Origin of the sequence: Streptomyces sp. NBC_01244, assembly GCF_035987325.1 — a bacterium.
Lineage (GTDB): Bacteria > Actinomycetota > Actinomycetes > Streptomycetales > Streptomycetaceae > Streptomyces.
This window is the reverse complement of record NZ_CP108488.1, coordinates 2,340,611-2,397,826: the sequence shown is the minus strand read 5'-3', so window position 1 is coordinate 2,397,826 and position 57,216 is coordinate 2,340,611. Positions and strand designations below refer to the sequence as shown.

Below are 57,216 nucleotides of genomic sequence, written 5' to 3'. Positions count from 1 at the left end.
TGAGCGTGTACTAGGCCCTGCTCCGGGGCCGCACCACGGACCCGTGCGCCCCCGCCGTACCCCTGGACGTCCTCCCGCCTTCTGGGAGGATGTCCAGGGCGTTCGTGTCCACGGGGGGAGCGGGTTTCCGCATGAAGCGAATCGGCGTGACCGGGCACCGGTCGATTCCGGACGAGCTGCTCGGCCATGTGGAGGAAGGCCTGCGGTCCGTACTGGGGGGCCACCAAGGGCCGTTGGAGGCCCTCTCCAGCCTCGCCGAGGGAGCGGACCAGCTGTTCGCCGCCATCGCGCTGGAATACGGCGCGGACCTCACCGTGGTCATCCCCAGCGGGGACTACGAGGAGGGCTTCGGGGACACCGGATCGCTGGACCGGTACCTGGGGCTCAAGCGCCGGGCCGCCCAGGAGGTCCGGATGGACTTCGCCCGCTCCACCGACGAGGCCTACTACGCGGCCGGCACCTACATCGCCGATTCCTGCGACCGCCTCGTCGCCGTCTGGGACGGCCTGCCCGCCCGCGGGCACGGCGGCACCGCCGAGATCGTCGCCTACGCCCGCGCGCTGGGGAAGCCCGTCACCGTGATCTGGCGGGAGGGCGTGACCCGGGACTGAATCCGGGCCACGCCCTCCCGGCACCTCAACTGCTGTGCCGGGCCAGCCAGTCCGTGTGCTGCGGGGACACGTACCGCTCGGTCTCGTAGACCGAGGTCGGCCACTGCGTCTCGGTGATCGTCGTCTGCATCACGACCATCATCGCGGAGAGGTCCTGCTCGATCAGGGTGTGCGCCTCGATCAGCGGGTGGTGGCGCCGCACCTCGTTCCAGGCGATGCCGGCCGTCGCCGCCGCGCTCAGCAGCCCGGTCAGCGCCGGCCCCGGACCCGAACCGAACGCCCCGAAGAGGGCGAACAGCAGCGCCAGCAGGGTCAGCAGCACGATCGACCACGACCACAGGGCCGTCGCCCGCCGGGACACCTCCGTCTTGCGCTGGTACCAGTTGCGCTGCTCGATCAGCCGGTCACGGACGTACGTCTCCCTGCGGACCTGGTAGTCCAGACCCCGCAGCCGGAACATCGCACCGGTGATCTCCCCGCCCTCCGGCACGAGCCCGGCGGTCCGCGGATCCTCCCAGCCCATCTTCCGCAGCTCGTTCAGACCCGCCTCCAGCCGGGTCCGGTACGTCTCCTCGACGCCGGGGACGTCACTGCCGAAGGGGGCGCCGTGGACGGCGTACCGCCAGGCCAGCGATTTGATGAACTCCGCGGCGCTGCGGTTGAGCTGCCACTGCGGGCGCGCCCGGCGCCGGGTGGCCCGTATGCCCACGCCCAGCACCCCGGCGTACGCGAGCACGCTGAGCAGCCCGGACAGGTAGGCGGAGCCGAGCTTCGGCCCCTCGGGCAGGGCGGCGATGGCGGCGGCCACGACGAGCAGCATCAGCTGGGCGCGGGTGGCCTGGGTGGATTCCCGCTGCCGGGAGATCGCCGCCTGGTCGGTGTGGTGGAAGAGGGCCGGCAGGTCCTCGTTGCGAAAGGTCGTGCTGTCACTCACAGCGAACCCCCCAGTCTGCTGGTTCTGCGTTCTGTGTCCATCGGGAGGGGAGGGGAGGAGAGGTGCGGGGGCGGCTCCCGGCGGGAGCCGCCCCCGCGGATCACACCGCCAGCGGCTCCAGGTCCCGGTGGACCCGGCGCTCGTCGCGGGCGTACCGCGTCAGCCCGTGGTCCTCGCCGAGGAGCCGGGTCAACTCGGCCACCGCCTCGGCCCGTACCCGGTTCGCCTCCTCCTTGCGGCCCATCATGTCCAGGCTGACCGCCATGTTGGAGGAGCTCGCCAGGGTCTCCGGGTGGTGCGCGCCCAGTGCCTCGCGCAGCCGCATCACCGAGATCCGCTCCAGTTCCAGGGCGCCCTCCGGATCGCCCAGGTCGGCCCGGGCGTTGGCCAGGTTGAGGTTGGCGAAGATGGTGTGCGGGTGGTTGTCGCCCAGCACCTCGCGCATGTGGTGGATGGTCTGGCGCAGCATCGGATCGGCGGTCTCCGCCGCCCCCGTGCCCCAGTGGAACACCGCGAGGTTGTTGACCGCGGCCAGGGTGTACGGGTGCCGCTCGCCCGGCACCTTGACGTACTCGTCCACCACCTCCTGGGCCAGGTCCCGCGCCGCGCCCGGGTCGCCGGTCGCGAACAGGTCGGCGGCCAGGTTGAGTTCGCAGGCGAGGAGGTCGGGGTTGACGGAGGTGTACTTGGCCCGGTAGCGGTTGCGCGTCGCCGTGGTCAGCCGCAGCGCGTCCTCCACGTCCCCCGCCCTGCGCAGCGAGACCGCCAGGTTCTTGGCCGCCGACAGGGTGCCGGGGAAGGCCCGGCCCAGGGTCCGCTTGTAGATCTCGTACGTCCGGCTCAGCAACTGCACCGAGTCGTCGTACCGGCCGACCTCGCGCAGGTCGCGCGCCAGGTTCTGCGCCGAGGACAGGGTGTACGGGTGGTCCGTGCCCAGCACCTCGGTGCGCCGGTCGAGGACCTCCTGGTCGATCTCCCTGGCCCGCGCGTACTGCCCGATCATGCGCAGGTTCAGCGCCAGGTTGTTCGCGGCGGCCAGGGTGCGCGGGTGGGCCTCGTGGAAGATCTGCCCGAAGCCCTCGTGCGCGGCGTTGGCCAGCTCCATCGCCTCGCCGTAGCGGCCGAGCGCGCCCAGGTCCATCGCCAGCCCGCTGGTGGTCATGTACGTGTGCGGGTGCGAGACGCCCAGCGCCGCCTGCTGGCGCTCCAGGGTGCCCTCGTCCAGCTCCATCGCCTCCACGAACCGGCCCTGCGAGCGAAGGATGTTGGAGAGGTGGAAGCGCAGGTACAGGTACTGGAGGTCGTCGCCGCCCAGGGTCTCGCGCCAGGTCTCGCGCAGCTCCTCGCCCAGCGCGTACGCCGCCTTGAAGTCCCCGCGCTTCCAGAGGTAGCGGACGCGGTCGATCAGCAGCCGGCGGGTCTCCGGCTCCTTGCAGAACCGGGCCTCCGACGGCGTCAGGTGCGGCCAGATGGTGTTGAACCGCGGCCAGGTCTCCGGGTTGTCTATCGGCTCGTCGTCGTCCGGCCGGGCACCCGCCAGGATCCGGTGCACCGCGTGCCGGGCCTCGCGCTGCTCCTCCTCGGAGAGCTGCGCCCGGATCACGGCCTGCACCAGGCGGTGCACCTGGATGCTGTTGCTGACCTGGTCGACCTTGGCGAGCGCGAAGCGGCCGATCTCCCGGATGACGCGGCCCAGGACGAGCTTCTCCTGGAGCGAGGAGTCGTACGGCTTGAGGGCGTCGATCATCTCCTTGCTGTAGAGCAGGTTCGCCGAGATCGGCTCGGGCGCGAAGAAGGCGCACAGCTGGAGCAGCCGCACGGCCGCGGGGGAGCGGGACTGGAGCCGTTCTATGGAGACGTTCCAGGTGGCGGCCACCGGCTCCGGGTAGCCGGGCGGCTGGTTCAGAGCCAGCACGCGGGCGGCCTGCTGGGCCAGCTGTTCGATGTACGCGGACACCGGGGTCGCGGTCTCCGCGATCCAGGCGCCCGCCTGCTCGACGGCCAGCGGCAGGTCGCCGACCGCGACGGCCACCTGCTCGGCGTCCTCCTTGCTCAGCCCGGGTGCCCGGCGCTGGAGGTGCTCGATGGACTCCTCGCGCAGGAACACGTCCACGGGGAGGGCGTCGCCGTACTGGGACCAGGACTGGTTGCGGGAGGTGACGAGCACGTGCCCCGGGCCGCCCGGCGGGAAGTACCGCTTGAGCGTTTCGGGGTCGTCGGCGTTGTCGAAGACCAGCAGCCAGCGCGAGGAGGGAACCCCGCGCCGCAGCAGGTCGATCGCCTCCTGGGAGGCGGCCGACATGTCCTCGCCGGTCTGCGCGCCCAGGCGTACGGCCAGTTCCGCGAGGGCGGCGACCACGTCGTCGGTCTGCTCGGCGGAGATCCACCAGACCAGGTCGTAGTCGGCCATGAAGCGGTGGACGTACTCCAGCGCCACCTGGGTCTTGCCCACGCCGCCGAGCCCGAACAGGGTCTGCGGCTGCGGCAGCACCACGGATATGCCGCCGCCGAGCTGGTCGCGCATCCGCTCCAGCACGATGGAGCGGCCGGTGAATCCGGGGTTGCGGGGCGGCGCGTTCCAGATCTTCGGGACCGTCCCCGGGAAGCGGGGGCCGGGCGCGGAGGCGCTGGCGACGGTGTCGGGCAGCGCCATCGGCCGTTCCACCGCGCGCAGCAGCGCGGTCGTGGCGTGCACCTCGTCGAGGCGGAAGAGGTCCACCGGATTGCGGTCGATGTACGGGGTGGACAGGCGTACGTCGCCCACCCGCAGCGGCACCAGCTGGCGCCGGCCCCCGGTCGGGTCCTCGGCGGCGGCCCGCTCCCACACGTCCACCGCGCGGGCGGACTTGAGGTAGGCGCTGGAGAGCAGCACCACGGTCCGTGCTGCGGTGTCGACGCTGATCCCCGTACCGCCCAGGGTGTCCCCGGCGGCGGTGGCCGGGGCCCGTTCGGCGGAGACGTCCCGGGGGACGACCCGGAAACCGGCCCGGGTGAGCACCGACTCGATCCAGTCGGCCCACATGCGGTTCTCGGCGACGTAGGAGAGGAAGAGGTCCGCGGGCAGGGCGGGGCGCCGCCGGGTGAAGGCGTCCCGGATGCGCAGGCGCACCTCCTCGCCGATGGCGGGCATAGAGGTGACGTCGCCCTCGGTGACGACGGTGGTGAGCCGTTCGAAGGCGGAGAGCAGGGAGTTGGTGAGCCCGGCCTCGTCGCCGAAGGTGGCCAGGGTCTCCTCGTAGGCGTAGTAGGGGCGGTACGGGATCTCCACCGCGCCCCAGTAGGAGGTGAGGTCGTCCCCGATCAGCCCGTTGGGGAAGCGGTCGAACTTGATCCGGGCCAGGGCCCGGCCGGCGTCGGCCTTCTCCTTCTCGCCCTCGTCGATGCGCATCGGGACCGGGTAGATCTTGATGCCTCGGTCGTTGAACCGCTCGTCGATCTGCCGGGCCACGGAGGCCGCGCCGTCGATGGACTGGTCGGACAGGGTGAAGCAGTCGACCAGGACGTCGGGCAGGTGGACCGTGCAGATGTCGGCTATGTCGGAGAGGCCGGTGCGGCTGTCGATGAGGACGTAGTCGTAGTTCCGCTTCATGTCCGCCCGTAAGGCGTCGAAGAAGAGCCCGCCGCCGAGCCGGTCGTAGAAGTTGTCCCAGTCGAAGGTCGAGACGGTCGCCGAGTACTCGCGGTTCTGCCGGCCCGCCGAGACGAAGTCCAGGGTCCCGCCGTCGGGGAATTCCCAGCCGAGGGTCTCGGGGGTCAGCGAAACGGCGTGCGGCTGGATCCGCGCGTAGTCCTTGTGCCAGTCGTCGGCGCGCTGCACCGGGCTGGTGGCCGCCCACGCGTACTCGCTGATCAGGTCTATGACACCGGTGGTGGCGCCGAGGGTGGAGGGGTCCAGGAACGGGTGGAAGAAGCGGTGCAGGCCGGGAGCCTCCAGGTCCCAGTCCACGGCGAGGACCCGCTTGCCGTTGGCCGCGAGGATCCAGGCGGTGTTGGCCAGCGCCATCGTGCGGCCCGTGCCGCCCTTGTACGAGTAGAAGGTGACGATGCGCCCCTCGTGGTGCTCGTCACGGCTGCTGTGCTGGCTGTCACGACTCGATGTCATCCGCGTCCCCCCGGTCGTTGTCGTTGTTTTCGTCGGACCCGTCGGACCCGTCGGACCCGTCGGACCCGTCGGACCCGTCGGACCTGCCGAGCCCGTCGGACCGGCCGGCCCCGGCGTACCCGTCGCCCGTATCGCCCACGGTGGGCGGGAAGGGGGCGGGCGGTGGAGCGGGCGGCGCGTTCATCCCCATGGGACCGAGCAGCCGGGGCCGTTCGGTGCCGGCCACGGGGCTGCCGGCCGGTGGGTAGACCTGGGCGTGTCTGAGGAACTGCTGGGCGGCGGCCTCCACCACCTGCGGCAGGATCTGCCCGAGCGTCTCCATGTTGGCCACGCCGTTGGCGGCGGCCCGGCAGGCGGCCCGGCCCTGGCTCATCTTGACGGGCATGGTGTCCTCGAGCCGGTGGGCCAACTCGCCCTCCTTCGCCCGGCTCTGGTGGTCGTACCGGTTCCACGGCACGACCACGTTGATCCACGGCCGGGACTCCTGGTCGAAGGCGGCCAGGCGCTGGCGGCGCTGCTCGTCCTCCACCGCCCACCGGTCCACGATGAGGATCTCGGGCCGGGTGGGCGGCTGTTTGGAGTCGAAGTGTCCGGCCTCGTCGTCGAACGACCCCACCGTCGTCTGGTAGTTGAGGTTGCGGACCAGGTCCTCCGCCACGTAGGCGATGGGCCGCTGGGAGACCGGGTGGTACGGGTTCCAGTCCAGCGCGCTGTCCCCGTAGTACTCGGGGCTGCGCCCCTCGGGCAGATCGTGCCGGGAGGCGGCGGCCACGGTGACGTGCAGGGTGCGGGCGGTGCTGCTCGGAGAGCCGAAGGCACTGGGCACCAGGCGGTAGTCGAGGGGCCGGATCGGATCGAGCCGGACGGTTTCGGCGACCCGGACGATCCGCTTGGCGAGTTCGTACACGGCGCTCTCGTACTGCTCGGCGTAGCCCCGCAGTTTGATCAGTCCGTAGAGTCCGTCGGTGACGTACCGCTCGCCGAAGGTGTTGTGGTTGAACTGCAACCGCTCTGCGGGAAGGGGTAGTTGGGAGGGCGGTACCGGTACCCATAACGCGGGCACGATGGCGTCGGCCGGCTGGTTGCTCAGCGCCACGTGGTGGATGGTGCGCTGTGCGAAGGCGAACCACTCCTTCCCGCACATTTCGCTGGCGAAGTAGCGCGGCGAGAACAGCGGGACGAAGACCCGGCAGGTGGCGAGCGCCGCCCCGAGCCGTTCCGACCAGCCCTCACCGCTGCGTATCTCCCGGTCCATGAAGCCGGCCTCGGCTCCCGCGGGAAGATTCGTCAGCGCCATGACATGGCTGCAGAGATCGCGGAAAAGCCGCTCCACCCACATGTCCGGGTCCGGTCCTCCCGCCCCGAACCTCGGTGTATGCGCATAACTGAGAAAAAAGTACGGCTGCACTGATGCGGGCACACGACCCCCGTCCCGAAGATGCGAGCGAAGAAACATCATTCCGGAGCTGCTCCGCCACATCCCCTCATCGTTCAGTCAATCAGCGTCTATTTTCGGTCATCCATTCAAGTGCGTGATCGACGGCATCCGGAAGGGCGAAGAGCATGGTCGATGCTCCGCCGATCCGCCCCCGGAGAATCCGGTCTTCCGGGAACGCCCTGCCGATCTCGGCGAAATCGCTGTCATCCAGCGCGATGTCCTCGTACGCGGTCCACCCTTCCCCCTCGGGCCGTCCGGGCTGCCGCCCCGGAAGGCCCGGATGGTTCACCTTCACCACACACTCGTACATGCGCAAGGGGGGCTGCGGAATTAGATACTCCGCGAGATGGAAAGCGGTGCAGACGGAAAATCCCACATTGATCATGAGTACCCCCCATCCCTCGCCGCACATCTTTCCCAGCGGTGAATCCTCGCCCAAATGACTGGTCAGCGGATGTTCCGCACACAGCTCCCGGGCCCCTTCGCCGACCGCGGCGAAGGAGGTCTGCGGATGCCCGCTGCGCGCCGCTCCCGGGGCGGTGCGCACCGCCTCGGCGAGGACCCCCATGCCGTGGCTCGGGGTGCGCACCCGGTCGAAGGCGGGCATCCGCGCACGGAAGTCCCGTACGCCCTCCTCGGAGAGGCCCGCGATCCGCGCCAGGTGGGCGGTGGAGGTCTTGGAGTTCTGCGGGGTGAAGGCCGGCGCCGCGAGGGTGCCGAGCGGGCCGACGGCGGTGAGGAGGGCGTCGCGCAGCTCCTCGGCGCGCAGACCGGTGCCGCCGAGGGAGGCGTGCACCAGGAGGCGCATGCCGGGGCGGACACCGAGGGCGTGGACGGAGCCGTCGGGGCCGTCCGGGCCGTCCGGGCCGGGGCTGGGGAGCCGGGCGGCTTCCCCGGGGCCCGGCGGGCCCGTCATGCGTCGACCGCCTTCAGTTCCCAGCGGAGCTGCTCCACGAGCCGCTTTCCGGTGCTCGTCAGCTCCGCCGCCCCCGACAGCCGGTCCAGGGCCCGGTTGATCCGGTCCAGCCCGCCCGGCTCCGCGGCGGCGGTCGCCCGACGGTAGGCCTCCACGGCCACCCGTTCGTGGACGTCGGCCAGCAGCCGGGAGACCGGGACCGGGCGCTCCCGCCACGGCGAGGGGTGCTGCCACTCCCCGTCCAGCGCGTACAGGTCGGTCACTTCGGTCAGCGCCTGGAGCCCGGCCCGCCGCCGCCCGGTCAGCAGCGCGAGCGCGGTCTCCGCCACCCCGGCCGCGTACGGCACTCCGAGCGCGCCCGGGCCGTGCCGCCCGGCCTCGCCCCAGCCGCGGGCCCGGGGGCCGCCCGCGAGCGGGGTCAGCGTGGTCAGCCCGGTGGCGGCCGCCCGCGCGAACTCGGGCACCGAGGCGTGCAGCAGGGCCCACGCCACGTCGAGGCGCTCCCGCCACTCCCCGGCCTCCGCGGCGCCGAGGCGCAGCCGGGGCGGGCGGGCGAAGCAGTTGCGGTGCGGATCCAGGTCCTCCAGCGCCACGGGGGCCGCGCCCGGCCCCGGCGACCAGGTGCGTACGGGCTGCCAGCGCGCGTCACCCGCCGCCGGCCCGAAGCGGTGTTCGGGGCGGCCCTCCTCGCGGACGGCGTACCCCCCGTCGGCGGCGTGCAGCGTGGCCCGGCCGTCGGTGCCGGGCTCGCCCAGGCGCAGCAGGCCGAGCGTCGGCAGGTACACCTCGCCGTCCCGGTAGACGACCTCGGCGGGCAGGTCGAGCCCGCCGCGCAGGACGGCGGCGGCGGCCAGCGCGGTCAGCCGGCGGGCCGCCTGCGGGGCGTCGGGGCGGTCCCGTCCGGCGGGGTCGAGGCAGGCCATGACCCAGGTCCGGGTGAAGGGGTGGGCCAGTACGGCGTCCAGCGCGTCCGCGCCGGCCTGCCCGGCCCGCTCCACGGCGCCCAGCACCGCCCAGGCCCGCTCCCAGTCGGAATCACCCGTGCGGCGGTCGTTCAAGAGGGCGAGCAGGTCCCTGGTGAGCTGCTCCTGGGAGCCGGCCAGCTCGGCGGGGTCGGCCAGTTCCGGCGCGCTCGCGCGGGCGCTCGTACGCCCCTCCACGCCGTCGACGAGCTCGCGCAGGTCGGTGCAGTAGACGGAGGGGTTGTCGAAGTCTCCGGCGGCTCCCGTGCCGGAGGGGTCGGCCGGATCGGCCTTGTAGCGGTGCGTGTAGAGCCCGCCTCCGCACGAACGTACGACGGGGCACCGGCGGCACGTACCACTGACGCCGGCCAGGCCCAGTTGCCGGGCGCGGACCCCGGGATGGGCCGCGACCAGGTCGAAGGCGTGGTCGAAGACGTTGAACCCGGTGGCCGCGGCCCCCTCGAAGGCGCTCTTCAGGGAGTCGACCTGTTCCAGGTTCCCATCGGTTTCCACGACCACGAGATCGGTGGGCGCGAGGCCCAGGGACTCGGTGAGGCTGGGGCCGCCGGCCAGGGTGGAGAACAGCGAGTCGAAGAGCCGTACGGGGACCGGGCGCCCGCGGTGCTCCCAGTGGTCGAAGATCCGCAGCAGCCAGCGCGCGTAGGCGTCGGGGGCCTCGTCGGGGCGGACCGGGGGCGTCTGCCAGGTGGCGTGCGGGAGGAGGAAGTCCACGCGCGGCGGGGCCAGCTCGACCAGGGCGTCGAGGACGGCGACGGGGTCGTTGGCCACGTCGATGGTGCAGAGCAGGCCCTGGTAGAGGTGGCGGTAGGGCTCGGTGCGCAGGAGGTCCACGGCGGCCAGGACCAGGGGGTGGCTGGTGCGGCCGTCGGCGAAGCGCCGGTGGCGGTCGTTGGCCGCGCGGTCCCCGTCGAGGGAGACGCTGACGCTGACGCCGAACTCCGCGAAGAGGTCCAGGTAACGGGGGCTGAGCTGCAAGCCGTTGGTGTGCATGCGCAGGTCGAGGGCGGCGATGCCGTCGAGGGCGCGGGTGAATTCCTCACACACGAGCCTGAGGCGGGCGGGGCCCGCGAGAAGCGGTTCCCCTCCGTGAAGGATGACCGTGACGGAGGGGAGTGCGTGTGTCCTTGCGTGTTCGGCGAGACGCGACGCGGTCTGTGCGATCACCTCGGGGGAGATCACTTTGGGCCGGGCGCGCCAGCTCTGATCTGCGTGTTCATAGACATAGCAATGATCACAAGCGAGATCGCATCTGCTGTGAACTTTCAGGACGATCTCGCGAAAAGCGATCAGGCCGGTCATTCCACCAGTCTAGAGCGCTGACTTCCTCGTCAGAGTGCAGAGTTGAAGATGGGCGTCTGAACCTTTCGGCCGGATTCCGTCGGGAGGACGCGACCCAGGGTCGCGGCCGCGCGCGCGCCGCGGACGTCGATGCGGTCGAGCGGGACGCGAGTGGCCGTGACGGTGCTGGCCGGGTGGGTGGCGGAGGTGTTCATGACGCCGTCCTCGGGGAGGTCATGGGGAATGGGAGGGGTTGACATTGGCGACGAGCCAGTGTCTGGCGCGGACTTTACCTCCCCGACCGCTGATCGGCGTGCCGAACTGCCCAGGTCGTTGCTACAGAGTGATGTCCTGTGCAGGGCCGATCGGGTACCGGTGGTAAACATGATCGAATTCGCCCGGGCCCGGTATTCGGCCGTTTGACTTACGGCTTCCTTGCGGCAAGATCCTTTCCATTCGAGGGTCCGCCGTGGCCGTCGGCCTCACCCCGGACCGGCGCGGTGAGGCCGAGCCGGTGCCGCGGCGGATACCGGGCCCGACCCGAGCGGAGGGACCGGCGCTCGCCCTGAGGCGTACTCGACTGCGGACGGGCCGAGTTGTGGGCCATCGGGTAGCAACTCGGCCCGCATCGCTGGTGAGTTGGTGATGCGGGTGCGCTGCGTGCGCCGGGTGCGCCGGGTGCGCGGGAGGCGGCCCCGTGCCTACGCCGGCTGCTGTTCGTTCACGGGCGGTGCCGGCAGCTCCCTGAGCAGCCACGTCAGTACGTCGGGCAGTGCGTGCAGCGCACCGAAGTGGGCGGCGGCCGGGTCGATGGTGGTGGTGGCTCCGGGGATGCGCCGGCCCAGCCAGCGGGAGTGGCCCACGGGGGAGAACTCGTCGAGCCCGCCGTGCCAGATCATCACCGGACACCGGATGTCGGCGGGGTCGAACCCCCAGGGGGTGCTGAAGGCGAGGATGTCGTCGATCCAGCCGTAGGCGGAGCTGCGGACCCCCTCGCGGTAGTTCCGCAGCAGCATCGCGCGCAGTCCCGCGTCCGAGACGACCAGGCGGTCGCTCTCGGTGAGCTCCCGGCGCAGTTCGTCCAGCAGCTGCCCGGGATCGGCGGCGATGCCCGCCGCGCGGGGGATCAGCCCGGCGGCCAGCTCCTCCGGGTCCCGGCCGGCGGTGGAGTACGCGGTGACGTTCGAGGCGGTCATCCCCTCGAACCAGTCGAGGTCCTCCGCGTCCCGGGGGGCGAGGGGGACCAGGGCCGCGGTCCGGGTGACCCGGTCGGGGAGCAGGGCGGCGCAGGCCAGCGCGCCGGGGGCGCCGCCGGAGCGGCCGGCCACGGCGAAGGTGTCCAGGCCCAGGGAGTCGGCCACCGCCGCCACCTCCGCGGCCACGTCGGCGACGGTGCGGCCCGGATGGCGGTCGGAGCCCCCGTAGCCGGGCCGGTCGTAGGTGATGAGCTGCATCCGGCGCTGGTAGAGGACCATGCCCCGCGGGGCGGGGCCCAGGCGGCTGCCGGGCATGCCGTGGAGCAGAAAAACGGGTCTGCCGTCCGGGTCGCCCCAGCGCTCCACCGTCAGATTCCGTCCGTCCGCGACGCGCACCTGACTGCGCACGCGCTCCCTCCCTCACGGTTGACGCGACTCGTCACGGTGATTGTGCTCGCTGGGGGAGGAGCGCGGTAGGGTGCACTTCGTCCGAAATTCTTGTGAAAGTTTTCACAAGCGCACAGGGGTCTTAGGTCCCTCGATATCTGTGCAGGTCAGAGGCGTGATGGAGGAGGTGTGAACGGGTGTGAACGGTCCTTCGGCCCGGTGGATAAGGGCTTTTTCGGCATCGCGGCTTCCGCTTTTGGGTGTCGAATTGAGTCATCAGGAAAGCGGTTCAGGTTGAGTCGAAATGAAGGAGTTCCTGCCATGCAGGCGAACGAGATGGTGGATGGACTGGTCCAGGGGGCGCTCACGGCGCTCGACCAGTTCTCGTCGTTCAACCAGGAGCAGGTCGACCACATCGTGAAGAAGGCCTCGCTGGCCGCGCTGAGCCAGCACGGCGAGCTCGCCCAGCTGGCCGTCGAGGAGACGGGCCGGGGCCTCTTCGAGGACAAGGCCGTCAAGAACCTCTTCGCCTGCGAGCACGTCGTGAACTCGATGCGCGGGCTCAAGACCGCCGGCGTCATCCGCCGCGACGAGCTGAACGGCATCACGGAGATCGCCGAGCCGGTCGGCGTCGTCTGCGCGATGACCCCGGTCACCAACCCGACCTCCACCACGATCTTCAAGGCCCTGATCGCCCTGAAGACCCGCAACCCGATCATCTTCGCCTTCCACCCCTCCGCGCAGAACTGCTCGGCCGAGGCCGCCCGCATCGTCCGCGACGCCGCCGTCGCCGCCGGCGCCCCGGAGAACTGCGTCCAGTGGGTCACCGCTCCCTCCATGGAGGCCACCGGCGCCCTCATGAACCACCCGGGCGTCTCCACCATCCTCGCGACCGGCGGAAACGCCATGGTCAAGGCCGCCTACTCGTGCGGCAAGCCGGCCCTGGGCGTCGGCGCGGGCAACGTCCCGGCGTACGTCCACAAGAGCGCCAAGCTCGGCCGCGCGATCCACGACATCGTGCTCTCCAAGGCCTTCGACAACGGCATGATCTGCGCCTCCGAGCAGGCCGTCATCCTCGACACCGAGATCTACGAAGCGGGCCTCACCGAGTTCAAGCGGCTCGGCGCCCACGTGGTCTCCGCCGCCGAGAAGACGAAGCTGGAGCAGTTCGTCTTCGGCACCACCGCCTACGCGGCCGACGCCAACGGCGCCAAGCTGAACCCGGCGGTCGTCGGCAAGTCCCCGCAGTGGATCGCCGAGCAGGCCGGCTTCACCGTCCCCGCCGAGGCCTCCATCCTCCTCGCGGAGTGCAACGAGGTCGGCGAGAACGAGCCGCTGACCCGCGAGAAGCTGTCCCCGATCCTGGCCGCCCTGAAGGCTTCCGACACCGAGCACGGCCTCGAACTGGCCGCCGCGATGGTCGAGTTCCACGGACTGGGCCACAGCGCCGCGATCCACGCCGAGGACGAGGAGCTCGTCGAGGAGTTCGGCAAGAAGGTCAAGGCGATCCGCGTCATCGCCAACTCGCCCTCCACCTTCGGCGGCATCGGCGACGTCTACAACGCCTTCCTGCCCTCGCTCACCCTGGGCTGCGGCTCTTACGGACACAACTCGGTGTCGAACAACGTCACCGCGGTCAACCTGATCAACGTCAAGCGGATCGGACGGCGCAACACCAACATGCAGTGGTTCAAGGTCCCGCCGAAGATCTACTTCGAGCGCAACTCCATCCGCTACCTCGGTGAGATGGACGGCATCAGCCGCGTCTCGATCGTCACCGACAAGACGATGGTCTCCATCGGCTTCGTGCAGAAGGTCGTCGACATCCTGCAGGCCCGCGAGGGCGCCGTGTCGATCCAGATCATCGACAACGTCGAGCCCAACCCGGAGCTCTCCACCGTCCAGGCCGGCGCCGCGATGATGCGCGACTTCAAGCCCGACACGATCATCGGCCTCGGCGGCGGCTCGCCGATGGACGCCGCGAAGATCATGTGGCTGATGTACGAGCGCCCGGAGGTGGAGTTCGCCGACACGAAGGAGAAGTTCTTCGACGTCCGCAAGCGCGCCTACACGTTCCCCTCGCTGGGCGAGAAGGCCAAGATGGTCGCCATCCCGACCACCTCGGGCACCGGCTCCGAGGTCACCCCGTTCGCCGTCATCTCCGACCCGGCCGCGGCCCAGAAGTACCCGCTCGCCGACTACGCGCTGACCCCGAACGTCGCCATCGTCGACCCGATGCTGCCGATGGGCCTCCCGCCCAAGGTGACCGCCGACTCCGGTTTCGACGCCCTCACGCACGCCACCGAGGCCTACGTCTCCGCGTACTCGAACGACTACACCGACGGCCTGTGCCTCCAGGCCATCAAGCTCATCTTCGAAAACCTGCAGCGCTGCGTCGTCGACGGGCCGAACGACCCCGAGGCCCGCGAGAAGATGCACAACGCCTCCACCGTGGCGGGCATGGCCTTCGCCAACGCCTTCCTGGGCATGGTCCACGCCATGGCGCACACCCTGGGCAACACCTTCCACGTCGCCCACGGCCGCACCAACGCGCTGCTCCTGCCCCACGTGATCCGCCACAACGGCACGGTCACCCACAAGGCCACCCCGTGGCCCAAGGCCGAGGTCTACCGGGCGCCGGAGCGCTTCCAGGAGATCGCGAAGATGCTGGGCCTGCCGGCCGCCACGGCCGCCGAGGGCGTCGAGTCCTACGCCAAGGCCGTCGAGGAGCTCCGCAGCAAGTGCGGGATCACCTCCTCCTTCGCCGAGGAGGGCGTGGACGAGCAGGCCTTCATCGAGGCCCTGCCGACCCAGGCCATGAACGCCTACGCCGACCAGTGCGCCCCCGCCAACCCGCGGATGCCGATGATCGACGACCTGAAGCAGCTCATGCGCCAGGCGTACTACGGCAACGCCGAGGGCGCCCCGGCCAAGAAGGCCGCAGCCAAGAAGAAGTAACCCTTCTTCTTCCTGAGAACCTCCGCTAAGGAGCGGAAAAGCCCGCCCGGGACGCTAAGGCCCGGGCGGGCTTTCCACATGTCCGGGCGCGGTCGGGGGCGCCGGTGGCCTCAGGTGTGCGGGATCAGCAGGGCCGCGGCCGAGCGGGCCCGCTCCAGGGAGGTGGTCCGGTCCGCGCCGCGCTCGCCCAGCACCACCCGGGTGCTCAGCCCGTCCAGCAGGGCGAGCAGCTCCGAGGCGCGGGCGGGCACGTCCAGGCCGGCGGCGAAGCGGCCCTGCTCCACCCCCTTGGTGAGGAGCGCCTCGAGGTCCTGCTGCCAGGCGTCGTCGATCTCCTGCTGGGCGGCTCGCAGCGGCTCGTTCGAGGGGATGCGGGCCCACAGCTCGATCCAGAGCGTCCAGCGCGGATCGCGGGGGCCGCGGGGCAGGTAGAGCTCGAGGAAGAGCGCGAGCTTGCGGTGGGCGGTGACCCGGCGTTCCAGCAATTCGGCGCGCTCTGCGGTCAGTTGGTGCTCGCTCCAGCGCAGGGCGGCCAGCAGCAGGCGGTCCTTGCTGCCGAAGTAGTACAGGATGTGGCCGCCGCTGGTGCCGAGCCGTTCGGCGAGCGCGGACATGGTGAGCGTCGCCAGCCCGTCCTCGGCGATCGCCGTCATGGCCTCTTCGAGCATCCGCTCCTGGGCGATCTGCCCGTCGCGCCGCCGTGCCGCTCCCGCTGCCACCCGTGCCGCCTTCCCGATCTTCGTGGGCCGACCCTATCCCGGACAGGGTCTTGACGGGGTCCCTGTCGGCAGCGCATCTTGAATGCCATTCAAGAACTTAGAACGCCGTTCAAGGTCGGGTTCGAGGTCGGTTTCGCGGTTCACCGCCGAAGGTCAGGGGCAGACGCATGGCACACCAGGAGACGACGGCCGCCGTCGACGAGGTCTTCAGAGTCGAGACGCACGGCATCGACCCGATCCCCGACGCCGAGCGCCACGGCGGGGCCAAGGACCTCTTCTGGCTCTGGTTCGGTTCGAACCTGACCTTCACCTACGTGATCAACGGAGCCCTCGCCGTCGCCTTCGGCCTCAGCTTCTGGCAGGCCACCGCCGTGGTCGTGATCAGCGGGCTGTCCTTCTTCGCGATCAGCGCCGCCGGCCTCAGCGGCATCCGCACCGGCACCGCCACCCTGGTCATCTCCCGGGCCGCCTTCGGCGTACGGGGCAACTGGCCGGCGGGCGTCCTGAACTGGGTGGTGAGCATCGGCTACACCATCGTCAACACCGTCGTCGGCACCCTGGCCCTGGAGGTCTTCTTCGCCGAGGTCGGGCTGGGCGAAGGCACCTTGATCCGGGCCGTCGCGCTCGGCATCACCCTCGCGCTCACCTTCGCCGTCGCCATGTGGGGCCACGCCACCGTGCAGTTCGCCGAGCGCTGGATGGCCTACGTCCTGGCCGTCGGCTTCGGCGCGCTGCTGGTCTTCGTCCTGCCCGGCGCCGAGACCACCGCCCCCGCCGACGCCCTGGCCCCGGGCCTGTCCGGCTGGAGCCTGGCCTTCGTCGTGATGCTCGCCGGGCCGTTCTCGTACCTGCCGATGCCCGCCGACTACACCCGCTACCTGCCCCGCACCACCTCGCTGAAGTCGATCACCTGGATGGGCGCGCTCGGCGGGTTCGTGTCCTCCGTCGCCCTCGGGATCGCCGGCGTGGCCGCCGCCACCCAGACCGACATGACCGACGCCGTCGCCGGAGCCGAGAGTCTGCTGCCCGGCTGGTTCCAGCCGCTGTTCCTGGCCCTGGTCCTGGGCGGCTCCGTCACCAACTCGATCATCACGCTCTACTCCTCCAGCCTGAACCTCCAGGTCCTCGGCATTCCGTGGAGCCGGGCCCGCGCCATCGTGATCAGCGCCGCCGTGACCGGCGCCGGATCGCTCGCCGCGCTCTTCCTCACCGACTTCACCACCTCGCTGCTGTCCTTCCTCTCCCTCCTGATCATCGTGTTCGCCCCCTGGGGCGGCGTCTTCCTCGCCGACATGCTGCTGCGCCGCTGCCGCTACGACTCCGACGCGCTGCACGCCGGGAGCGGGGGCGCCTACTGGTACCGCTCCGGCTACCACCCGGCTGGTATGACCGCCCTGCTCGCCGGTATGGCCTTCGCCGCCCTGACCTGCGACTCCGAGCTCTGGACCGGGCCGCTCGTCGCTCCGCTCGGGGGCGCCGACCTCACCCTGCTCGGCTCGGTGGTCTCCGGGCTCACGTACTGGGCCCTCGCCCGGCGGACGCCCGCCTACGTCCCGGCGGCCTGAGGGCCTCCTGGGGGCCTCCTGGGGGCTGCCTCGGGCCCTCCCGGCCCCTCCGGGGCCCTCCCGGCCCCTCCGCTCCTTCCCGGCGCCTCCGTCCCTCCGTCCCTCCGCCCCGCCGCCCCGCCGGTCCTTCCCGGCCCCTCCGGCCGCCCGAGGCCCCGCCTCCCGGCCGACCGTCTCCCCGTACCCCCTCTGCACAGGAGCACCACCCCATGTCGCACTCCGCCCCCGCCGATCTGCTCCTCACCGGGGCCCGCATCCACACCGTCGACCCCGAGCTGCCCGAGGCCGAAGCCCTCGCCGTGCGCGACGGGCGGATCGTCTGGGTGGGCCCGGACGCGGAGGCCGCCGACTGGGCGGGCCCGGACACCGAGCGGATCGACGCGGGCGGCCGGCTCGTGCTGCCGGGATTCATCGACGCCCACAACCACGTCCGGCTCGGCTCCGACGACGCGTGCGTGCAGCTCGCCGGGGTCCGGACGCTGGAGGCCATCCTCGACCGGATCGGCGCGTGGCGGGAGGCCAACCCCGACGCCGAGTGGATCGAGGCCGAGGCCTTCGACTACTCCGCGATCCCCGGCGGGCGCATGCCCACCGCCGCCGACCTGGACCCCGTCACCGGGGACACCCCCGCGATCGTGCTCTCGTACGACGTCCACACGGCCTGGCTGAACACGGCGGCGATGCGCAGGCTCGGCGTCGCGAAGGACCGTACCGACCTGCCCTTCGGCACGGCCGCCGTGGACCCGGAGACCGGCGAGCCCACCGGCTTCGTCAAGGACTTCGCCATCAAGGGGCTGTCCCGCGACGGCCACCGCGCCCTGCGCGACCTCGGCGTGCCGTGGGCCTCCCCGGACCGCCAGTACGGGCGCCTCGCCAAGAGCCTCGACGACGCGATCGGCTTCGGGATCACCACCGTCGTGGAGCCGCAGAACTCCCTCGACGACCTGGAACTGTACGACCGGGCGCGCGCCGAGGGCCGGCTGCGCTCGCGGATCGTCGCCGCGCTGTTCCACCCGCGCGGCACGACCGAGGAGGACCTCGACCTCTTCGAGGCGGCGGCCAAGGTGCACGCGGGGGACCGCTTCCGGGTGGGCCCCCTCAAGCTCTACATCGACGACGTGGTGGAGCCGCGCACGGCCGCGCTGCTGGAGCCGTACACCGGCTGCGGATCGCACCGGGGCGAGACCTTCTACCCGGCGGAGGAGTTCGCCGGGCTGCTCGCCCGGCTGGACGCGCGCGGTTTCCAGTGCTTCGTCCACGCCACGGGCGACCGGGGCATCCGCACCGTCCTCGACGCCGTCGAGCACGCCAGGGCGGTGAACGGCCCGCGCGATGCCCGCCACCAGGTGGTCCACGTGGAATGCCTGGACCCCGAGGACGTACCCCGCTTCCGGGAACTGGGCGTGGTGGCCTGCATGCAGCCCCGGCACTGCGCACCGGAGATCGCCGGTCCCGGCCAGGACTGGGCGGAGAACGTGGGGGAGGACCGCTGGCACAAGGCGTGGCCGATGCGGAGCCTCGCCGAGGCGGGAGCGGTCCTGGCCTTCTCCAGCGACTGGAACGTCGCCGAGATGGACCCGATGATCGGCATCTACACGGCGCTGACCCGGCGCCCGCTGGACGGCGGCGAACCGTGGCAGGAGCAGGAGACGGTGGACGCCCGGACGGCGGTGTACGGCTACACGATGGGCTCCGCGTACGCCAACTTCCTCGAGCAGGACCGCGGTTCCCTCACGGTCGGCAAGGCGGCCGACTTCGTGATCCTGTCCCGGGACATCCTCGCGGTGGCCCCGGAACAGATCCCCGGGACGGTGGCCGAAACGGTGGTGGTGGCGGGCGAGGTGGTCCACCGGGCCGGGTAGGTCGGCGGAACTTTCGGCCCGGGGGTCCGGGGGTGCGGGGGTCTGGGGGACCGGGCGGATGCGATGCCGTCCCGGTGGTCCGGCCGCCCGGAGCGCCCCATGTAACGCGATCATGGCCGGCGGACGAAGGGTCTGTGGCTGAACTGGCCTTATGGGCAACGGGTGTTGTGCGGGGTGGTGGGGGGGGGGGGGGGGGGGGGGCTAGCTTCGGGGCATGGCTGCGAGAGCTTTCGGGCTGACCAAGCGGCGCGCGATCGACTTCATGCGCGTCGCCGGTGCGCTGTGTCGGTGAGCGGTCCCTCGGGCCGCCCGATCCATCCGCCCCGGAGTCCTTCCGCCTGTCAGGAGTGTCCGTGAAGCCGTCCCGCTCTGCCCTGCTCTCCCTCGGGTCCGCCCTGGTGCTGTCCGCCACGGTCGCCCTCCCGTCCGCGGCCCAGGCCGCACCCGCGCCCGCCGACGGCGGGGCCGTCGTCCGAGAGTGGTACGACATCACCGCGCAGACCGTCGCCACCGCCGGCGCGGCCACCCAGGTCACCAACAGCCGTACCTGGGCCATCAGCTGGCTCGCGGCCGCCCGCGCCGCCCGCGCCGGCCGTGAGGCCCCCGGCGGCCGCGACCGGGCGGCCTTCCAGGACGCGGCCGTCGCCTCCGCCGTGCACGACGCCCTGGTGGACCTCGCCCCGAGCCGCACGGCCGTACTGGACGCCGCGCTCGCCGAACCCCTGCGCCGGATCCCCGACGGCCGCGCCGAGGACCGGGGCGTCGCCGCCGGAGCCCGGCAGGCCGAGCTCGCGCTCGCGGACCGCCTCGGCGACGGCCTCGACCCCGCCTCCGTGAACGCGCCCTTCACCGTCCCCGCCACCGCCCCCGGCGTCTGGCAGCCCACCCCCGACGGCTACGCCCCCGCCGCGCAGTACGGCAACCGCGTGGCCAGGCCCTTCCTGCTGGACTCCCCGGACCAGTACCGGATCGGCCCGCCACCCGCGCTGGACTCCCGCCGCTACCGGGCCGACCTGGCCGAGGTGCGCGCGTACGGCGCGGCCGACTCCACCGTCCGCACCGCCCGCCAGACCGAGACCGCCACCTTCTGGTACGGCTCCTCGCTGACCCTCTACACCGAGCCGCTGCGCGTCGCCGTGACCCGCTCGCACGGTTCGGCCGCCGAACGGGCCGCGCTGGTGGGCCTGTTCCACGCGGCCCTGGTCGACACGCAGATCGCCACCTCCGACAGCAAGTACGCGTACACGCGCTGGCGCCCGGTCACCGCGATCCGCACAGGGGCCATCGCCCCCGACCGGACCTGGACCCCGCTCCACCAGACCCCGGCCCACCCGGACCACCCCAGCGGCCACACCACCTACTCCGGCGCCGCCGAAGTGATCCTGGACGCCCTCGCGGGACCCCGTACCGCCCCCTTCGCCCTCACCAGCCCGACCGCCCCCGGCGTCCGGCGGACCTACACCGGCTGGGAGCAGCTGACCCGGGAGAACGTCGACGCGCGGATCTTCTCCGGCATCCACACCCGCTCCGCGGACGAGGCGGGAGTGACCCTCGGCAAGGCGGTCGGCCGCCACGCCCTGCACCGCTCCGGCGCACTGCTCGCGCCGCTGGGCTGACGCGCCCCGCCCGGCTGAGCCGACGGGAAATGCCTGGCGGGCCGGGCAGAGGGACGTTAGTGTCGCCGCGATGACGACTTCCCGTACACACAGATCGGGGGTCCCGTCCGCGCAAGGTGAGTGCTGATGCTCACTCAGATCGCGAACGGGGCTTCCCGCCCTTCCTTCCCTCCCTTCCCTTCCTTCTGGCTGCGCGTGCGCGAGTTCGCCGTGCCGCCCTCCATGATCGAGACCGCGACCGCCCGCCGCCGCGCCGGAGACTGGGCGGGGGCGTGCGCCGCCGCTGCCGTCGACGTGGACTTCGACCTGCGCGCCCTGGCACGCACCCACGGCCGCGAACTCGCGGCCCGGATCCGGGCCGACCTGCGCCACCTGGCTCCGGACCTGCTGCGCTGGCACCTGCCCAGGATCGCCCCCGACGGACTGCTGCGCCCCGGGCTGACCATCGCGCTGGCCAGGTACGGGAACGCGGGGCCCGGCGGTGCGCGCCCGCTGTACCTCGTGGCCCGTACCCCGCCGGCCTGGGCGGAGTACGGGCAGCGGATCAGCCTCGCCCTCTGGGACGGAGCCCGCTCCGAGGATGCCGCCCGCCGCCCTCCGGGGGCCGGTCCGCACCCCCATCCGCACCCCCATCCGCGCTTCCGCCTCGACCTGCACCGCCACCTGTGGGACGCCCGCCGGAGCGACGAGCTCCGCTCCAGGTCCGGGGCCGACCGGCAGCCCGGCGACACGGGCCCCGTGGTGGATCCCGGCCTGCCGGGGCCGCCTCCTCCGGTGCCCCGCTGCGCCGTCGGCCGGTGGGCGGCCGAGGCGGAGATCGTGCTCCGCGCCCGGGGACGCTCCGGCGGTACGGTCGCCGTGCGGCTCGGGGCCCGGCACCGGCTGTACGTGCACCTGCGCGAAGACGGCGACGGCGGCACGGGCGGGCGGATCTCCGCAGCCGCGCCCACGGAGCCGGGCGCCCCCGCCCCGCCGGTGCTGCCCGACGCGGCGACCTGGGTCCTGCCCGACCTGGACCTGCTCCGTAGCGGGGCGATCGACGCCGGCCGGCTGCACCCGCTGGTCGGGCGGGCCCTCGTACCGGACTGGGCGCCGTCGCGGCTTGCCGGAGCCGGAGCCGGGGCCGAAGCCGAGGACCGGGCGGGGGCGCCGCGACTGGTGGACTGCCGCGGTGCCCGGCACCGGATCGGTCTGGTCGACGGGGTGCTGGTCCCGCTGGACCACGACCCGGCCGAGATCCGCCGCGAGGAGCTGCTGGTCGCGCTGACCGGTACGCCGCTGCCCTGCCTGCGGGCCATCGACGAGGCGCACCGCCGTCCGGACTCCCTCTCCGGCGTCCGCGAACGCCTCGACCACGGCGACACCGCCGGAGCCCTGGCCGTCGTGGAGGGACTGCTCGGCCCCGGAGCGCTGCTGCGCGACGGTCCGCTGCGGGACGAACTGGAGGCGGCCGCGCTCAGGCGGGTCACCTACGGACTGTTCCGGTCGGGCCTGGCCGGACCGGCCGCCGGCCGCGCCCCTGCCGGCTACCGCTCTGCCCGCGCCCCGCGCACCGAGCGCTCGCACCCGCGGCACGCGACCCACCGCTGACCCGGGCTCCTGCTCGGTCCCCTTCCCCTTCCCACCGCACACCCAAAGGTGATTCCACATGCTTTCTCATGCCCCGTCCGCCCCGTCCGCCCCGTCCGCCCCCGCCCAACTCGACGTCGCCGCAGGGCTGCTGGCCCTGCTGCGCGATACGACGACCGAACCGCGCCCCGACATCCAGCTCGAGGCCCTGACCCTGGCCGTGGCCGCCGACCTGCCCGTCCTCCTGTGGGGTGAGCCGGGCATCGGCAAGACCGCGGCCCTGACCCAGCTCGCCGCGTCGCTGGACCTCCCGCTGACCACCGTCATCGCCAGCGTGCACGAGCCGTCCGACTTCTCCGGCCTGCCCATCGTCGGAGACGACCCCGCGGAGCAGGGAGTGCCGATGGCCCCGCCGGACTGGGCCGTGCGCCTGGTACGGGCCGGCCGGGGGCTGCTGTTCCTCGACGAACTGTCCACCGCACCACCGGCCGTACAGGCGGCCCTGCTCCGCCTCGTGCTGGAGCGGCGGATCGGCGCGCTGCGGCTGCCGCCCGAGGTCCGGATCGTGGCCGCGGCCAATCCGCGGTCCTCCGCGGCCGACGGCTGGGAGCTGAGCCCGCCCCTGGCCAACCGCTTCGTCCACCTCCAGTGGACGCACGACCACGACGTGGTGGTACGCGGCCTCGGCGGGACTTGGCCCCGCGCCACCCTGCCCCGGCTGGACCCCGAACGGCTCCCGGAAGCCGTGGACTTCGCCCGCCGTGCGGTGTGCGGGCTGCTCGCCGCCCGGCCCAAGCTCGTCCACCGGCTGCCTTCGGGCGAAACCCGCCGCGGCGGTCCCTGGCCCTCCCCCCGGAGCTGGGAGATGACCCTCTGCCTGATCGCCTTCGCGACCGCGGCCGGCTCCTCCCGGGACGTGCTCTCCCTGCTGGTCCGGGGAACCGTGGGCGACGGTCCCGGGCTGGAGCTGCTCGCGAGCCTGGACCGGATGGACCTCCCGGACCCCGAGGCGCTGCTCGCCGACCCGGCGGCCGCCGTCCTGCCCGAGCGCGGGGACCTGCGCCAAGCCGTGCTCGACGGTGTGGTCGAGGCGGTGCGGGGGCGCCCGGAGAAGTCCCGCTGGGACGCGGCGTGGGCGCTCCTGGCCCGGGCGCTGGAGACCGGTGCCCCGGACCTGGTGGTCGTTCCCGCGAGCACGCTCGCCGCGCTGCGCCGCGAGGGCTGGGAGGTCCCGGCCGCGATCGACCGGCTCGCCGGGGCCGTGGCCCTGTCCCGGCGTGCCGACCGGGCGGCCGCCCGGTCGGGCGTGCCCGTCACGGCGGGCCGATGACGGCCGTGACGCTGGACCTGGACAAGCTCTACTCCGCCCGGCTGCACGCCGTACGCGTGCGGCCGTACCTGGCCACGGCGCTGTTCGCCCTGCACGTCGTGGAATCGCGCCGGGTCCCGACGATGGCCGTCGACCGCCACTGGCGCTGCTACGTCTCGCCCGGCTTCGTGGACCGCACTCCCGTGGAGGAACTGGCCGCGGTCTGGGTGCACGAGGTGTCCCACCTGCTGCGCGACCACCACGGACGCGGGGACCGGGCCGCGCGGGAGCACGGGCTGACCGGCCCGGGGGAGCGGCTGCGGATGAACATCGCGGCCGACTTCGAGATCAACGACGACGCGTACGGCGACGGGCTGGTCCGGCCCGAGGGCGCTGTCCAGCCGAAGGCCGTGGGGCTGCGGGAGGGGGAGCTCATGGAGGAGTACCTGACGCAGTTCGGACTCGGGCCCCGCACGCAGCACATGGCCTGGCTGGACTGCGGCAGCGGCGCCGACGGGCTGGAACGGGAGTGGGACCTCGGACCGGACGGCGCGCACGGCCTGAGCGAGCAGGAACGGGACGCGGTCCGGTTCCGGGTGGCGCAGGGCATCACCGGCCGGCCGGGGAACACCCCGAGCGGCTGGAAGCGCTGGGCGCAGGAGGTGTACCACCCGCCGCAGCCCTGGCGGGAGTTGCTGGGAGCGGCCGTCCGCTCCGCCACCTCCGGATCAGGTGCGGGCGACGACTACACCTACAGCCGGCCGTCGCGGCGTTCGGCCGGGGTGCCGGGCGCCGTGCTGCCGAGCCTGCGGCGCCGGCCGCCCCGGGTCAGCGTGGTCATCGACACCTCCGGGTCCGTCAGCGACGCCGAACTGGGCAGCGCGCTCCTGGAAGTCACTGCCATCTCCCGCGCCGTGGGCGGCCGCCGCGACCTGGTCACCGTGGTGCCGTGCGACGCCTCGGCCCGGATCGCCCATCCGCTGTGCCGCGCCGAGGGGATCCCGCTGCTGGGCGGCGGGGGTACGGATCTGCGCACGGGCTTCGCCACGGCGCTGCGCTCGGCGCCCCGGCCGGACGTGATCGTGGTCCTGACCGACGGGCAGACGCCCTGGCCGGGCACGCGGCCGCCGTGCCGGACGGTGGTGGGGCTGTTCCCCCGGACGGGCCGCAGGCGTTCGTGGGACGAGGACGGTGACTACGTCCCCGACGCGCCGCCCGCCTGGGCGCGCGTCGTGGAGATCGGCTAGCCGGGCGGCGTACCGGCGGCTACCGCTTCGGCCAGTACCAGAGGGGTTCGTCCAGCGGGCCCTCGCGCCCGGCCACCTCGGTCTGGCCGAAGTCCTTGACCAGGGTGATGGTCCGCAGGTCCACGCGGTGCCGGCGGACGCCCGCGGCCAGGGCTTCCGCCAGCGGGGCGGCGTGCGTGACCACCACCGTCTGGGTGTCCCGGGCCACCGTGAGGATCAGGTCCGCGAGGGGGCCCAGCAGGTCGGGGTGGAGGCTGGTCTCCGGCTCGTTGAGCACCATCAGGGCGGGCGGGCGCGGGGTCAGCAGGGCGGCCGTCCACAGCAGGTAGCGCAGCGTCCCGTCGGAGAGTTCCGCCGCGCCCAGCGGGCGCAGCAGCCCGTGCTGGTGCAGCTCCAGCTCGAAGCGGCCGTCCCGTTCCGAGACCGCCACCCGGCTGCCCGGGAAGGCCGCCTCGACGGCCGCGTCCAGCGCCGCGTGGTCGCCGGTCTCCCGGATCGTCTGGAGCGCGGCCGGCAGGTCGGAGCCGTCCGCGGCGAGTACCGGCGTACGGGTCCCCACGCGCGGGGTGCGGGCCGGGGCGTCGGCGTCCGTGCGGACGTGGTCGTAGAACCGCCAGGAGCGGATCCGTTCGCGCAGGGCCAGCAGGTCGGGAGCCAGTTGCGGGTCCGCGAGTTCGCTGAGCACGGAGTCGTACGGGCGCAGGGCGCCCTGGGTGCGGTGCCAGCCGCCGTCCGCGGTCCGGGTGCGCACGGCGGGCCCCGCACGGTCCGAGAGCAGGGCGGCGGGGCGCAGGACCGGCCCGGCCCAGGTGCACTCCCGTTTGATCTCGGGGTCCAGTCCGAAGAGCGAGCCGCGGACCGGCGCGGGGTGGCCGAAGTCCACCGCGTAGCCGAACTCGTCTCCGGCGAAGCCGAGCCGCAGGCTCACCGGTTCGGAGCGGACGGTCGGCTCGACCGCGTACCGGCCCTCGCGCACGGCCCGCCCGGTCTTCTCAGGGCCGGCCCACAGGGTGGAGGGCAGTCCGCCCTCCCGTGCCAGCGCCGCGATCGCACCGCCCCGCGCGGAGTCGGCCAGCAGCCGCAGGGACCGGTACAGGCTGGACTTGCCCGTGCCGTTGGCGCCCGTCACCACGGTGAGCCGGCCGAGGGGGACGACGAGCCGGCGCAGGGAGCGGTAGTTCTCCACCGCGAGGGTCGTGATCACGTCGTGCTCGTGAGCCGGTCGTGCGCAGGCGCCGGCCGTGCCGTGTCGCGTCCGTGCCGTGGGGCGGTCATGCCTCCGGGTGCTCCTCGGGGGCGAGGAAGCGGCCCATCGGCAGCACTTGGCGGCCCCAGGTGCTCGCCATGATCTGCCCGGCGAGCAGGTACGTGGCTCCGAGCGCGGCCAGCAGGCCGCTCCAGCCGGTGATCCGGTTCCAGACCACGGAGCCGGTGAACCCGCTGATCGTCATGGCCACGAAGACCACCAGCACGCACGTGAAGGTGGACAGCAGCACCAGGTGGATCCGCCAGCTGCCGATCCACAGCACGAACACCACGAACACCCACGGCAGCGTGAACAGCCCGCTCACGTCCCCGCGCAGCGCCGGATCGGTGGCCGGCAGCACCCACTGGAGCAGGAGGGCCTTGGACATCCAGAACAGCCCGAAGCCGCCGAAGACGGTGGCGTGCCAGGTGTCGCCGCGCTGCGCCTGGAAGAGCCCGGCCAGCAGCTGGGCGAGCCCGCCGATGAAGAAGCCGACCAGCGGCAGCACGGAGTGGCTGAGCTTCTCGGGGAAGATGCCCGCGTCGATCCCGGTGGCGATGGTGGTGACGACGATGAATCCGGTGAGGCCGAGGGGGCCCAGCTGCGCCTGCGCGCTGGGCTCCATCCGCTTGACGGAGACGGCCTGTTCGGCCGGTCCCATGCGGTTGCGGACGTGGATCGGGTTGTTCATCGCACGGCTTCCCGCTCCGGCAGGGCGTCCGGACCCTCGGGGAGCCCGCTGCCCACCGCCGCGCCCGCCTTGCCCCTGCGGCCCGCCGCACAGGCCAGCGTGATCGCCGAGCCGAGCACCGCCCAGCCGCTCAGGACCAGCAGTGGCCCGGTGATGTCATTGCCCTTGAAGTACGCGATCGAGCGCCCGGCGTACGTGCCGGCGCCCGGCGGCAGCCACGGGCCGATGGCCTTCCAGAACGGCGGCAGCAGCGGGTACGGGTAGGCGCCGCCCGCGCTCGGGTTGCCGAGCACCACCACCAGCAGGATCGCCAGGCCGATGCCGACCACGCCCGCGAGGCCCTGGAAGGCCAGGGTGATCGCTCCGACCGCGAAGACCACGAGGGCGCCGAGTCCCCACAGACCCCAGATGCTGCCGGGCAGCGCACCCAGGATCGGGTCCGCGATGACCGCGCCGAGAAGTCCGGCCGCGACGGCGTACACGAAGAGCGCGCCGAGCCGGATGATGGCGCGGTGCACGTTCGCGGGCCGGGCACCCGCGCTGATCGCGAGGATCGCGGCACACAGGTAGCCGCCCACGCACCAGCCCACGACCAGGTAGAACGAGCTCAGGCCGCGCCCGTCGCCGGCGGCCGCGGGTGCCACGTCCACGACGCTCACGGTCCGGCCCCGGGTCTTCTCGACGAGGCCGACGACCTCCTCCAGGGCCTGCGACAGGGAGGCCCCGGCGCCGCTCGCGACCAGCAGCTTGTCGGTCGTGCCGGCCGGGTCGATGATCAGCGCGCCGTCCACGTCCCGGTTCTGGATCTGCCGGAGCGCCGTCGCCTCGTCCTGTACGGCACGGGGGTCGAGCGGCTTGCCCGGCAGCGCGGAGAGCTGTTTCGCCGTCTGCTCGGCGATCGGCGCGGCCGGCGCGGCCACCGCGATGGGGATCTCGCTGGGCTTGGGGTGATGGAAGGCCCCGATGTACGAGGTGATGAAGGCGAGCTGGAGCGCCAGTACGCCCAGGACCAGGAGAGCGGCCCGGGTGGTGACGGCGTCCTTGATCTCGGCGAGGAAGCCGCCGGACTGCCCTGGGTCTGTGTGGGTGGACTGGGTCATGTCTCACACGCTCGGCGTACCGGGCGCCGGGCGCAGCAGGGGAGGGCCGAACGGATGACGGCCGTCGGAGCGGACCGCGGATTTTTTACCGCCGCGTAACTTCCCAGTTTTGCTACTCGCCCGTAATTTAGCGGCTGCAGCACCCCCTTGTGATCCGGATCACGGGATGCACCCCCACGTACTTCCCGCGCCATCCCTCGTTACTCCCCTTGAGCCGCAAGGAGATCACACGATGCTGCCCTGGAGACGCCTGCTCCGCCCGCTGGCCGTCCTCACCCTGACCGCCGCCGCACTCGTCGCCCCCACCGGAGCGGCCCAGGCCGCCTCGGCGCCGAGCAGCGGTTGGAACAACTGGTCCTGCAAACCGTCCGCCGCCCACCCCCGGCCCGTCGTCCTGGTCCACGGAACCTTCGGGAACTCCGTCGACAACTGGCTCGGCTTCGCCCCGTACCTCGTCCACCGGGGCTACTGCGTCTACTCCCTCGACTACGGGCAGCTGCCCGGCGTCCCCTTCTTCAACGGGCTCGGGCCCATCGAGGCGTCCGCCGGGCAACTCGACGTCTTCGTCGACAAGGTGCTCGCCTCCACGGGAGCGGCCGAGACGGACATCGTCGGCCACTCCCAGGGCGGCATGATGCCGCGCTACTACCTGAAGTTCCTCGGCGGCGCCGCCAAGGTCAACGCCCTGGTCGGGCTCGCCCCCGACAACCACGGGACGACCCTGCTCGGCCTCACCAAGCTCCTCCCGTACTTCCCCGGGGCCGGAGACCTGATCAGCGAGGCCACCCCGGGCCTCGCCGACCAGATCGCCGGATCGCCCTTCCAGAACAAGCTGAACGCGGGCGGGGACACCGTCCCCGGAGTCGCGTACACGGTGATCGCCACCCGCTACGACGAGGTGGTCACCCCGTACCGGAGCCAGTTCCTCACCGGGCCGAACGTCCGCAACGTGCTGCTCCAGGACCTGTGCGCGGTGGACCTCTCGGAGCACGTGGCCATCGGGCTCACCGACCGGATCGCCTGGCACGAGGCGGTCAACGCCCTCGACCCGGCGCACGCCGACCGGACCACCTGCGCGTCGGTCTTCTCCTGACGGCGGCGGGCGGCCCGCGGTGCGGGCCGCCCGTCCGTCACCGGTCACCCGCCACCGGTCCCCGGTCAGCGGCCGTGGCGGCCCGGGGTCGCACGGCGCCGCGCCAGCCCGAACAGCACGGCCGCACCCACGGCCAGGACGCCGGCCCCGCCGATCGCGATCACCGGCGTGGCGCCGCTGCCGCCCGTCTCCGCGAGATCGGTCCCGCTCTGCGAGGGGATCGGGGACGGGGAGCCGCCGCCGTTCGTCTTCGGGTCGTTGTCCCCGTGGCCGCTGTGCTCCACCGTGGACTTCGAGGCGCCCTGGGAGATCTGCTCGTCGGTGGGGGCCGAGGGGATCTCCGAGGGGAGCTTGGACGGCCGCCCCGAGGGCACGGAAGTCGGCTTCGTGCTCGGCTTCGAGGTCGGCTTGGCAGTGGGCCGGCCCCCGCCGCCACCCGTGCCACCGGTGCCGCCCCCGCCGTTGTCCTTGCCGAAGACCACGTCCGAGCAGGTGTAGAAGGCCTCCGGGCTGTCCGAGCGCTGCCAGACGCTGTAGATCAGGTGCCGGCCGGTCTTCTTCGGGACGGTGCCGGAGAAGACGTAGTCGCCGCTCTGCATGCCCGGGTCCGTGACCTTCGCGAAGGGCGCCGCCTCCAGGTCGGACCACTTCAGCGGCTTCGACGGGTCGTAGCCGTCCTTCGTCACGTACAGCTCGAAGGAGCCCTTGTGCGGGGCGGTCCCCTTGTAGCGGAAGGTGTGCGCGCCCGCGGCCATCGGGCTCGCCGGCCAGTCGGCGCGCGCCAGGTCCAGCCCCCTGTACTTGTCATTGCCGGCCGAGCACAGCTGCCCGTCCGGGATCAGCGCCTTGCTCTGACCGGCGGCGTTGGCGATGTTCACCGCGTTCCAGTCGTAGAACGCCTGCGCCCCGCTCGCCGCCACCGCCGCCTTGCAGGCCGCCGACTTGGGGGACTCCGGCCCCTCCGCGTAGCACGCCGCCACCCGGCTCACCGGGTCCGTCATCGAACCGTGGGCGGCCGCCGGAACGGCGGCGTACGCGGCCACCGCGAGCGGGGCGAGGCCGGCGGCGGCGATGCGGGCGGCGGTACGGCGTGCGGGCATGGCGGATCTCCTCTGGGCACGGCACAGGGCTGCGCGAGTGGTGGGTGCGCCGGAAGGCCGAGGCTGGGCGGCGCCGCCCCTCACGGGTTCGCGGCGCCGCCTCCGGCCCTCCCTGGCCCAGCCAAACTAACCGCCCGAACCCCGCGTTCCACCGGGTTCGGGCCCCTGGAGCCGATCCTTAGGGCGCAGTTAAGGAGCCACTAAGCGGGGCCTACAGATAGCGTGCCCGGCAGTGCCGCGGCCGCCGCCGGGCCGCTCCCCGGTCAGGACAGCAGGGCGCCCAGGCCCGCGGCCGAACGGGCCTGGGCGTCCAGGGCGTCGAGGGCCCGTACCGCCTCGGCGGCCGCTTCGGGGTCGGTGTCGCAGAGCCCGCTCTCGGCGAACTCGTCCTCGTCGAGCCGCAGTACCGAGCTCCCGTCGGCCGACACCCACAGGTCGAGGTCCAGGTCTTCGATCAGGATCACACCGTCCCGCACCGACGCCGGGCGGGTGACGTCGCAGTACCAGCCCTTGAGGACGCCCTCGCCCGTCCGCACCTCCTTGACCGCGTACCAGCGGTCGCGCCAGAAGTGCTCGGTGAACACGTCGCCCGGCTCGAAGCGGACGAAGCCGAAGTCCCGTACCCCGGGGGCCGCCCAGGGGGCCCGTACGGTGATCCGGGTGCCCGTGTCGGCCACCAGCTCGGCCGGGTAACGGATCTTCGTACGGCCCGCCTTGGTGAGGGTGACGGTCAGCTGCGCGGTCATCGGAGTGTCTCCAGATCTCTCGGTTTCGTTCAATTGTCCGATGTGGGAAGGTGCTTGGCGAAGCGGGTCTCGGTCGCGCAGATCTCGTACCCGAACCGGCTGTTGATCGCGAGCATCGGGGCGTTGCCGGTGTCGTTGCCGGTGAACGCCTCCGTGTAGCCCGCCGTGCGGGCCCGCAGCAGCGAGTCGGTCTTGGCGGTCCGGGCCAGTCCCAGCCCGCGGTACGGGCGCAGGGTGCCGGTCATCGCGGAGGAGTAGCGGGTGCCTCCGTCCGTGTGGGCCGCGGTGAAGGCGGCCACCTTGCCGTCGACCAGGACCACGGTGGTGAGGTCCAGATCGAGGTAGGGGTGGTTCCAGGTGTGCCGCAGCCAGTCCTCGTAGTCGTCGAAGTCCTGCGACACGTCGCCCGGTTCGTCGGAGCTCGCCGCCGCGTCGGCCTCGAAGAGCGGCCGCGGGTCGGCGGCGAAATCCGAGCCGGCGCGCAGTTCGGTCCCCGCCGGCAGGTTCCCGGGAAGGGCGGGCAGCGCGGCCGTGGCGAGGTCCAGGCGCAGGAAGTGCGCGGAGCGGGAGGCGCGGTAGCCGTGCCGCTCGGCGAAGGCGCGGTGCGGCGGCTCGTCGAGGACCCAGGCGTACGCGTCCTGCGCGCGCTCGGCTCCCAGATGCTCCTCGGCCGCGCCCAGCAGGGCGGCCCCGGAGCCGAGCCCGCGGTGAGCGGGGTCGACGTAGGCGTTGACGAACCCCTGGCCCGGTTCGGGGCTGTCGTAGACGATGCCGACCTGGGCGGTGCCCACGACGAGGCCCTCGGCGTTCTCGGCGACGAGGAGGCGGTAGCGCTTGTCGGGGTGGGCGGAGGCCACTTCGAAGGCCACCCCGAGGGCGGTGCTGATCATGAAGGGGAGGGCGGCGCGGCGCACCCGCACGACGGACTCGGCGTCGGTCGGGTCGTTCGGGCGCAGATCCCTGATGGTTGTGATCACGTCTGCGACGGTATGGGCGGCCGGGGGTCGGGCGCCTGCGAATTTCCCGGCGGATGGGGGACAATCGGCCGCGTGACCTCGACTTCCCCGCACCTGAAGATCCGCATCGACGGCGCGGCGGGCGCCGCCGCCCCGTACGAGCAGTTGCGCGCCCAGATCGCCGCCGGGGCGCGGGCGGGCCGGCTGCCCGCCGGGTTCAAACTGCCGACGGTCCGCGGGCTGGCGGAAGAACTGGGGCTGGCGGCGAACACGGTCGCGAAGGCGTACCGGACGCTGGAGTCGGACGGCGTGATCGAGACGCGCGGCCGGGCCGGCAGCTTCGTGGCGGCGTCCGGTGACGGTCCCGCCCGGGAGGCGGCCGCCGCCGCGCAGGCCTACGCGGAGCGGGCGCGGCGGCTGGGCCTGACCTTCGACGAGGCGACGGCGGCGGCGCTGGACGCGCTGCGCGCGCGGTACGCGGACTGACGGCCGGACGGCTCCCCGCGCGGCGGCGGCCCTGCGCGGCGGCGCCCCTGTGTGGCGGCGCCCCGCCGGTCAGTCCTTGCGCGGGAACAGGCGGGCCTGGAGGTGGTGCTGCATGGGCTGGCCCACGGCCGCCATCTCCTGCACGATCGTCAGCCCGCCCTCCTGGAGCGCGTACCGGCGCTTCATGCCGGTGACCTCCTTGGCCCGCGGGGTCAGCCCCACGGTGTCGGTGGCCATCTCGATCTCCGTACCGGAGACCCGGCCGACGTACGTCTCGACGATGCCCGTCGGGTGGGCGAGCGTGACCTCGACCGAGGCGTCCGGGAGGATGCGCCACCACCCGGTCTCCCGCCCCGCGGGGCGCAGGGCCGTGCCGGAGTCGTCGATCAGCCAGGCGCGGGACTCGTAGCAGAGGAAGGGCCGGCCGTCGTGGCTGAAGGTGATCTCCTGCTCGTACCGGAACCCGTGCTCCAGCGTCGGGTACTCGCCGCTGCCCCGGCCGTGCCAGCGTCCGATGAGGCCGAGCACCGGCTGGAGCTGCGGGTGCGGCTCGGGGCCCTCGCCGAGGACGTGGCTGTCGGGGAAGGGGTTGACCTGCGCCGGTTCGAGCACGGTGGGTTCTCCTGTTCGTGGTTCCCCCGAGGGTGCGCGCGGCCGGTGGGGGCCTTCGGCCGCGCCCTCATTGTCCTCGCCGTGCACGCCGCACCCGGACCCGCCGCACCCGGACCCGCCGCACCTACAGGTACATGCCCGCCTCCGTGTCGTGGCCCTGCGGCGGAAGCAGGGCGGCGGGGCCCGAGGCGCCGCGGCGCAGGGCGTAGAGCTCCGCGAGCGTCGCGCCCTCGCGGGAGATGCCCTCGTCGGTGCCGAGCCAGTCCACCGCCTCGCGGTGCGTCAGCCGGCCGATCTCGATGCGGGCGAGGCAGCGCCCCGGCCGGACCACCGCCGGGTGGAGCCGCTCCAGGTCCTCGTTGGTCGTGACGCCCACCAGGACGTTGCGGCCCTGGCCGAGGAGGCCGTCGGTGAGGTTCAGCAGCCGTGACAGCGCCTGCCCGGCGGTGTGCCGGGCCTCGCCGCGGATCAACTCGTCGCAGTCCTCGAGCAGCAGCAGCCGCCAGCGGCTCTTCGCGGTGCCCTCGTCCTCGCCGATCGCGATGTCCATCAGGTAGCCGATGTCGTTGAACAGCCGCTCCGGGTCCAGTACGCAGTCCACCTGGCACCAGTCCCGCCAGGACCGGGCGAGCGTGCGCAGGGCGGAGGTCTTCCCGGTGCCCGGAGGACCGTGCAGCAGGAGCAGCCGGCCGGCGATGTCGTCCGGGGTGACCTTCATCAGCCGGTCCATCGCCCCGGCCACCGGAGCCGTGTAGTTGGGCCGCACCTCTTCCCAGGTGCCGGCCGCGATCTGCCGGGTCGTGCGGTAGGGGCCGCGGCGCGGGGAGACGTACCAGAACCCCATCGCGACGTTGTCCGGCTGCGGTTCGGGCTCGTCCTGCACGCCCTCCGTGGCCTCGCCGAGCACCCCGGCGGCGAGTTCCTCGCTGACGGCCGTCACCGTCACGTCCGCGCCCCGGCTCCAGCGGGAGACGAGCATGGTCCAGCCCTCGCCCTCGGCGAGCGTCGCGCTGCGGTCGCTGTCACGGGCGGAGCGCAACACCGTTGCTCCGGACGGCAGCAGGGTGGCTCCCGGCTTGACGCGGTCGATCGACACGCTGTGTGAGTGGGGCTGCTCGCCGGACGCGAAGCGGCCGAGGAACAGCGCGTCGACGACGTCCGACGGGGAGTCGCTGTCGTCGACGTTGAGCCGGATCGGCAGTGCGTCTTGAGGGTTGGCTGGCATGGCGCCCATGATCCGGCACGAACTGGCCTCATGCACCCGTGTTTCGCCGGAACGGGTGGCGGGATTCCCTCTTCAAACGCCGTGCGGGTGAAGATTCGCGCCGCATGTCTGCCCCGAACATTCTTGGCATGGACACTTCCAGCGGACCCCGGCTCCTTGTACCACGGACTCAGGAGTAACTCCGGAGTAACCCCCCACGAGGAGCCGCACACATGAGCATGAGAATGCCTCGTTTCGCCGCCTTGGCCTCTGCCCTGTTACTCGCCGCGGGCGCGGCCCTGTTCGGAGCCGGCCAGGCGACCGCCGCCGCCGACTTCGGCTACGTCGCCCTCGGCGACTCGTACTCCTCCGGCGTCGGCGCCGGCAACTACGACAGCGCCAGCGGGAACTGCAAGCGAACCACCCGCGCCTACCCGGCCCTCTGGGCCGCCGCACACTCCCCCCAGACCTTCTCCTTCGCCGCCTGCTCGGGTGCTCGTACGGGTGATGTGATGAGCGGCCAGCTCGCACCGCTGAACGCGGGCACCGACCTCGTGAGCATCACCATCGGCGGCAACGACGCCGGATTCTCCGACGTCATGACCACCTGTGTCCTCCAGTCCGAAGCCACCTGCGTGAGCCGCGTCAACCAGGCCAAGGCCTACGTCGACTCCACCCTCCCCGGCCAGCTCGACACGGTCTACAACGCCATCCACAGCCGGTCCCCGGGCGCCCGCGTGGTCGTCCTCGGCTATCCCCGCTTCTACAAGCTGAACGGCAACTGCGTGGCCGGGCTGTCGGAGGGCGAGCGCGCGGCCATCAACGGCGCCTCCGACTACCTCAACGCCGCCATCGCCAAACGCGCCGCCAACCACGGCTTCGCCTTCGCCTCGGTCGCCGGCGCCTTCACCGGGCACGAGATCTGCTCCGGCAGCGAGTGGCTGCACAGCCTCAACTGGCTGAACATCGGGGAGTCCTACCACCCGACCGCCGCCGGACAGTCCGGCGGCTACCTGCCCGTCTTCACCAGCGCCGCCTGACGCGTCACGGACTGGCCGTCGGACCCGGGTTCGGTGACGGGGAAGCGGGCGGTCCGGACGTACCCGGGGAGGAGGCCCCGCCCGTCGGGGTCTCCTCCTCGCACGTCACCGAGAACTCCAGCCAGGCCGAAGCCACCTCCGACGGCGCCCGGACCTCCAGCCGCACCGCGTCCTCGAGGGTCGTGTTCGGGTGGTGCGTCAACTCCGTGTGATCCAGCCGTACGCTCCCCGGTCCGCCCGCCGGATACGCGAGGGTCCGCCAGCCGGGGCCGGAAGTCTCCCCGCTGCGCGTCGCCCACCGGTACTCCACCACCGCCGGCGTCCGGTCCACCGCCACGGTGGCGGTGAAGGCGGGGGCCTCGGCGGCGGGCGCCGGGCACACGCCCCGGTAGGTGTCCCGGAGGGCCTGGACGGCGGACACGGTGATGCCCGGCGGCGGCGTGGCCGAAGGGGAGGGGGAGGGGGACGGCGAGGGCGAAGGGGACGCGCTCGGCGTGGGGGTCGGAGAAGGCGAAGCGCTCTGCGTGACGGTCGGGGCGGTCGTCGCCCCGTCTCCGCCGTCCCCGCCCGTGTCGCGGTCCCTCAGCAGCAGCCATCCCAGCAGCACCACCACCGCGAGCATCACCACGATCCCGCCGGCCAGCACCGCCCCGGCCCCGTTCCGCTCGGGCTCCGGGGGATACGCCGGCGCCGACCCGGTCCCCGGTGCGGGAGCCGGCAGCGGAGGGGTGGGGTGGCCGTACCGGTGCCGCATCACGGAGGTCGGGCCGTCCGCCCCCGCCACCGGAACCGGCGCCGGACCTGACACCGGCCCGCCGGAGGCCCGTACGGTGGTCCCGCCGGCGCCGACGATGCGCAGCATCCGGGCCGCCTCCGCCGCGGACAGCCGCTCCCCGGGATCCTTGACCAGCAGTCCTTCCAGGACGGGCGCCAGCGGCCCGGCCCGCAGCGGCGGCGGGAAGTCTTCCTCCACCACCGCCCGCAGCGTGGCCACCGGGGACTCCCGGTGGAAGGGCGACACCCCCTCCACGGCCAGGTACAGGGTCACCCCGAGTGCCCACAGGTCCGACGCGGGGCCCGGTTCCTGTCCCAACGCCCGCTCGGGCGGCAGGAATTCGGGGGAGCCGACCACCTCGCCGGTCATGGTGATGGCGCTGGAGCCCTCCAGGCTGGCGATCCCGAAGTCGCCGAGCACCACCCGGCCGTCGTTGGCGATCAGCACGTTGCCCGGTTTGACGTCCCGGTGCAGCACCCCCGCCTCGTGCGCGGAGCGCAGTGCGGCCAGCACCTGTTCGCCGATGTGGGCGGTCCGCTGCGGGGTGAGCGGGCCGTCGCCCTCCAGAACCTCCGCGAGCGAGAGTCCCCGTACGATCTCCATCACGATCCAGGGCCGGCCGTCCTCGGTGGCCACGTCGTAGACGGTGACCACGCCCCGGTGCGAGACGCGGGCCGCGGCCCAGGCCTCCCGCTCCAGCCGCCGGTACATCCGGGTCACCTCGGCCTCGTCCATACCGGCCGGTGCGCGCACTTCCTTGATGGCGACCTCGCGCCCCAGGACCTCGTCCCGGGCCCGCCACACCATGCCCATCCCGCCGCGGCCGAGCGGGCCCAGCAGGCGGTAGCGTCCGGCGATGACGCGATCGCCGGCGCCGTCCCCGTTCGACGCGGACTCAGTCACCGAAAGCCTCATTCACGCGCGCCCCCAAGAGCGTTACCGGACGATCACTCCAAGTTAGCGCAGAGCGCGCGCCGTGGCTCCGGTCGCGACAGGAGTCACGCAGTCGGCGCCGACGTGGTTCCATGTCCCGCACACCCCGCCGGATTTCGCGGAGAGTGACGATCGACTCCGCTGAGTAATCGTCAACTCCCGCTCGCCACACGGGCAATTCACACCACCGGGATACCCGTGCACGACGTGGGGACGATAGGGTTACCCTGCCCGGTGGGCCGGGTGCCCTCGTACGGGTGGGGAGAGACATGGAACAGATAGCAATGCGCAGCAGGCCGCCTCGCGTGCCTGCCATCACTTGCGGGAGCGGTGCGACCAGTTCGCGCCTCGACCGCCACCTCGCCGTGCTGGGCGGTCCCGCCGTCCCGCACCGCGAGACCGCCGAGGCGACGCTGCTCATGCGTGAGCTCACCTCGCGCGACCACACGCACCGGCTGCGGAGCCGGAGCGCGCGCGTATCGCTCTTCGCGCCGCTGCGGAGGCTGCGGCGCACCCTCTTCGGCAGCCGCCGTTCGTAGGCGTTCCCGCTTCCGTCCCCGCAGCGCCGCCGCTTCGTCCCCGGCCTGATCGACCCTGCCCAGTCAGCGAACCACACCGTCCCGGCGCAGTGCCGTGATCTGTTCGCCCGTCATCCCCAGGGCGTGCAGCAGGGCTTCGGTGTGTTCACCGAGCGCGGGCACCGCACCCATGTGCGGTGCCGCGCCGCCGGGCAGTCCGATCGGCGGCAGCAGGGCCCGCAGCGGGCCCGCAGGCGAGCCCACCTCCCGCCAGCGGTCCCGGGCCTCCAGCTGCGGGTGCGCGGCGAGCTGTGCCACCGAGTTCAGCCGTGCGCAGGCGATGCCCGCGGCCTCCAGCCGCTCGATCGCCGCGTCCGCGCCGAGCCGGCCCAGGGCCTCGGCGACCACCGCGTCGGTCTTCTCCCGGTTCGCGGTGCGCGCGGCGTTCGTCGCGTACCCCGGATCCTCGGCCAACTCCGGCCGTTCCAGCAGGTGTTCGGCAAGCCGCCGCCACTCCCGGTCGTTCTGCACCGACAGCAGGACCCGGTCCCCGTCCGCCGTCGGGTAGGCGTCGTAGGGCGCGATCACCGCGTGCGCCAGGCCCGTCCGCACCGGCTGCTCCCCGCCGTGCATGGTGTGGTGCAGCGGATGCCCCATCCACTCGGCGAGCGCGTCGAGCATCGACACCTCCACCCTGCCTCCGCGCCCGGTGGTCCCGCGCCGCAGCAGGGCCGCGAGCACCCCCGAGAAGGCGTACATGGCGGCCGCGATGTCCGCCGCCGGAATCCCCGCCTTGACCGGCTGCTCCGGGGTACCGGTCACCGAGACCAGGCCGGCCTCGCACTGGACCAGCATGTCGTAGGCGCGCTTGTGGGCGTACGGGCCTTCGGGCCCGTAGCCGGAGACGTCCACGGCGACCAGCCGCGGGTAGCGGGCGCACAGCGCGGCCGAGTCGAGCCCGAGCCGGGCGGCGGCTCCCTGGGCGAGGTTCTGCACGAACACGTCGGCCCCCTCGAGCAGCCCGTGCAGGACCTCCCGGCCGCGCGGGTCCTTGAGGTCGAGCGCGATCGACTCCTTCCCCCGGTTGGCCCACACGAAATGCGAGGCGAGGCCGTGCGCGGCGGTGTCGTAGCCGCGCGCGAAGTCGCCCCCGTCGGGCCGCTCGACCTTGATCACCCGGGCACCGAGGTCGGCGAGCTGGCGGGTGGCGAAGGGCGCGGAGACGGCCTGCTCGACGGAGACGACGGTGATGCCTTCGAGGGGGAGGGGGTCGGTGGCGTGTGTGTCGGGTTCCATGACGGTCTGCCTACCGGCCCGGAGGGGGATCTGTCATCACACGGGGTGGCGACATCCCCCATTCCTGACGGTTTATCTGCGTATGGTGTGGCGCGCCGGTCACCGACTCTTACCGAAAGGTTGGCCCATGAGACGCCCGACCGCATTCAGTCAGCGCTCCCCGATCCGGCGGGTGACGGTCGTGGTGATAGCTCTGGTCGCCGGGCTCGCGCTGGGGGCCGGTCCGGCGCCCGCCGCGGGCCTCGCCCCGACGCCGCTGAACGTGTCCGTCTCCAACACCAACGGGAACGTGACGAGCCTCACCGCGGACTGTACGAGCGGACCGCTCACCGAGACCCGGCGCATCACCGGCAGCCAGTCGGTGTCCGCCGGGCTGTTCTCCTCGCTGCCCAGCCAGCTCGCCTTCGACCTGCCGGTCAGCGTCGGCGGCACCCAGGCGGCGCTGCGGGGCGACGACGGACGCGTCACGCTGACCAACGCGCGCGGCACCCTGACCCTGAAACTGACCAGCGGAAGCTGCGCCGCGCCGAGCATGTCCTACAACGGGACCACCGTCTCCGGGACCGGCACCTGGACGGTCCTTCCCGACGCGGCGCCGGGCAACTCCTACCGCCAGGCCATCGGTTCGGGCACCTTCAGCATCGTCAACACGGGGATCAGCGTCGGCGGCGGCCGACCGTGGACGCTGAACCTGATGGGCTCGGTGGACCCCCTCCAGCCCACGATCGCCGTGACCCACCGCGCCTTCTGGGGCGGCCCGTTCGCCTACCTCTCCCGGACGCTGAGTGTGGAGTACCGGATCCGGAACACCGGACCCGGGGACGCCTTCGGCGTGGTCCTGAACGATGCGGCCACGAGCTCCCCCGGGGTCACCCGGATCGGCCCGGTGCCGCAGGCGGTCGGCTCGGTGCCCGCCGGCTCCGAGCGGAGCGTCGTGGTCCGCTACCGGGTGTGCGGCATCGCCGCGATCGGCTGCCGCTTCACCGCCAACGTCCAACTGACCGTGGCGGACGCCCTCGACGCCGGTGGCCCCGCGTCGTTCCCGCGGACCGTCCAGGTGCCGGTCGTCCCGGTTCCGTAACGGCGGAGGTCCGCTGCCGCGCTCCCGTGGCGGCGGACCTCGGCTCAGCCGAGGCCGCGTGCGAACCGGCGCGTGGCCGCCGGCACGAAGAGGGCCAGCAGGACCAGTGACCACAGCAGCGCCCCGGCGACCGGGTGCGCGACCGGCCACGCGGCGCCCGCCGCGGCCTCGCCTCCGGCGTTGCCGCACAGGGCGCGCACGGCGGTGGCGACGGCGCTGATCGGGTTCCACTCGGCGAGCGTGCGCAGCCATCCGGGCAGCCCGGCCGTCGGCAGGTACGCGCTGGAGAGCATCGGCAGGACGAAGGTGGCGCCGGCGAGTTGCCCCGCCGCCTCCTCGCTCTTGCTCAGCAGGCCGAGGTACGTCCCCACCCATGCGGTGGCGAAGCGGAACAGCAGCAGGACGCCGAAGGCCCCGAGTGCCCCGGGGAGCCCGTTCTCCGCCCGCCAGCCCATGGCCAGCCCCACCAGGATCAGCGGCACCATCGAGACGGCGGTCGTCACCAGATCCGCCGCCGTCTGCCCGAGCGGTACCGCGCTGCGGCTCATCGGCAGGGTCCGGAAGCGGTCCATCACTCCGCGGTGCGCGTCCTGCGCGGCCGTGAACATGCCGGCCATCAGTCCGTTCGCGGCGGTGGCGGCGAGCAGTCCGGGGACCAGGAACTGCCGGTACTCGGAGCCCGGCATGGCGAGCGCGCTGCCGAAGACGTAGCCGAAGAACAGCAGCATGGCGACGGGCATGGTCTGGGTGAGGACGAGCAGGGTCGGGGCGTGCCGGGCCTTTTGCAGCTGGCGGGTGAGGACGGCGCCGCCGTCGGACAGCAGGGTGCTCATGCCGCGTTCTCCTTCGCGTCGCCGGCCGGGGCGGGGCTCTTCGGGGCCGGGGGAGGTCCGACGAGGCGCATGAAGACCTCGTCGAGGGTGGGCGGGCGCAGGCTCGCGTCGGTGACGGCTATGCCGGCCGCGTCGAGGGCCCGGACGATCCGAGGCAGCGTGAGTCCGGGGTCGAGGGCGGTCGCGCCGACGGTGAGGCGCTCCCGGTCCAGGGTGGGCAGACCCCCGGTCAGCTGGTCGAGCACGGCGGCCGCACCCGCGAGGGCCGCGGCCCCGTCGACGGAGACCTCGGCGTAGGCGCCGATCCGGGCCTTGAGCTCGGCCGGAGTGCCGGTGGCGGCGGCCCGGCCGTGGTCCACGACCACGATGTCGTCGGCGAGCCGGTCTGCCTCTTCCAGGTACTGGGTGGTGAGCAGCACGGTGGTCCCCTCGCGCGCGAGGGCGCGTACGGCCGTCCAGATCTGCTCGCGGGCCGCCGGGTCGAGGCCGGTGGTGGGCTCGTCGAGGAACAGCACCCGGGGCCGGGTGACCAGTCCGGCGGCCAGGTCCAGCCGCCGGCGCATACCGCCCGACCAGGTGCTCGCCACCCGGTCGCCGGCCTCGGTGAGGCCGAAGGCGTCCAGCAGTTCGTCGGTACGGTCCCGGGCCGCCCGGCCGCGCAGTCCGGCGAGGCGGGCGAAGAGCCGGAGGTTCTCGGCGCCGGTCAAATCCCCGTCGACCGAGGCGTATTGGCCGGTGGCCCCGATGGTTCGGCGGACGGCGGCCGGGTCCCGGGCGACGTCGTGTCCGGCGACGAGGGCGCGGCCGGCGGTGGGTGTGGTGAGGGTGGTGAGGATCCGGACGGCGGTGGTCTTGCCCGCGCCGTTGGGGCCGAGGAGCCCGCAGACGGTGCCCTCCGGGACGGCGAGATCCAGACCGCGCAGGGCGTGGACCTCGCCGTAGCTCTTCTCCAGACCTTCACTAAGTACGGCGTACGTAGTAGTCATGCGACGCACCCTACCTGACTACGTACGCCGTACGTAACTACGATGGTGGGGATGGACGAGGTGATGAGCGATGACACCCAGCGGCCGCTCCGCTGAACCCGAAGTGATCTGGGCCCGCCCGCCGCGGGCCGGCCGCGGCCCCCGGCCCGCCCACAGCCGCGACTCGATCGCCGCCGAGGCGGTGCGGATCGCCGACGAGGAGGGGATCGACGCCGTCTCCATGCGGCGGGTCGCGGCCGGGATCGGCGCCGGGACCATGTCCCTCTACAACTACGTGCCGCGCAAGGAGGACCTGTACGAGCTGATGGTCGACGCGGTCAGCGGGGAGTACGACCTCGCCCGGCCGGCCGGCGACTGGCGGGCCGACCAGCTCGCGCTGGCCCGCCAGACCCGGGCCATCATGCACCGGCACCCCTGGCTGCCCCGGCTGCTGAGCCCCGCCTACGGATTCGGCCCGAACGCCCTGCGGTACCTGGAGCACAGCCTGGCGTGCCTGGAGCCGCTCGACGCTCCGGGTGGGGAGAAGCTGGAATTGATCGCCGCGATCAACGGCACGGTCGCCACGTTCGTGGCGGGCGAACTGGCCCTGGCCGAACGGGCCCGCCAACTCCCCTGGAGCGAGACCGAAGAACAGGCCGTACGGGCATCCTGGCTCGGCTCCCGGCTGGCGACGGGGGAGTATCCGCTGCTGGCGGGCGTGCTCGCGACCGCGCCGGGCGTGCCGGGAGAACTGGCCGACCCGGCAGCGGTGTTCGACCGGTCGGTGTCGCGCCTGCTGGGAGCCTGGGGAACCTGACCACGAGCCGTACCGCGGAGCGGGGCGAACCGGCCCCGACCGGGTATCTCAGCCGTCCGGCGTTTGAGGACCGGGGTCTGGGGCGGAGCCCCAGGGGGGTCCGGGCGCAGCCCGGTACCCCCGCTTTCAGCCCGTCCGGCGTTTGAGGACCGGGTCAGGGCTGGCCCTGGGAACGGTGGAAGGGCGGGTAGGGGACTTCGCCCCGCAGGGCCGCCCACCGCCCACCGCCCACAGCGCCACCGCGCCCCGAGCCCGCGCTGGGCCCGAGCCCGCCCGGGGTCCGCGCCCGCCCCGGGGCAGGCCCCGCTCCGGCAGCCCGCCCCCGCGAGGCCCCTGCGGCTCAGAGCAGCGCGAACTGCCCGCCCGGCCCCTCCTCCTGGTGGTCCAGGACCGAGGCCGGCCTCCGGGCCCAGCCGGGCGGCGGCAACACCCCACCCGCACGCAGCTCGTCGGCGGTCAGCGCAGGCCCCACCTCGAACGCGGCCCGCTCCGGCTCCAGTTCGGCCAGCAGCGCCAGGGTCGTCACCAGGGCGAGCAGCTCCGAGGTCCAACCCTGCGGCCACTCGGCCGGGCCCACCGCGTCCAGCCCCTCCGTCTCCGGGTCCCGGTGCGCGAGCCGTGCGGCGAACCAGGACTCCAGGACGCGGACGCCCTGGACCTCGTACGCCCACGCCCCGGCGGGCACGGGCGACACGGTGCCGGTGCCGCCGCTCGCGCCCCCGTCCCCGCCCCCGCCCCCGAGCGTCAGGGTCTCGCTCTCCGGATCGTACGAGAGCTCCCGCGGCCACGCCGGCAGCGCCGAGCGGACGTACGGCCGCCGCCCGCCGGGCAGCCGGGGCGCCTCGCCGCCGCGGGCCCCGCGCAGCCGGACGGAGAGCAGCCGGTGCCCCAGCTCCAGCCCGGCCCGCCAGCGCGTGGCGTCGGCGGTGAGGGGGACCTCGTACCCCCGGGGGCCGGGGCGGCCGGCGGCGAGGATCCAGCAGAGCACGTCCTCGGGGGTGACCCAGGTGCCGTACCGCTCGCCGAGCAGGTGCTGCAGCCCGGGGGCGAGATTGGGCTCGGCGCCGCCCGGGCGGCGGTGCAGCGGGCGGATCCGGCCGAGCCGCCCGGCCGGCAGGTGCGCGGTGACCAGCAGCGCCGCCGACTGCGCGGGCTCCACGACGAACAGCTGGTGCCCGTCCAGCACCCGCCACAGTTCCGGGCGGGCCAGGTCGATGAGCCGCTGGTCGGGCAGCAGCCACTGCTCGTCGAAGGGCTCGCGCAGGATCCGTACGGGGTCGGGCCGGGGGCCGGGCACGTCCGCGAAGCGGGCCGTGGAACCGGCGCGCTGGCCCGGCAGCGCCGCCGCCCCGGCGCCCGTGGTCCGCGCCCGGGTCGGGCGGAACAACCGCTCCCGCTCGGGGCCCTCGGCGGCGGCCAGGGCGGCCCACCGGGCACGCAGGGTGGCCGGATCGGGGGCCGCGACCCAGGCCCGGCCCAGGCGCAGGGAGCCCACGGCCCAGGGCATCAGATCGTCCAGCAGCGGGTCCCGCGGGGATGCGTCAGCGCTCACCCGGCCGATGGTAGCGACGCCACCCGGTGACCGGGCCGCGTCCAGGCCGGAGAGTTAGGCTCGCTATGGAGGGATCTGCCCGGATCCGCACGGAGCCGGGCCGAACCAGACGACCCGGGAGGCGGACATGAGCCAGTACGACGAGTACTCGACCCCGTCGCAGGCCGAGGGAGAACGGCTCGACGAGGACCTGGACGAGAAGCAGAAGAAGCTCCGCCACGCCCAGACGCAGCGGACCACGCCGTCCCAGGCGGAGGGCGAGCGCGGGGCGGAGGACGACCAGAAGTAGAGGGCGACCGGAAGTAGAGGACGACCGGAAGTAGAAGGCGACCTGAACTAGAGGGCGACCTGAAATCAGTGTGCGTCGACGGTCACGGTGAAGGAGAACCGGTCCCCGCGGTAGCGGATCCGTGCCACGTCCACCACCCGGCCGGAGGCGTCGTACGTGACGCCCGTGTAGTGCAGGATCGGGCTCAGCAAGGGCACTTGGAGCAGATCGGCCGTGAGCGGGTCCGCGAGCCGCGCCTCCACGGTGTCGGTGATCCGGCTGATGTCCACCTTCACGATGTCCCGCAGCACCTTCGTCATCGGCCAACGCTCCAGATCCGCCAGGTCGATGGAGTCGGCGAGCTCCGGACGTACCGCGTTCTCCGCCCAGTTGGTCGGCTCGCCGCTCTCGCTGTCGTGCCGGAGCCTGCGGTACGTGACCACCTCGGCGGTGTCCGGGAAGTGCTCCAGCAGCTCCCCGGACACCGCCGTCCGCTCGTGCCCCAGGATCGTCGTGCGGTCACCCGACTGCTGCGCCACGATCGCGTCGACCGAGCCGAGCAGCTGGACCGGCGCCCCGCGCAGCGCCGTCGGCTCGATGAAGGTCCCGCGCCGCCGGTGGCGGCTGATGAGGCCCTCGGTCTCCAGCTCCTTGAGCGCCTGCCGCATGGTCAGCACGCTCACCCCGTAGTGCTCGGCGAGCCGCTCCTCGGTGGGCAGGCGCAGCGAGGCGTCCGCGGTGCGCCCGAGTATGGAGGCGCGCAGCGACTGGGAGACCTGGTACCAGAGCGGGAGCTTCCGGTTCAGTACCAGCGAGTCGGGGGCGAAGGCGGTCACGGGTGGTTCTCCGTAGGACGGGGTGGGCGCGGCGGCGGCGCCGCGCGTCATGCTCGTGATGTTAGGCGCGGAAGTGGCGCTGGAGCCCCTGCCAGACGTCGTCGTATCCGCTCTGGAGGTGGTCCGCGCCGGCCGCCTGGGCGGTCGCGGTGATCGGCCAGCGGGTCTCGAACATGAAGGCCAGACCGTCGTCGATCTTCTGCGGCTTCAGTTCGGCGGCGCTCGCCCGGTCGAAGGTCTCCCGGTCGGGGCCGTGCGCGGACATCATGTTGTGCAGCGAGCCGCCGCCGGGCACGAAGCCTTCCGCCTTGGCGTCGTAGGCGCCGTCGATGAGCCCCATGTACTCGCTCATCACGTTCCGGTGGAAGTAGGGCGGGCGGAAGGTGTCCTCACCGACCAGCCAGCGCGGCGCGAAGACCACGAAGTCGACCCCTGCCAGGCCCGCCGTGTCGGAGGGCGAGGTCAGCACCGTGAAGATGGACGGGTCGGGGTGGTCGTAGCTGATGGAGCCCAGGACGTTGAAACTGCGCAGGTCGTAGACGTACGGGACGTGCGTGCCGTGCCAGGCGACCACGTCGAGCGGGGAGTGGTCGTAGGTGGCCGTCCAGAGGTTGCCGCAGAACTTGTTGACCACCTCGGTCGGACGCTCGTCGTCCTCGTACGCGGCGACCGGCGCCCGGAAGTCACGGGCGGCGGCGAGCCCGTTGGCGCCGATGGGGCCCAGGTCGGGGAGCTCGAAGGGGCGGCCGTAGTTCTCGCAGACGTACCCGCGGGCGGTCTCGTCCTGGAGCTCCACGCGGAAGCGGACCCCGCGCGGGATCAGCGCCATCTCGCCGGGCCCGGCGCTCAGCAGCCCGAACTCGGTGCGCAGGAGCAGCCCGCCGCGCTCGGGGACGATCAGCAGCTCGCCGTCGGAATCGCTGAACACCCGGTCGGTCATGGAGGCGTTCGCGGAGTAGAGGTGGATGGCCATGCCGGAGCGCTGGGTGGCGTCGCCGTTGCCGCCGAGGGTCCACAGGCCCGCCAGGAAGTCGGTACCGGGGGCCGGGTCGGGCAGCGGGTTCCAGCGGAGCCGGTTGGGGTCGGCCGGGGCCTCCGTGAAGGGCGCGCTGCGCAGGGCGCCGTTGCCGGTCCGGATGAAGGGCGGGTGCGCGGCCGAGGGGCGGATCCGGTAGAGCCAGGAGCGGCGGTTGTGGGAACGCGGCTCGGTGAACGCGCTGCCGCTGAGCTGCTCCGCGTAGAGACCGAGGGGGGAGCGCTGGGGAGAGTTCCGCCCGATCGGCAGTGCACCGGGGACCGCCTCCGAGCTGTGCTCATTGCCGAAGCCGGTGAGGTAATCCAGCGCCTCCGCCGTCTTCCTGGCCTGCTCGCTGCCGCCGCTCATTGCACGCTCCCGGTCTGCCGAAGGAATCCTATGCCTGACAGTAGGATTCCTGGGCCCATGCGTCAACGGGGGATTCCGGCCGGTCGGCCGGTGCGCGGGACGTGGCGGGGTCGGCGGGGTGGGTCGGACGGGGTTCGGGGTGGGCGCCGGGCGGGGCTCAGGGCGGGGTTCGGGGTGGGCGCCGGGCGGGGCTCAGGGCGGGGCCCGGGGTGGGGTCCGGAGTGGGTCAAGGGCGGGGTCCAGGGGTGGGCGCCGGGTTACGACTCGGCCTGTCAGGGGTCTATTGCTGCGCGAGGGGATCCCAAAAGGTGAACATTCCTCTACTCTCACGCGCATGTCGTGGACCCGCAGGTTTCCTGCTGTGCCGGCGGCGCTCCTCGCCGCCCTCCTAGCGCTTCTGTCACTCCTCGTCGCCGCGCCCGCCGCGAGCGCGCACGAGGAGCGCCCCGTCGAGCTCCCCGACGGCACCGGCTCCGTACCCGCCTACCGTGCGGGCGAGCCCGACCTGATCGTCTGCAAGACCGACCGGCCCGCCTTCGAGCGCCGGATATCCGCCTTCCCCGACGCCCTCAAGCAGCGCAACCTCGTCCTCTACGAACGCTGCGAGAAGAACGGCTTCCGCGATCTCCAGGCGGCGGTCGACGCCGTGGACCGCCCGGGCATGAACATCGCGATGCTCCCCGGCCTCTACGAGGAGGAGCCCTCGCTCCCCGCGCCGACCGGGGAGTGCGCCTCGCTCAAGGCGCCCAACTCCTCGCTCGGCTACCAGATCCTGACCTACGAGCAGCAGGTGGCCTGCCGCCACAACCAGAACCTGGTCGCCATCCTCGGCAAGACCGACCTGCAGATCGAAGGCACCGGGGCCTCCCGCCAGGACGTGGTCATCGACGCCAAGTACCAGAAGCTGAACGGGATCCGCGCGGACAAGTCCAACGGCATCTACTTCCGCAACTTCACCGCCCAGCGCACCACCTTCAACTCGCTGTACGTCCTTGCGGGCGACGGCTTCGTCATCGACGACGTGCTGACCCGCTGGAACGACGAGTACGGCTTCCTGACCTTCGCCAGCGACCACGGGCTCTACAAGAACTGCGAGTCCTACGGCAACGGCGACTCCGGCATCTACCCCGGCAGCGCCTCGAACATCAACGACGGCCGCGGCTACGACGTCCCCCGCTACTCCATCGAGATCACCGGCTGCCGCAGCCACCACAACATGGTCGGCTACTCCGGCACCGCGGGCGACTCGGTGTACGTGCACGACAACGAGTTCGACCAGAACATGGGCGGCGCCTCGATGGACAGCGCCTTCCCCGGCCACCCCGGCCTCCCGCAGAACCACGCCCGCTTCGAACGCAACCTGATCCACGACAACAACGCCGACTACTACCACTACGTCGCGGACGGAACCTGCGCCAAACCGCCCGCCGAGCGGGGCTACGAGCAGGGGGTCGTCTGCCCGCAGATCTCCATGCCCCCCGGCACCGGCATCATCACCGCCGGAGGCAACTGGAACCTCTACGAGAACAACTGGGTGTACGGGCACCAGCGCGCGGGCTTCTTCCTCTCGGCCGTGCCCGCCTTCATCCGCGGCGAGGAGGAGCTGTCCAAGCAGACCGACACCTCCCACCACAACCGCTACGCCGGCAACATCCTGGGCAAGGACAAGTCCGGCGCCTCCCGCCCCAACGGCATGGACGTGTGGTGGGACGGCCAGGGCCGGGGCAACTGCTGGCAGCAGGGCCCGGACGGCTCCACCCCGGGCACGCTCCCGCAGTGCGGCGAGCGCCGCGGCGCGATCTCGGGCGCCTCGGCCCGGCTGGCCGGCGAACCGGTGAAGCTGGCCCAGCTCCTGGTCTGCGCCGACTACAGCGTCCAGGCGCGCAAGCTTCCGGCCGGCTGCGACTGGTACGGATCCCGGGGCCTCCAGCGGGTGGAGACCCAGCTCGCCCTCGCCGTCGCGGCGGTCCTCCTCCTGGTCGGCGGCCTCCTGTGGTGGCGCCGCCTGCGCCCCTCCCGCACGGCCGCGGTGGCTGCCCTGCTCGGCCTCGCGGGCCTGACCCTGGACGTGGCCGGCTCCACGATGGGCCTGGTCGGCACCTTCGTCCCGGCACTGGCCCTGCTCTGCCTCGGCCTGTGGTGGACCGGCACCGGCCTCGCCCTGCGCCCCACCCGGCCCTGGCTGGCCCGACTGACCCTGCTGCTGGGCGCGCTCACCCTCCTCGACGCCTTCGACAAGGCCGTCCTGATGATCCCCTGGATTCCGCTCAGCCCCGCCTGGATGCGGTCGCTCGTCGCGGTGGTCTGGGTCCTCTGGGCCGTCATCGCCGCCGCCCGCCCGGGCACCACCCCGGCCCGCCCGGCAGGCCCCGGCGACGACCCGGCCGGCGACCGGGTGCCCGTCCCCGCAGGCCCGGCCCCGACCCGCAGCGCCGAAGCCGAGGGTCCCGTGGCCGGTCCCCGTCCCGGTCCTGGTCCCGGCCCGGAGCGGGGCGCCGCCGGGGGAGGGCAGCCGTGACGGGGCACCCGGGCGGCGACCGCCCCGACCGGCGTACCTGGTGCGACGTCTGCGGCACGCCCCCACGGAGGTCCCGCTGGTCCCACCGGACGGGCCGCGCGACGGCGCTGCTCGCCCTGGCCCTGCTCCTGGCAGGCGGCGCGGCGACGGGCTGCGGAGGGCGGGCCACCACCCACCACAAGCCCGGCACCACCCACGAGCAGGCCTCCGGGAAGGTCGGCACCCTGCTCACCGCCGACGACGGCGCGGGCCACCGGCTCCGCGAGGTCCCGGCCGAGGGCGCGCCGGAGGTCCGGCTCGCCGCCCGGCCGGACTCCGAGGACGGCTGGAACCTCCAGCTGACGGTGGTGAACTTCACCTTCACCCCCGACAGCACCGGGGGAGCCGCCCTCCCGGGCGCCGGGCACGCGCACCTGGAGCTGGACGGCCGCAAACTGGCCCGCCTGTACGGCCCTTGGTTCCACCTGCCCGCCGCAGAGGTACCCGCGGGCGGCACGCACACCCTGACCGTCCGCCTCTACGCGGACGACCACACGGCCTGGGCGGTGGCGGGCAAGCCGGTCGAAGCAACCCTCGAACTCGCCGAGGGATCCGCCCAGTCCACCCACACCCACTCACCGGCCGCACCGTCACCCACACCCCCGGAGTCGGCGCAGGCCGACCGCACGGTGACCATCACCGTGCGGGACGGCAAGGTCAGCCCGGCCCCGGGCCGGGTGGAGGTGGCACGCGGCGAACGCGTCGCCCTGCGGGTCACCAGCGACCGCGCGGACACCCTGCACGTCCACGGCATCGACAAGGAACTCGCCCTTCCGGCAGGCCAGGAGGCCACCCTGATCCTGACGGCCGACCGCACGGGCCTCTTCGAGGTCGAGACCCACGAGTCCAACCTCGTCCTGACCCAACTCGTAGTCCGATGACCCCACGACCCCGACGCACAGAACCGCCCCGGCCCCCAACGGGGCCCCCGGCTCCAGCCGGAGCCCCGGCCCGGGGCCAGACCGGGTCCCCGGCCCCGGCTACGGGCCCGACCTGGATCCCGGCCTCGGCTCCGACCCCGATCCCTGCCTCGGCTCCAGCCCCGACCCGGGCCTCGGCCCCGGCCCCGACCCGGGCCTCGGCCCCGGCCCCGACCCGGGCCTCGGCCCCGGCCCCGACCCGGGCCTCGGCCCCGGCCCCGACCCGGGCCCCGGCGCCGGCCCCGGCCCCGACCCCGGCCCCGACCCGGGCCTCAGCCCCGACCCCGACCCCGGCCCCGGCCCCGGCCCCGGCCTCGGCCCCGGCCTCGGCCCCGGCCCCGGCCTCGGCCTCGACCCCGGCCCCGACCCCGACCCCGGCCCCGGCGCCGGCCCCGGTCCCCGCCGTGGCGGTCCGGTGGTGACCGGGTGCGGGCCGGAGGCGGTCCCGTGCGGGGGGTCCGGTGGCGGGTCCGGCCAGGGCGTGGTCCTTCACCCGGCCGATCCGTTCACCGTGCTCGCGCACGGCATCGGCTCGCAGCACGATCTGCCGATCTCTCCCTTCTACGCCTTCGCCGGCGCCTTCACGGCACTCTTCGTCTCCTTCCTCGCACTGGGGCTCCTCTGGTCCGCCTCCCGCTTCCGCGGCGACCGTTCCGGTCTGGCCCTGCCCGCGGGGCTCCAGCGGGTGGCCGACGCGCCGGCCACCCGCACCGCCCTGCGCGGGCTCGGCCTCGCGGCCGCGCTCGCCGTCCTCCTGTACCTCCTCCTCGGCCCCGACGACCCCGCCCGCAACCCCGCGCCCGGCGCCGTCTACGTCCTGCTCTGGGTCGGCCTCGTGCCCGCCTCCCTCCTCTTCGGCCCCGTCTGGCGCCTCCTCAACCCGCTCCGTGCCCTGCACCGCCTGCTCGCCCGGCTGTCGGGAAGGCTCCGTACGGCCCGGCCCTCAGCCGCAGTCGCCCCCGCGGCCACCGCCCCCGCCACCGCACGCTCCTCCCGGAGCCCGCGAGTTCTGGCACCGCACCTCGCGGCGGTGCCGGACCTTCCCAGCCCGGAGCCTCAGCGCCCCGAGTCCCGGCGCCACGAGTCCCCGCGCCCGGAGCCCCGGACGCACCGCGCGCTCCCCGCCCGGCTCGGGCAGTGGCCTGCCGCCGCCGGGCTCCTCGCCTTCACCTGGCTCGAACTCGTCTCTCCCGATCCCGCCTCCACCACCACCCTCCTGATCGCCCTGACCGGCTACGCCGCCGTCCAGCTCCTGCTCGCCGCCCGCTACGGCGAGCGCTGGTTCGCCGACGGAGACGCCTTCGAGGTGTACTCCGCCCTCCTGGCCCGGCTCTCCCCCCTCGGCCGCCGCAGCGACGGCCGCCTCGTTCTCCGTAACCCCTTCCACGGACTCGACGCGACGCCCGAGCGGCCCGGACTCGTCGCCACCCTCTGCGTCCTGCTCGGATCCACCGCCTACGACGGCTTCTCCGACAACCCCTCATGGATCAACGCGATCCAGACCTCCCCCCTCGGCCGCACGACCGCGGCCACCCTCGGACTCATTGGAGCCATCGCCCTCGTCGCCGCCCTCTACTGCCTCTGCGCGGCCCTCACCCGCCTCGTCTGCGGCCCGCACCCCGGCCCGCTGACCGCCTTCGCGCACTCACTCGTGCCGATCGCTCTCGGCTATCTCGTCGCCCACTACTTCTCCCTCCTGGTAACCGAAGGGCCACGCACGGTAATCATGGCAGTGGGCACTGACAACGCCCCGGAGCCCTTGCCGCCCTTGGGTCCCGGCGGCCTCGCCGCCCTCCAGGTGATCGCCGTCGTCACCGGCCACGTCCTCGGCGTGATCGCCGCGCACGACCGCTCCGTGCGCCTCTTCCCGCCCGCGAAGGCCGTCGCCGGGCAACTGCCGCTGCTCGCGCTGATGATCACGTACACGGTGGGCGGCCTCAGCCTGCTGCTGAACTGAGGCCGCCGAACCGGTACCGCCGCCCACCCGTGAACCCAGGAGCGGCATGATGGACCCCGTGCCCCCAGCCCACCCCCTGCGCCGGACGCCGATCCAGCAGCGCAGCGCCGACCGCCTCGCCCGGATCCTCGACGCCTGCGCGGAGCTCCTTGACGAGAGCGGGTACGAGAACCTCAGCACCCGGTCCGTGGCCCTGCGGGCCGGCGTGCCGATCGGTTCGGTCTACCGGTTCTTCGGCAACAAGCGGGCCATGGCCATCGCCCTGGCCCACCGCAACCTCGACCGTTACGCCGACGGCATCGAGCAGCGGCTCGCGGACCTCCCGGACACCGACTGGCGTCCGGTCGTCGACGCGGTGCTGGATGAGTACCTGGTCATGAAGCGCAGCGTGCCCGGCTTCGCCCTCGTCGACTTCGGGGTGCCCGCGCCACCGTCCGAGGGGCCCGCCTCCGACCCCAACCACCTGGTCGCCGTCCGCCTCACCGAGCTGCTCGGCGCCCACCTCGCCCTCACCCCGGACGCCACCCTGGAGCGGGCCGTCCTGGTCGCGGTCGAGGCCACCGACGCCCTGATCCAGCTCGCCTTCCGCAACGACCCGGCCGGAGACCCCGACATCGTCGCCGAAACCCGCGCGATGATGCAGGCCTACCTGGCACGCGTCCTGGACTGACCTGCGGGGCGGCGGCCTCCCGCACCGGGGAGACCGCCGTTTGGTCAGGCGAGGCGTTCGAGGCGGCCGGTCACCACCAGGTTCCCGTCCGGCGTGCGCCGTGCGAGGGCGCCGGTGCGCAGGTAGCCGTCGGGGGTGAAGGACCGCGCGTTGAGGCCGGGTGAGCGGTAGTAGCCGCGCGCCGTGTAGGGGCCGCGGGCCAGGAGTTCGCCCGGCTCCCCGTCGGGAACCTCCTTGCCGTCGGCGCCGACGACGCGGATCTGATCGTCGGGGGAGAGCGGACGGCCCTGCGTCGTGAACACCGTCTCGTCCGGATCGTCGGTCCGGGTGAGGCTGAGCAGCCCCTCGTCCGTACCGAAGACCTGCTGGAGGCGGCAGCCCCATGCGGGGCCCAGCCGTTCGGCGGTCGCGCGGTCCAAGGGCGGGGTGCTGCCGCCGATCTGTACGAGACGCAGGCTGCTCACATCGGCCCCGACCGCTGGACGCGCGTCGATCCAGAGGCGGGCGGCGGCCGGCGTCAGAGAGGCGACGGTGACCCGCTCGCGCTCGATGGCCGCCAGATACGCGGCGGGTTCCGGGTCCTCGACCAGGACGACGGTGCCGCCGACGGCGAGGGTGCCGATGATGCCGGGGCCGCCGAAGGCGAGGTTGAGGTCGGCGGGCAGTGCGGCGAGGTACACGTCGTCCTGGGTGAGCGACACCAGCTCCGCAGCGGCCCGCGCCTGGTAGGCGTAGTCGTTGTGGGTGCGCGGAACCAGCCTGGGCGGCTCGTCGGCGCCACCGGAGAGCAGGAAGAGCGCCACCTGTCCGGCGCTCGGCGTGAGCGCCGGCTCGGGCGGGGAGTCGAGGGAGTTCAGCGGGAAGTAGTGGCAGCCCGACGTGTCCGTCGTGAAACCGCCGTACGGGGACGAGGTGCCCGGCGGCTCGAAGGTGAACACCCGGCGCAGGAAGGGGCCTCGGGCCGCGATGTCGGCGGCCATGGCCGTGTGGTCGAAGCCGCGGTGGGTCGGGGGGCCGATGTAGCCGGTGGCCTCGGAGACCTGGACGACGTGGGACACCTCGGGCGCGCGGTGCGAGATCGGGCAGAGCACGGGGACCGCGCCGGCGCGCATCAGCGCGAACGTGGCGACCACGAGCTCGGGGACGTCGGGAAGCTGGACGACGACCCGCTGTCCGGCCCGCAGGCCGCGCAGCCGGAACCCGGCGGCCATCCGGCTCACGCGGCGGTTCAGGGCCGCGTACGTGATGCGGGTGTCGCCGTGGGCGAGCGCGGTCCGCGGTCCGTACTGCACGGCCCAGCCGCGCAGCAGGTTGTCGAGCGTGGTGCCCCGCCAGTGGCCGGACGCCCAGTAGTAGTCGACGAATTCCTCGGGCCAGGGAGTACAGCCGTCGAGCATGGATGTCATTCGGTTCCTCGTGTACCAGCTTCTGAACCGGAAGCCGTGCGGGTCGTCTTTCACCGTGAGCGGGGGAAAACCCGCCGTCCTGACCTCGCAGTCAAATCCGTCGATACCCACCGGGGCAATGCGCTGTCCGAACCAAGGGCGCCGAATCGCATCAGCGGAAGGCCCAACGGGCGCCGCTGACCAGGGGAAATGGGGTCGCGTGCGCCGGTCTTGGGAGACGGCGGCTCCCCGGCCCCGCCCGGGGTCTCCGCCCCTTCCCCGCCCGGGGTCCCGGTCCCGGCCTCGGCCTCGGTCCCGGCCCCTGCCCCGACCCCTGCCTCGGTCCCGGCCCCTGCCCCGGTCCCGGCCCCTGCCCCGGATTCCCGGTGGTGCCGGACCCTCCCCACCGTGCCTACCGGTCGGTATGCTCGGTGCCGCCCGCACGGGTCCGGCGCCCGTGCCCCGTGTCGCAGCCTGCTGCCCCTGGAGGGCCCATGCCCCGCACCGCCCTGCGCATCTGCCCGCTCTGCGAGGCCACTTGCGGCCTCACGCTCACCATCGAAGGCGCCACCGTCACCGGGGCCCGGGGGGACCGCGACGACGTGTTCAGCCGCGGCTTCATCTGCCCCAAGGGCGCCGCCTTCGGTGGTCTCGACGCGGACCCCGACCGGCTGCGGACCCCCCTCGTACGACGCGACGGCCGGCTCCAGGAGGCCACGTGGGAAGAGGCCTACCAGGCCATCGCCGATGCGGTCCCCGCCCTCGTGGGCGCGTACGGGCCCCAGTCCGTCGGCGTCGTCCTCGGCAACCCGAACGTCCACACCATGGCCGGCCAGCTCTACCCTCCCCTGCTCCTCAAGGCCCTCGGCACCCGCAACCTCTTCACCGCCAGCACCCTCGACCAGATGCCCAAACACGTCTCCAGCGGGCTGCTCTTCGGGGATCCCTTCGCCATCCCCGTCCCGGACCTCGACCGCACGGACTTCCTCCTGCTCCTGGGGGCCAACCCGGTCGAGTCCAACGGCTCCCTGTGCACCGCGCCCGACTTCCCCGGCCGGCTCAAGGCGCTGCGCGCACGGGGCGGCACCCTCGTCGTCGTCGACCCGCGCCGCACCCGCACCGCCAAGCTCGCCGACCGCCACCTCGCCCCGCGCCCCGGCAGCGACGCGCTGCTGCTCGCCGCCCTGGCCCACACCCTGCTCGCCGAGGAGCTGACCGATCCGGGCGTGCTCGCGGAACACACGCAGGGAATCGGGGAACTCGCCGAAGCGCTCGGTAGTTTCACTCCTGAGGCCGTCGCCCCCGCCTGCGACCTCACGGCCGAAGAGATCCGCGACCTCGCCCGCGATCTCGCGGCCGCGCCGACCGCCGCCGTCTACGGGCGGATCGGCAGCTGCACCGTCGAGTACGGCACGCTCGCCAGCTGGCTGGTCGACGTGCTGAACATCCTGACCGGCAACCTCGACCGGCCGGGTGGAGCCCTGTTCCCGTTGTCCGCGACCGACCGCGCACCCCGGCCGGCCGGACCCGGCAAGGGCTTCAGCCTCGGGCGCTGGCACAGCCGGGTCAGCGGCCACCCCGAGGCCAAGGCCGAACTGCCCATGGCCGCGCTGGCGGAGGAGATCGAGACCCCGGGGGAGGGGCGGATCCGGGCCCTGATCTCCATCGCCGCGAACCCCGTGCTGTCCGCCCCCGACGGCCGGCGCCTCGACGAGGCCCTGGCCGGGCTCGACTTCATGGTCAGCATCGACCCCTACCTCAACGAGACCTCCCGCCACGCCCACGTCGTCCTGCCTCCCGCACCGCCCTCACAGAGCGCCCACTTCGACTTCTCCTTCAACACCTTCGCCATCCGCAACCAGGTCCGCTATTCACCGCCCGCCGTCCCGCTCGAAGACGGGCGGATGGACGAGTGCGAGATCCACGCCCGTCTCGTACTCGCCGTCTCCGGCATGCACGGAACCGACCCGGTCGCCGTGGACGACCTGGCCATCGGGGCCACCCTCGCCAGGGAATGCGCCGACCCGGACTCCCCCCTGCGCGGAGAGGATCCGGCGCGCCTCGCCGGGCTGCTCACGGGCGGCAGCGGCCCCGAGCGCCGCCTCGACCTGATGCTCCGGCTCGGCCCCTACGGAGACCGGTTCGGCGCGGCCCCGTCCCTGCCCGGAAGCGCCGCTACGGGCACCAGCCCGGGCACACCCGACGGCGCGGCGGGCCCGGGCCCCGCCCCTGCCGCGCCCGCCCCCGCCCCTGCCGCGCCCGACCCCGGGGGGCTCGGGCTGGAGCAGCTGCGCGCGCACCCGCACGGCATCGACCTGGGACCGCTGCGGTCCCGGCTCCCGGGCCTGCTGAAGACGCGCAGCGGCAGGATCGAGCTCCTGCCGGACCCGATCGCGGCCGAACTCCCCAGGCTGCGCCGGGCGCTCGCCGACCGCCCCGCCGCCCTGGTGCTCGTGGGCCGCCGCCACCTGCGGTCCAACAACAGCTGGTTGCACAACGTTCCGGCCCTCGCCGGAGGTTCCAACCGCTGCACCCTCCAGGTCCACCCGGACGACGCCGCCCGGCTCGGCCTCACCGACGGGCATCCGGCCCGGATCACCGCCGGCGGCGGCAGCCTGGAGGTTCCCGTCGAGGTCACCGACACCGTCCGCGCCGGAGTCGTCAGCCTCCCGCACGGCTGGGGCCACGACCGCCCCGGCACCCGCCTCTCCGTGGCCGCGGCCACGCCCGGAGTCAACGTCAACCAGCTCCTCGACGGCAGCCGGCTCGACCCGCTCTCCGGTACGGCCGTGCTCAACGGCTTCCCCGTCGCATTGACACCCATCCCCTGAGCTGGGGTTTTGCTCGTATTGCTCACGCGTAGACGTCTTGTTGGCCCCAGGAGGAGGCGCCTAGGTTCCCCCCATGCTGACCTTCCTCGGCTTCGCCATGATCGCGACCTTCCTGGTCCTGATCATGCTGAAGAAAATGTCGCCCATCGCGGCGCTCGTCCTCATCCCCGCGCTCTTCTGCGTGTTCGCCGGACAGGGCGCGCAGCTCGGCGGCTACGTCATCGACGGAGTCGGCAAGCTCGCGCCGACCGCCGCCATGCTGATGTTCGCCATCGTCTACTTCGGCGTGATGATCGACGTCGGACTGTTCGACCCGATCGTGCGCGGCATCCTGCGCTTCTGCAGGGCCGACCCGATGCGCGTCGTGGTCGGCACCGCCGTCCTCGCCGCCATCGTCTCGCTCGACGGCGACGGCTCGACCACCTTCATGATCACCGTTTCGGCGATGTATCCGCTCTACAAGCGGCTCGGCATGAGCCTGGTGGTGATGACGGGAGTCGCGGCCACCGCCAACGGCGTCATGAACACCCTGCCCTGGGGCGGCCCCACGGCCCGCGCCGCCACCGCGCTCAAGCTCGACGCCGCCGACATCTTCGTACCGATGATCCCCGCGCTCGCGGTGGGCCTGCTCTTCGTCTTCGCCCTCGCCTACGTCCTCGGCCTCAAGGAACGCC

General features: G+C 73.1%; 47 protein-coding genes (2 of these 47 only partly in view). 23 read left to right on the top strand and 24 right to left on the bottom strand.

Annotation, left to right across the window (positions count from 1 at the left end; genetic code table 11):
* Both OG247_RS10550 and OG247_RS10545 read left to right on the top strand, forming a co-directional pair.
* Positions 1–14, top strand: partial view of a S1 family peptidase gene (locus OG247_RS10550; RefSeq protein WP_327257415.1) — the end only. It extends 811 nt beyond the left edge of the window; the window shows 14 of its 825 coding nt (coding positions 812–825); the start codon falls outside the window, past its left edge; it ends in the stop codon at positions 12–14.
* Between the two features lie 117 nt (positions 15–131).
* Positions 132–611: a hypothetical protein gene (locus tag OG247_RS10545; protein ID WP_327251991.1), complete on the top strand. Its 480-nt coding sequence runs from the start codon at positions 132–134 to the stop codon at positions 609–611.
* A 25-nt stretch (positions 612–636) separates the two neighbouring features.
* Here OG247_RS10545 and OG247_RS10540 read toward each other — a convergent pair whose 3' ends face one another.
* The 7 genes from OG247_RS10540 to OG247_RS10510 form a co-directional block, all read right to left on the bottom strand.
* On the bottom strand, positions 637–1,545 hold the full coding sequence (locus tag OG247_RS10540) for a DUF4231 domain-containing protein (RefSeq protein WP_327251990.1): 909 nt from the start codon (positions 1,543–1,545) through the stop codon (positions 637–639).
* Positions 1,546–1,645: 100 nt separating this feature from the next.
* Entirely contained in the window at positions 1,646–5,647 is a 4,002-nt protein-coding gene (gene fxsT / locus OG247_RS10535) for an FxSxx-COOH system tetratricopeptide repeat protein (RefSeq protein WP_327251989.1), read from the bottom strand.
* A complete protein-coding gene (locus OG247_RS10530; protein ID WP_327257414.1) occupies positions 5,631–7,103 on the bottom strand; it encodes a TIR-like protein FxsC in 1,473 nt (490 codons plus the stop codon). Before OG247_RS10530 ends, fxsT begins: the two co-directional genes overlap by 17 nt.
* A gap of 43 nt (positions 7,104–7,146) precedes the next feature.
* Entirely contained in the window at positions 7,147–8,001 is an 855-nt protein-coding gene (locus OG247_RS10525; protein ID WP_327251988.1) for an aminoglycoside N(3)-acetyltransferase, read from the bottom strand.
* Entirely contained in the window at positions 7,998–10,283 is a 2,286-nt protein-coding gene (fxsBH, locus tag OG247_RS10520; protein ID WP_327251987.1) for a radical SAM/SPASM protein FxsBH, inactivated beta-hydroxylase extension form, read from the bottom strand. Before fxsBH ends, OG247_RS10525 begins: the two co-directional genes overlap by 4 nt.
* A 29-nt stretch (positions 10,284–10,312) precedes the next feature.
* Positions 10,313–10,477: an FxSxx-COOH cyclophane-containing RiPP peptide gene (gene fxsA, locus OG247_RS10515; RefSeq protein ID WP_254384685.1), complete on the bottom strand. Its 165-nt coding sequence runs from the start codon at positions 10,475–10,477 to the stop codon at positions 10,313–10,315.
* 486 nt (positions 10,478–10,963) lie between these two features.
* The gene (locus tag OG247_RS10510; protein WP_327251986.1) at positions 10,964–11,866 is read right to left on the bottom strand and encodes an alpha/beta fold hydrolase; all 903 of its coding nucleotides are present in this window, start codon (positions 11,864–11,866) and stop codon (positions 10,964–10,966) included.
* A gap of 300 nt (positions 11,867–12,166) precedes the next feature.
* Here OG247_RS10510 and adhE point away from each other — a divergent pair, with 300 nt between their 5' ends.
* A complete protein-coding gene (adhE, locus tag OG247_RS10505) occupies positions 12,167–14,803 on the top strand; it encodes a bifunctional acetaldehyde-CoA/alcohol dehydrogenase (RefSeq protein ID WP_327251985.1) in 2,637 nt (878 codons plus the stop codon).
* Between the two features lie 110 nt (positions 14,804–14,913).
* On the opposite strand, the gene OG247_RS10500 is transcribed toward adhE, so the two are convergent.
* Positions 14,914–15,471 carry a TetR/AcrR family transcriptional regulator gene (locus OG247_RS10500; RefSeq protein WP_327257413.1) on the bottom strand — a complete coding sequence of 186 codons (558 nt, stop codon included), beginning with the start codon at positions 15,469–15,471 and terminating at the stop codon, positions 14,914–14,916.
* Positions 15,472–15,689: 218 nt separating this feature from the next.
* Here OG247_RS10500 and OG247_RS10495 point away from each other — a divergent pair, with 218 nt between their 5' ends.
* The 7 genes from OG247_RS10495 (at position 15,690) to OG247_RS10470 (ending at position 24,690) form a co-directional block, all read left to right on the top strand.
* Complete coding sequence (locus OG247_RS10495) at positions 15,690–17,087, top strand: purine-cytosine permease family protein (protein ID WP_327251984.1); 1,398 nt, start codon at positions 15,690–15,692, stop codon at positions 17,085–17,087.
* Positions 17,088–17,296: 209 nt separating this feature from the next.
* Positions 17,297–18,949, top strand: a complete 1,653-nt coding sequence (locus tag OG247_RS10490; protein WP_327251983.1) for an amidohydrolase — start codon at positions 17,297–17,299, stop codon at positions 18,947–18,949.
* 214 nt (positions 18,950–19,163) lie between these two features.
* The gene (locus OG247_RS44800) at positions 19,164–19,241 is read left to right on the top strand and encodes a putative leader peptide (RefSeq protein ID WP_442813596.1); all 78 of its coding nucleotides are present in this window, start codon (positions 19,164–19,166) and stop codon (positions 19,239–19,241) included.
* 61 nt (positions 19,242–19,302) lie between these two features.
* Positions 19,303–20,565 carry a vanadium-dependent haloperoxidase gene (locus tag OG247_RS10485; protein WP_327251982.1) on the top strand — a complete coding sequence of 421 codons (1,263 nt, stop codon included), beginning with the start codon at positions 19,303–19,305 and terminating at the stop codon, positions 20,563–20,565.
* Positions 20,566–20,691: 126 nt separating this feature from the next.
* Positions 20,692–22,155, top strand: a complete 1,464-nt coding sequence (locus OG247_RS10480) for a hypothetical protein (RefSeq protein WP_327251981.1) — start codon at positions 20,692–20,694, stop codon at positions 22,153–22,155.
* A 58-nt stretch (positions 22,156–22,213) separates the two neighbouring features.
* Positions 22,214–23,464: an AAA family ATPase gene (locus OG247_RS10475; protein WP_327251980.1), complete on the top strand. Its 1,251-nt coding sequence runs from the start codon at positions 22,214–22,216 to the stop codon at positions 23,462–23,464.
* Positions 23,461–24,690 carry a vWA domain-containing protein gene (locus OG247_RS10470; RefSeq protein WP_327251979.1) on the top strand — a complete coding sequence of 410 codons (1,230 nt, stop codon included), beginning with the start codon at positions 23,461–23,463 and terminating at the stop codon, positions 24,688–24,690. The genes OG247_RS10475 and OG247_RS10470 overlap by 4 nt, the downstream gene beginning before the upstream one ends.
* 19 nt (positions 24,691–24,709) lie before the next feature.
* On the opposite strand, the gene OG247_RS10465 is transcribed toward OG247_RS10470, so the two are convergent.
* The 3 genes from OG247_RS10465 to OG247_RS10455 all read right to left on the bottom strand — a co-directional run bounded on the left by OG247_RS10465 (position 24,710) and on the right by OG247_RS10455 (position 27,727).
* A complete protein-coding gene (locus OG247_RS10465; RefSeq protein ID WP_327251978.1) occupies positions 24,710–25,894 on the bottom strand; it encodes an AAA family ATPase in 1,185 nt (394 codons plus the stop codon).
* 67 nt (positions 25,895–25,961) lie between these two features.
* The gene (locus OG247_RS10460; protein ID WP_250740280.1) at positions 25,962–26,627 is read right to left on the bottom strand and encodes an acetate uptake transporter; all 666 of its coding nucleotides are present in this window, start codon (positions 26,625–26,627) and stop codon (positions 25,962–25,964) included.
* Positions 26,624–27,727, bottom strand: coding sequence for a DUF3533 domain-containing protein (locus OG247_RS10455; RefSeq protein ID WP_327251977.1), 1,104 nt, complete (start codon positions 27,725–27,727; stop codon positions 26,624–26,626). Before OG247_RS10455 ends, OG247_RS10460 begins: the two co-directional genes overlap by 4 nt.
* 232 nt (positions 27,728–27,959) lie before the next feature.
* Here OG247_RS10455 and OG247_RS10450 point away from each other — a divergent pair, with 232 nt between their 5' ends.
* On the top strand, positions 27,960–28,820 hold the full coding sequence (locus OG247_RS10450; protein ID WP_327251976.1) for an esterase/lipase family protein: 861 nt from the start codon (positions 27,960–27,962) through the stop codon (positions 28,818–28,820).
* A 65-nt stretch (positions 28,821–28,885) separates the two neighbouring features.
* On the opposite strand, the gene OG247_RS10445 is transcribed toward OG247_RS10450, so the two are convergent.
* From OG247_RS10445 to OG247_RS10435, 3 genes are all read right to left on the bottom strand, one after another.
* Entirely contained in the window at positions 28,886–29,920 is a 1,035-nt protein-coding gene (locus tag OG247_RS10445) for a lytic polysaccharide monooxygenase (RefSeq protein ID WP_327251975.1), read from the bottom strand.
* Positions 29,921–30,183: 263 nt separating this feature from the next.
* Positions 30,184–30,666: a DUF402 domain-containing protein gene (locus tag OG247_RS10440; protein WP_327251974.1), complete on the bottom strand. Its 483-nt coding sequence runs from the start codon at positions 30,664–30,666 to the stop codon at positions 30,184–30,186.
* Between the two features lie 29 nt (positions 30,667–30,695).
* Positions 30,696–31,643: a GNAT family N-acetyltransferase gene (locus OG247_RS10435; protein ID WP_327251973.1), complete on the bottom strand. Its 948-nt coding sequence runs from the start codon at positions 31,641–31,643 to the stop codon at positions 30,696–30,698.
* A gap of 72 nt (positions 31,644–31,715) precedes the next feature.
* On the opposite strand from OG247_RS10435, the gene OG247_RS10430 reads away from it, so the two are divergent.
* Positions 31,716–32,108, top strand: coding sequence for a GntR family transcriptional regulator (locus OG247_RS10430; protein ID WP_327251972.1), 393 nt, complete (start codon positions 31,716–31,718; stop codon positions 32,106–32,108).
* A gap of 69 nt (positions 32,109–32,177) precedes the next feature.
* Here the strand turns inward: OG247_RS10430 and OG247_RS10425 are convergent, their stop codons facing one another.
* Both OG247_RS10425 and OG247_RS10420 read right to left on the bottom strand, forming a co-directional pair.
* Positions 32,178–32,720, bottom strand: a complete 543-nt coding sequence (locus OG247_RS10425; RefSeq protein ID WP_327251971.1) for an FABP family protein — start codon at positions 32,718–32,720, stop codon at positions 32,178–32,180.
* Between the two features lie 124 nt (positions 32,721–32,844).
* Positions 32,845–33,945 carry a DUF5925 domain-containing protein gene (locus tag OG247_RS10420; RefSeq protein WP_327251970.1) on the bottom strand — a complete coding sequence of 367 codons (1,101 nt, stop codon included), beginning with the start codon at positions 33,943–33,945 and terminating at the stop codon, positions 32,845–32,847.
* A 218-nt stretch (positions 33,946–34,163) separates the two neighbouring features.
* Between OG247_RS10420 and OG247_RS10415 the strand changes: the two genes are divergently transcribed.
* A complete protein-coding gene (locus OG247_RS10415) occupies positions 34,164–34,964 on the top strand; it encodes an SGNH/GDSL hydrolase family protein (protein WP_327257411.1) in 801 nt (266 codons plus the stop codon).
* A gap of 4 nt (positions 34,965–34,968) precedes the next feature.
* On the opposite strand, the gene OG247_RS10410 is transcribed toward OG247_RS10415, so the two are convergent.
* Positions 34,969–36,642 carry a serine/threonine-protein kinase gene (locus tag OG247_RS10410; RefSeq protein WP_327251969.1) on the bottom strand — a complete coding sequence of 558 codons (1,674 nt, stop codon included), beginning with the start codon at positions 36,640–36,642 and terminating at the stop codon, positions 34,969–34,971.
* Positions 36,643–36,941: 299 nt separating this feature from the next.
* On the opposite strand from OG247_RS10410, the gene OG247_RS10405 reads away from it, so the two are divergent.
* On the top strand, positions 36,942–37,211 hold the full coding sequence (locus OG247_RS10405; protein WP_030720225.1) for a hypothetical protein: 270 nt from the start codon (positions 36,942–36,944) through the stop codon (positions 37,209–37,211).
* Between the two features lie 63 nt (positions 37,212–37,274).
* Here OG247_RS10405 and OG247_RS10400 read toward each other — a convergent pair whose 3' ends face one another.
* Complete coding sequence (locus OG247_RS10400) at positions 37,275–38,486, bottom strand: CaiB/BaiF CoA transferase family protein (protein WP_327251968.1); 1,212 nt, start codon at positions 38,484–38,486, stop codon at positions 37,275–37,277.
* Positions 38,487–38,613: 127 nt separating this feature from the next.
* Here OG247_RS10400 and OG247_RS10395 point away from each other — a divergent pair, with 127 nt between their 5' ends.
* Positions 38,614–39,567 carry a hypothetical protein gene (locus tag OG247_RS10395; protein WP_327251967.1) on the top strand — a complete coding sequence of 318 codons (954 nt, stop codon included), beginning with the start codon at positions 38,614–38,616 and terminating at the stop codon, positions 39,565–39,567.
* A 44-nt stretch (positions 39,568–39,611) separates the two neighbouring features.
* On the opposite strand, the gene OG247_RS10390 is transcribed toward OG247_RS10395, so the two are convergent.
* Positions 39,612–40,400, bottom strand: a complete 789-nt coding sequence (locus OG247_RS10390) for an ABC transporter permease (protein ID WP_327251966.1) — start codon at positions 40,398–40,400, stop codon at positions 39,612–39,614.
* Complete coding sequence (locus OG247_RS10385; protein ID WP_327251965.1) at positions 40,397–41,386, bottom strand: ATP-binding cassette domain-containing protein; 990 nt, start codon at positions 41,384–41,386, stop codon at positions 40,397–40,399. The genes OG247_RS10390 and OG247_RS10385 overlap by 4 nt, the downstream gene beginning before the upstream one ends.
* 70 nt (positions 41,387–41,456) lie before the next feature.
* Here OG247_RS10385 and OG247_RS10380 point away from each other — a divergent pair, with 70 nt between their 5' ends.
* Positions 41,457–42,182: a TetR/AcrR family transcriptional regulator gene (locus tag OG247_RS10380; RefSeq protein WP_327251964.1), complete on the top strand. Its 726-nt coding sequence runs from the start codon at positions 41,457–41,459 to the stop codon at positions 42,180–42,182.
* Positions 42,183–42,522: 340 nt separating this feature from the next.
* Here the strand turns inward: OG247_RS10380 and OG247_RS10375 are convergent, their stop codons facing one another.
* Positions 42,523–43,689, bottom strand: a complete 1,167-nt coding sequence (locus OG247_RS10375) for a type ISP restriction/modification enzyme (RefSeq protein ID WP_327257410.1) — start codon at positions 43,687–43,689, stop codon at positions 42,523–42,525.
* 172 nt (positions 43,690–43,861) lie between these two features.
* Here OG247_RS10375 and OG247_RS10370 point away from each other — a divergent pair, with 172 nt between their 5' ends.
* Positions 43,862–44,023 (top strand): hypothetical protein, encoded by a 162-nt coding sequence (locus tag OG247_RS10370; protein ID WP_254384708.1) that lies wholly within the window; start codon positions 43,862–43,864, stop codon positions 44,021–44,023.
* 65 nt (positions 44,024–44,088) lie between these two features.
* Here OG247_RS10370 and OG247_RS10365 read toward each other — a convergent pair whose 3' ends face one another.
* Positions 44,089–44,889 (bottom strand): GntR family transcriptional regulator, encoded by an 801-nt coding sequence (locus OG247_RS10365; RefSeq protein ID WP_327251963.1) that lies wholly within the window; start codon positions 44,887–44,889, stop codon positions 44,089–44,091.
* A 10-nt stretch (positions 44,890–44,899) separates the two neighbouring features.
* On the bottom strand, positions 44,900–46,222 hold the full coding sequence (gene hmgA, locus OG247_RS10360) for a homogentisate 1,2-dioxygenase (protein ID WP_327251962.1): 1,323 nt from the start codon (positions 46,220–46,222) through the stop codon (positions 44,900–44,902).
* Between the two features lie 334 nt (positions 46,223–46,556).
* Here hmgA and OG247_RS10355 point away from each other — a divergent pair, with 334 nt between their 5' ends.
* The 4 genes from OG247_RS10355 (at position 46,557) to OG247_RS10340 (ending at position 52,326) form a co-directional block, all read left to right on the top strand.
* Complete coding sequence (locus OG247_RS10355; protein ID WP_327251961.1) at positions 46,557–48,740, top strand: right-handed parallel beta-helix repeat-containing protein; 2,184 nt, start codon at positions 46,557–46,559, stop codon at positions 48,738–48,740.
* Positions 48,741–48,847: 107 nt separating this feature from the next.
* The gene (locus tag OG247_RS10350) at positions 48,848–49,660 is read left to right on the top strand and encodes a cupredoxin domain-containing protein (RefSeq protein ID WP_327257409.1); all 813 of its coding nucleotides are present in this window, start codon (positions 48,848–48,850) and stop codon (positions 49,658–49,660) included.
* Between the two features lie 520 nt (positions 49,661–50,180).
* Positions 50,181–51,656: a hypothetical protein gene (locus OG247_RS10345; protein ID WP_327251960.1), complete on the top strand. Its 1,476-nt coding sequence runs from the start codon at positions 50,181–50,183 to the stop codon at positions 51,654–51,656.
* A 49-nt stretch (positions 51,657–51,705) separates the two neighbouring features.
* On the top strand, positions 51,706–52,326 hold the full coding sequence (locus tag OG247_RS10340; protein WP_327257408.1) for a TetR/AcrR family transcriptional regulator: 621 nt from the start codon (positions 51,706–51,708) through the stop codon (positions 52,324–52,326).
* A gap of 44 nt (positions 52,327–52,370) precedes the next feature.
* Here the strand turns inward: OG247_RS10340 and OG247_RS10335 are convergent, their stop codons facing one another.
* On the bottom strand, positions 52,371–53,732 hold the full coding sequence (locus OG247_RS10335; protein WP_327251959.1) for a (2,3-dihydroxybenzoyl)adenylate synthase: 1,362 nt from the start codon (positions 53,730–53,732) through the stop codon (positions 52,371–52,373).
* A gap of 473 nt (positions 53,733–54,205) precedes the next feature.
* Here OG247_RS10335 and OG247_RS10330 point away from each other — a divergent pair, with 473 nt between their 5' ends.
* A complete protein-coding gene (locus tag OG247_RS10330; RefSeq protein ID WP_327251958.1) occupies positions 54,206–56,542 on the top strand; it encodes a molybdopterin oxidoreductase family protein in 2,337 nt (778 codons plus the stop codon).
* Positions 56,543–56,615: 73 nt separating this feature from the next.
* Positions 56,616–57,216: the 5' portion of a CitMHS family transporter gene (locus tag OG247_RS10325; RefSeq protein ID WP_327251957.1), read on the top strand. Its footprint extends 884 nt past the window's final position; only the first 601 of its 1,485 coding nucleotides appear in the window; it begins with the start codon at positions 56,616–56,618; its stop codon lies beyond the right edge, outside the window.

Bases quoted from the DNA above. Each gene is read 5' to 3' on its own strand.
- OG247_RS10480 (WP_327251981.1), top strand. From the start codon at position 20,692: ATGCTCACTCAGATCGCGAACGGGGCTTCCCGCCCTTCCTTCCCTCCC.
- OG247_RS10400 (WP_327251968.1), bottom strand. From the start codon at position 38,486: ATGGAACCCGACACACACGCCACCGACCCCCTCCCCCTCGAAGGCATC.
- OG247_RS10440 (WP_327251974.1), bottom strand. From the start codon at position 30,666: ATGACCGCGCAGCTGACCGTCACCCTCACCAAGGCGGGCCGTACGAAG.
- OG247_RS10365 (WP_327251963.1), bottom strand. From the start codon at position 44,889: ATGACGCGCGGCGCCGCCGCCGCGCCCACCCCGTCCTACGGAGAACCA.
- OG247_RS10340 (WP_327257408.1), top strand. From the start codon at position 51,706: ATGGACCCCGTGCCCCCAGCCCACCCCCTGCGCCGGACGCCGATCCAG.
- OG247_RS10445 (WP_327251975.1), bottom strand. From the start codon at position 29,920: ATGCCCGCACGCCGTACCGCCGCCCGCATCGCCGCCGCCGGCCTCGCC.
- OG247_RS10530 (WP_327257414.1), bottom strand. From the start codon at position 7,103: ATGTTTCTTCGCTCGCATCTTCGGGACGGGGGTCGTGTGCCCGCATCA.
- OG247_RS10450 (WP_327251976.1), top strand. From the start codon at position 27,960: ATGCTGCCCTGGAGACGCCTGCTCCGCCCGCTGGCCGTCCTCACCCTG.
- OG247_RS10490 (WP_327251983.1), top strand. From the start codon at position 17,297: ATGTCGCACTCCGCCCCCGCCGATCTGCTCCTCACCGGGGCCCGCATC.
- OG247_RS10405 (WP_030720225.1), top strand. From the start codon at position 36,942: ATGGAACAGATAGCAATGCGCAGCAGGCCGCCTCGCGTGCCTGCCATC.
- fxsBH (WP_327251987.1), bottom strand. From the start codon at position 10,283: ATGACCGGCCTGATCGCTTTTCGCGAGATCGTCCTGAAAGTTCACAGC.
- adhE (WP_327251985.1), top strand. From the start codon at position 12,167: ATGCAGGCGAACGAGATGGTGGATGGACTGGTCCAGGGGGCGCTCACG.
- OG247_RS10455 (WP_327251977.1), bottom strand. From the start codon at position 27,727: ATGACCCAGTCCACCCACACAGACCCAGGGCAGTCCGGCGGCTTCCTC.
- OG247_RS10330 (WP_327251958.1), top strand. From the start codon at position 54,206: ATGCCCCGCACCGCCCTGCGCATCTGCCCGCTCTGCGAGGCCACTTGC.
- OG247_RS10385 (WP_327251965.1), bottom strand. From the start codon at position 41,386: ATGACTACTACGTACGCCGTACTTAGTGAAGGTCTGGAGAAGAGCTAC.
- fxsA (WP_254384685.1), bottom strand. From the start codon at position 10,477: ATGAACACCTCCGCCACCCACCCGGCCAGCACCGTCACGGCCACTCGC.
- OG247_RS10500 (WP_327257413.1), bottom strand. From the start codon at position 15,471: ATGCTCGAAGAGGCCATGACGGCGATCGCCGAGGACGGGCTGGCGACG.
- OG247_RS10415 (WP_327257411.1), top strand. From the start codon at position 34,164: ATGAGAATGCCTCGTTTCGCCGCCTTGGCCTCTGCCCTGTTACTCGCC.
- OG247_RS10335 (WP_327251959.1), bottom strand. From the start codon at position 53,732: ATGACATCCATGCTCGACGGCTGTACTCCCTGGCCCGAGGAATTCGTC.
- OG247_RS10355 (WP_327251961.1), top strand. From the start codon at position 46,557: ATGTCGTGGACCCGCAGGTTTCCTGCTGTGCCGGCGGCGCTCCTCGCC.
- OG247_RS10380 (WP_327251964.1), top strand. From the start codon at position 41,457: ATGACACCCAGCGGCCGCTCCGCTGAACCCGAAGTGATCTGGGCCCGC.
- OG247_RS10495 (WP_327251984.1), top strand. From the start codon at position 15,690: ATGGCACACCAGGAGACGACGGCCGCCGTCGACGAGGTCTTCAGAGTC.
- OG247_RS10390 (WP_327251966.1), bottom strand. From the start codon at position 40,400: ATGAGCACCCTGCTGTCCGACGGCGGCGCCGTCCTCACCCGCCAGCTG.
- OG247_RS10525 (WP_327251988.1), bottom strand. From the start codon at position 8,001: ATGACGGGCCCGCCGGGCCCCGGGGAAGCCGCCCGGCTCCCCAGCCCC.
- OG247_RS10420 (WP_327251970.1), bottom strand. From the start codon at position 33,945: ATGCCAGCCAACCCTCAAGACGCACTGCCGATCCGGCTCAACGTCGAC.
- OG247_RS44800 (WP_442813596.1), top strand. From the start codon at position 19,164: ATGGCTGCGAGAGCTTTCGGGCTGACCAAGCGGCGCGCGATCGACTTC.
- fxsT (WP_327251989.1), bottom strand. From the start codon at position 5,647: ATGACATCGAGTCGTGACAGCCAGCACAGCAGCCGTGACGAGCACCAC.
- OG247_RS10470 (WP_327251979.1), top strand. From the start codon at position 23,461: ATGACGGCCGTGACGCTGGACCTGGACAAGCTCTACTCCGCCCGGCTG.
- OG247_RS10460 (WP_250740280.1), bottom strand. From the start codon at position 26,627: ATGAACAACCCGATCCACGTCCGCAACCGCATGGGACCGGCCGAACAG.
- OG247_RS10370 (WP_254384708.1), top strand. From the start codon at position 43,862: ATGAGCCAGTACGACGAGTACTCGACCCCGTCGCAGGCCGAGGGAGAA.
- OG247_RS10395 (WP_327251967.1), top strand. From the start codon at position 38,614: ATGAGACGCCCGACCGCATTCAGTCAGCGCTCCCCGATCCGGCGGGTG.
- OG247_RS10375 (WP_327257410.1), bottom strand. From the start codon at position 43,689: ATGCCCTGGGCCGTGGGCTCCCTGCGCCTGGGCCGGGCCTGGGTCGCG.
- OG247_RS10475 (WP_327251980.1), top strand. From the start codon at position 22,214: ATGCTTTCTCATGCCCCGTCCGCCCCGTCCGCCCCGTCCGCCCCCGCC.
- OG247_RS10545 (WP_327251991.1), top strand. From the start codon at position 132: ATGAAGCGAATCGGCGTGACCGGGCACCGGTCGATTCCGGACGAGCTG.
- hmgA (WP_327251962.1), bottom strand. From the start codon at position 46,222: ATGAGCGGCGGCAGCGAGCAGGCCAGGAAGACGGCGGAGGCGCTGGAT.